The sequence below is a fragment of the Streptomyces sp. NPDC006643 genome (assembly GCF_042870175.1).
GTDB lineage: Bacteria > Actinomycetota > Actinomycetes > Streptomycetales > Streptomycetaceae > Streptomyces.
The window spans coordinates 1-54861 of record NZ_JBIAHA010000031.1; the positions used below are offsets into that span (position 1 = coordinate 1).

Sequence of the window (54861 nt, forward strand, 5' to 3'; positions counted from 1 at the left end):
GCGGGCGCCCCCCCCCCCCGCGGGGCCCGCCCCCCCCCCCGGGGCGGGGCGGCGGCGGCCCCCCCCCCCCCCCCCCCCCCCCACGTCCGCGTATCCGGGGTGGTCCCGGTCAGGGCAGTGGCGCGCCGCGCGCCGTCAGCCACAGGTCGTACCACTCCTCGTGGCTCAGTTCCGGCTCCCGTACGGCCGCGTCGGCGCAGGCGCGGATGCGCTCCGGCCGCGCGCTGCCGACGACCGGCGCGATCCGGGCCGGATGCCGGCGCAGCCACCACAGCAGGATCGTCTCCGGCGTGGTGTTCTTCGCCTCGGCCAGCGACGCGACGAGCCGCGCCGTGGCCACCTCGTCCGGAGTCTCCTCACGGCCGGTGTACCGGCCCTGCGCGAGTGCTCCCCACGCCTGGAGGGCGATCCCGTTCTCCCGGCAGTACTCGGTCGTCCCGAGCGGATAGCCGAGGCCGGCCGCCGCGGGGGTGTTCACCAGCACTCCGGCCTCCACCCACTCGCGGCTGTGCAGGCTCATCTCCAACTGGTTGGCGACCAGGGGGAGTCCGAGCGCGGAGCGGAGCTGTGCGATCTGCGCCGCGCCCATGTTCGACACGCCGAACCGCCGGACGAGACCCTGCTCGTGGAGAGAGGTGAGCGCGCCCGCGACCTCGTCCGGATCGGCGAGCGGGTCGGGCCGGTGCAGCAGCAGGACGTCGATGACGTCCGTACGCAGTCTGGTCAGGCTCTCCTCGACGCGCCGGACGATGCTCGCCGCGCGCAGGTCGTAGATGCCGGGCTGGTCGCCGTCGGCGAGCCGGATGCCGCACTTGGTCTGGAGGACAACTCGCTCCCGCAGACCGGGGGTTCGGCTGAGGACCTCGCCGAAGACGGCCTCGGACTTCCCGTGCCGGTAGATGTCGGCGTGGTCGAACGTGGTGATCCCGCTGTCCAGCGCCGCCCGGACCGCCGCCTCGGCGGCGTCGATGTCCGCCGGGCCGTACGGGGTGGTGTCCCAGGCGCCGCCGAGGCCCATGCACCCGTAGAGCAGCCGGTCGCCGTTCTTCGTCTCCGCTTCGTCTCTCACGCGATCACCCTACGGCGGCCGGGACGGCGGGTGGCCCCGGGGATGCGTCCCCGGGGCCACTCGGCCCGTACAACCTGCCTGAGCAGGTCAGCAGTACAGATTGCCGCCCGGCGCGACACCCAGGATCTGGGTGAAGCGCTGGTAGTTGTTGATCCGGCTCTGGACCGTCGCGGGGTTGCGTCCGTCGCACTCCAGCGAGCCGTTGATGCTGCGGATCGTCTGGCCGAAGCCGGCCTGGTTGACCATCGCGTTGTGCGGGGTCATGGTGCCGGGACCGTTCTGGGTGTTCCAGTACCAGAGGCCGGTCTTCCAGGCGACGGCCGAGTCGTTCTGGACACGCCACGGGTCGGCGAGGAGGTTGATGCCCAACGCGTCTCCGGCCGCCTTGTAGTTGAAGTTCCAGCTGAGCTGGATGGGACCGCGGCCGTAGTACGCGGCCTGGCCGGCCGGGCAGCCGTAAGGCTGTGAAGCGTCGCAGTAGTGGGGGTAGTTGGCGGTGTTCTGCTCCACGATATGGACGAGGCCGCCGGTCTCGTGGCTGACGTTGGCGAGGAAGGCCGCGGCCTCCTGGCGCTTGACGGTGTCGCTGCCGGTGGTCGCGAACGCCGGGTAGGCGCTGAGCGCGGCGGTGAGGCCGCTGTAGCTGTAGAAGCCGTTGCGACCCGGGAACATCTGGTTGAACTGCGACTCACTGACGACGAAGCCACCCGGCGAGGGGTTGCCGCCACCGCCGCTCGGCGCGTTCCACTTCTGGTTCGACTGCCCCGAGCAGGTCCAGATCTGGAGCCGGGCGCCGTTCGCCGAGTTGCGGTCCTGGACGTCCAGGCACTTGTTCGCCTGCGGATTGACGATGTCGTTCGCGCCGGAGACCACCCAGCGCTGGTTCGCGCCGCCGGTGCAGTCCCACAGATGGACGAGCGCGCCGTCGGCGGTGCTGTTGCCCGAGACGTCCAGACACTTGCCGAGCGCGCGCAGGGTGCCGTCGCCCGAGTTGGACCAGCGCTGGGCGTTGCTGCCGTTGCAGTCGTAGAGCTGTACGGGGGTGCCGTTGGCGTTGCTCGCGCCGGCGACATCGACGCATTTGCCCGCCAGACCGGTGATCTGGCCGTCGGCGGCCTGGGCGGCGGGGGCGGTGAAGAGAGTGGCGACGAGGGCTGCGACCGCCAGGAGGATCGCGGACCGTACGAGGGAAAGGCCTCTACCGGAAGTGCTCAACATCTCTGAATGTCGTCCCTTCGCGCCAACGGCGCACGGAGCCCCGCCGGCGGGCCGGCAGGGCCAAGGAGGAGATGTGCGGGAGGTGTGTCGATTGGATTGAAAGCGAAGGTCTAGACCTTGTCAAGTGCATGGCGAATCCGGGTGGTTGGCTACCTCGCCGTGAGGGCGTTCACCAGATCCTCCAGTCCGTCGAAGTGCCCGTCGAAGACATCGGATTCCGCCGGCGGATCCCCGACCGGGCGCCGTACATACGCGGTTCGCATACCCCTCGCCCGAGCGCCACGGAGATCCCAGGCGTGGGCGGCCACCATGAGCACGCGCTCGGGTGGACAGCCGGCGGTGTCGATGGCGAGCTGGTACACCTCCGGCGCCGGCTTGTAGGCCAGGACGGCTTCGCCGGACAGGACTTGGTGCCAGCGCAGCCCCGCATGGGCGTTGAGATGGAGCAGGGTGGTGCGCGCGGCGTTGGAGAGCCCGAGCACCGGGAACCGCCGCGCGAGCCGTTCGAGACCGGCGACGGAGTCGCCCCAGGGCGGCAGGCGCCGGCTCGCTGTCGCCAGCCGCTCGATCGTGGCCGGATCGGTCAACCCAGCGCGTTCGGCCACGAGTTGGGCGGCTTCCCTGTCGATGACCTCACTGTCGGCGTACGCGCGCTCGCCCCGCCCGATACGTCGCTGCGCGGACTCGACGTACCGCTGCCACACGGCCGCCAGCTCATCGCCGGAGCCGGAGTCGGAGCCGGAGCCGGAGTCGATGTCGCCGGAGCCGCCGTCGTTCGCGGCCAGCGCGTCGGCGATCTCCGCGCGAAGGCCGCCGGGTTCGTCGACCAGGGTGCCGAGGATGTCGAAGACGACGACGTCGATGTCGCGGATGTCGGCCATGCGCTCTCCCGTACGTGCCGGTGCCGTGGGTGCCGCCGGTGTCGCCAGGGCCGTAAGCGTCACCGGTTCAGCAGGTGACGACCTTGTCACCGGCACCGTCACCGGTCAAGATGGTGACGTGGATTTCGCCTTTGTGAGCGGCAACCCGGCCCTCGACCTGACCGGCACCGTGAGGTCGCGCCGGGACACCCCTCTCGACGCCCTGACCACGCCCGGGGATCTCGAACGGTGGGTGGCCGCCTGCGACGAGCTTCCCGACCGCGTCACCGCCGACACCGCGGTCTTCGAGTCCGCGCTCGCGCTGCGCGAGGCGGTCTACCGGCTCGCTCTCGACCGCGTGCTCGGACGCCCCTTCGATCAGGGCGGTCTCGACATCGTCAACGGCACGGCGGCCGGGCCACCGCCCGCGCTCACGCTCGGCGACACGGGCCTGCGGATGACGGGTGATCTCCCCGCGGTCCTCTCGCATCTGGCCAGAAGCGGTATCGCCGTGCTCGCCGATCCCCACGCCTGCCTCAAGGAGTGCGGTCGTCCCAGCTGCACCCGTATCTATCTGGACCGCTCACGCGGCGCGCGCCGGACCTGGTGCGGCATGGACGAGTGCGGAAACCGGGTCAAGGCGGCGGCGTACCGGGCCCGCAGGCGGGCCTCGTCCTGAGACGTCGGCCGGATCGGTCGGATCGGCCGGACTTGTGCCGAGCGGTCCGGCTGACGGGGGCCGGCCGGGGGAGCGCGCGGCCGTCGAGGAAGATGTCCGTCTGTTCGTTGTAGAAGGCCACCAGGCCGGCGACGGGCGTGAGCTGGCGGGTCGGGAAGTCGTACGACCAGGCGATGTCCGGGTGGCTGCCGGCGTTCGTGGTGACCGACCAGTAGGCGCTGGTGGTGCCCTTGTACGGGCAGCGGGTGACGGTGTCGCTGGGCACCAGCCGGGTGAGATCGGTGTGTACGCGGTCGAGGTAGTAGCGGGTCGGCAGGCCGGTCTCGAAGACCATGACGGTGGAGGGCGCGTCCGCGAGGACTTCCCCGTCAAGTTCGACGCGGACGCGGCGGCCCGACCGGAGCGCGTCCACCCGCGTGTACGGGCTGCGGGGGTGGACGAACACCTGCTCGTCCTCCTCGAACCACGCGTCAGGGGCATCCCAGTCGATCCGTACGGTGCCCGCGAGCCCCGGCGGCGCCTCCTCGGTCCACAGCCGCGCCGAACCGGGCCGCGCGACGTCGCCGCTGAGCAGCCCGTGCCGCCGGGCGACCCCCAGGCTCAGCCGCTGTGTGTGGTCCTCGTCGACGAGAACGCCCTCGGTGAAGTCCTCCGCCGGAACGCAGTACTGCGGATAGCCGGGCCACTCCCACACGTACCGGGCCCGCACGGTGTCGAACAGCACGCGGCCGGCCAGGAACGCCCGGATACGGCGGGCCACCGGCTCGACATGACCGGTCGGGACGATCATCTGCGGAAAGTACTGGGCGTCGTCAGGCATGAACGCCTCCCGTCCCTGGTCGTGTGATGGGGCTGCCTGATCCACCATCACACGGCCGGGCGCGGGGAGCGCGTCAAGCCGGCTTCCGGCAGGTTCCCGGCCGCGCGCCGCCTCCTCCTCCAGTACGCGACCGTCAGCACGGCCAGCAACGGTCCCCACAGAGTCAGCGGGGCGTAGCAGGCGTAGTACCAGCCGAGCTCCCAGCCGGTGGCCAGGGACGGGGAGTCCGCCGGCAGGTCGTCGCCCCGGATCGTGGTGCCCCTGACCTCCGAAACGGTGAACAGAAGCGTGAACAGGAGAATGAGAATCGTGGCCCCCACGGCGGCCGGGACGACCGCCGCCACCGTCGGGATCCGGCGCCCGCGCAGGAACGGGATCCACTGCGGAAACACCTCGCCCCAGCGGGCGACCAGTCCGAGCGCGGTGAACGCGAGGACTTCGGACAGGACCGTCAGGAAGATCAGGTACGCACGCTCGACGGGTCCGAGCCCCTCGTCGAACGCCGCCCGGATCCGCCGGACACCGGCGGGCAGGACGGTGAACGGCACGGCGTAGGCGGCGAGTTGTATCGCTCGGGACACCCCCGCGACAGGATCGTGGGCGGCCCGCCACACGGCACGCGCCGGTCGGGGCGGGGCGGCGGCGGGTTCTTCGGTGTGCGGGAGGGGCTGCATGACGGGTCCTCGGAGTCGTGGGCCTGGCTGACCCGTTCGACATCGAAGATCCCAGTCCGGGGGAGCGTCACGGATCGCTCCACAGGCGAGTTCGGCTCCGCCGTCGGGCCGATGGAGTCGTGCGACCGAGGGATGACGAGGCGGCGGTTCGACGGGCCAACCAGGACGGTCCGCGCGGTCTCACATCCGCGCTTTCAGCACGTCGACCTCGCAGCCCGCCGCGAACGGGTCGAAGCCGTGCTCGACCAGCCAGCGGACCCCCAGCAGGCTTCGCAACGACCACCACGCGCGGATCACGTCGATGTCGACCTCCGTGTCCGTGCCATAACCGGCGACGACATCGCCCAGATGCTCCTCATGTCCGATTGTCACGGTGGCGAGGTCGAACAGCGGATCCCCCGGGCCGGCCTCCGACCAGTCGATGATGCCGGTGATCTCGTCACCGTCCGCGAACACGTGATCGATCTGTAGATCGCCGTGCGTGAACTTCGGGGTCCACGGCCGGAGCGCGACCTCGGCGACCTGGCGGTTGCGGGTGACCAGATCGGCGGGCAGGACTCCGTTCGTCACGAGCAGCTCACACTCGCTGTCGAGTTCCGCCGCCAGCTCGTCGGGACTCCGGCGGCGCCGGCCCGGCCAGGGCGGCAACGGCGCCTCGTGCAGCTTCCGGATGGCGGCACCCGCCGCGGCCCACGCCGCCGGGGACGCGGTCGACGGCTGACCGAGGTGGCCGAGCGCCTTCCCCGGGACCGCGGTGATCGCGAGCACGGGCGGCTTGTGCCACAGGACCTGCGGCGTCGGGACCGGCGCCAGGGCCAGCGCCTCGACCTCGACATCGATCCGCGCCCGATCGGCGTCCACTTTCAAAAACACATCGCCGACGCGCAGGGTCGCGCGCTCGGAATGGGCGACGACAACTTTGACCTCATCCATGGGCGACCAGTATCCGGGGGACGACCGCCCACGTCGCCGGGTTTCTCGCGCGACGACACGCGGCTGGCACCGCTGACGCGGCTGACCATGTTCTGCTCAGCGGCCTGCCTGCCTGCCTGCTCAGCGACCGGCCGCCATGGGACCACTCGCGTCCAGGTCACCTTTGCGCAGACGGTAGACCTGCAACGACAGGTTGTAGTACTTCTCCGTCTCGCCGACCCACTCCATGCCGACCCGGCGGGCCGTCGCCGCGCCCCGGCTGTTCCGGGGCCGTACCACCGCGAACAGCTCCTCCACCCCGGCCTCCGACTCGAAAGCCTGATGCGCCACGGCATGCCCCGCCTCGGCCGCGAGCCCCTGACCCCATACGTCGGGAGCCAGCTGCCAGCCGATCTCCAGGTCGCTGCCGAGCGGGGGGAGAGGCAGCAGCGCCACCCCTCCGACCAGCTGATCCGTGTCGCGCAGGAAGATGGCCCACCGGCCCTGGGGAGGTTCGAGGGTGTCCGACTCGGTCACCCACCGTTCGATGAGGCGCTCCATGGCCTCCAGGTCCGACACCGGCTCCAAGGCCGGCGCGAGCCATCGGGAGACCTCGTCCACGCCGTAGACCGGCAGCGCCGCCACAGCGTCGCCGACCGCCCAAGGTCGAAGGATCAACCGGGGAGTACTGATCCGGGAACCTTCGATAATGACCCGATGTATTCGGTCAGCCATATAACGAGAATATCACCGGAACCCCTGGTGAGCCGGGGGCGAGTACGGGCCAACTACCTGATGATCAGCCACGGGTGGGCCACCGGAATTCGGCGGAATATCCAGCCTCCCCCCACCGTTGACAGACATACCGGGGGTCGACAGACCCCAGGCGGTCGGCGACAGGAGGATGACATATGAAGCCTCGTATCCACCCCGAGTCCCGTCCGGTGGTATTCCGGGACCGTGCGGCCGATGTCGCGTTTCTGACGCGCTCGACAGCGGAATCGGACAAGACCATCGAGTGGGAGGACGGGAAGAAGTACCCCGTCGTCGACGTCGAGACCTCATCGGCGAGCCACCCCTTCTACACAGGCAACTCGCAGGTTCGTGACACCGCGGGCCGTGTGGAGCGCTTCGAGCGCCGTTACGGCGACGCCTCGAAACGTGGATGAGCATCACCGGGAAGCGTTGGCGCGAAGACGGAGACCATAAACCCCGGCGGCGAGATCGAACGATCACGCGGCCGGGGTTTCCTCATGCCCTCGGCGCACGCCCCCTCACCGGCCATGGCCACCGGTCACCGGATGCCGGCGCCGGCGCGACGGCGAAAAGGAATTGATCACCGCCCACGGCCTCTGACACCATCCCCGGATGATCAGCATCGGGACGATCGTGATGGGCGCCGCCGACGTGCGTCGCGCCGCCGAGTTCTGGACCCGCGCGCTGGACTACGTGCCACGCGACGGCGAGGTGGCGGACGACTGGGTCGTCCTCGTCCCCGCCGAAGGCCCGGGACCGGGACTCGCACTCGGCCTCAGCACGACCCCGGTGCAGGAACACCCCCGCGTCCACCTCGACCTCTACGCGCGGGACGCCGCCGAGCAGGCCGCGGAGGTGGCGCGCCTGGAGGCCCTGGGCGCCGAACGCGTCGACTGGGACTCGTACCCCGACGACGCCGACTTCGTCGTCCTCGCCGACACCGAGGGCAACCGCTTCTGTGTGATCGACACCGCCCACGGCTGATAGACGCCCGAGCCCGACTCACCCCGGAGACCCCGTGAGCACCGAACTACGCTCCGCAGTCGTCCTGATCACCGGTGTGATGGCAGCCGGCAAGTCCACCGTCGCGGACCTCCTGGCCCAACGCCTGCCCCGCGCCGCCCATGTCCGGGGCGACACCTTCCGCCGCATGATCGTTTCCGGCCGGGAGGAGATGCTGCCCGAGCCGACCGCCGAGGCCGTGGCCCAACTGGAGCTGCGCCACCGGATCACGGCCACGGTGGCCGACGAGTACGCGAGCGACGGATGGACCGCTATCGTCCAGGACATCGTCATCGGCCCGGACTTGACCCGCTTCGTTGCCAGGGTCCGTACCCGTCCGCTGTACGTCGTCGTACTCACCCCGTCGGTCGAAGCCGTACGCGACCGGGAGGCGGCGCGCCCGAAGACCGGGTACGGCCCCTGGACGGTCGAGGCGCTGCACCACGACCTGCACGCGGAGACCGAACGCATCGGACACTGGCTCGACACCACGCGGCAGACACCCCAGGAGACGGTATCGGCGATCCTCGCCGACCTCCCGGCCGCGCGCGTCCCGACGGACTGACACGGCGGCAGGACGGCGGAGGTGGAGGCGGAACGAGCGGATACACCGCCTCAGACCGGGATCCGGCCGACGACGCGGGCTCGGGTCAGTCGCCCTGGTCCGGATCCCGGCCCTCCTCGAACGCCCGAAGCACCGGACCGGGCAGCGGCGTCAGCCCGAGGAAGCCCGAGACCAGGCCGGTGGTGAGCGCGTGCCACTCGTTGGCCCGCCGCAGCATCGCGTGATCTCCGCCCGTCATCAGTACCGCGCACGCGTCCGCGCCGACCGCACGGGCGCGGCGTGCGACGTCGCGGCTGCCCAGCGGGTCCGTCGTACGGTCCCGGTCGCCGTGTACGAGGACGACCCGCCGGTCCGCCAACTGGTCGACCGGCTCCCCGGCCGGACACCACGGGGCGAGTCCCACGACGCCGCGCACCAGATCGTGCCCCGCCGCGGCGAGCGCGGCGCGCCCGCCCATCGAATGACCGACCAGCACCACCCGTACCGAACCGGCGAGCACTTCCAGTTCGTCCAGCGCCCGGCGCGCGTCCACAGCGGCGTCGGCGCGCTCGCCGTTCCAGCCCCGGTGGCGGTAGCGGACCCGGCCCACGAGGACGTCGTGGCCCTCGGTGGCACGGAGCACCGCCCGGGTGAACGGGCGCATCCGCGCGGCGGCCGGATTCCACCGGGGCGGCGGCTCCATGCCCTCAGAACGTCCGCCGTGCAGCAGGAGTACGGCGGTACGGGGCCGCCGGAGCGATCTGTCGAGCACGAGGGCGGGCGGGAGCGGGGCACGCGGGTCGCTGACGGGCACGGGGGTCTCTGGCCTCTCTGCCGGTACGAGTGGTGGACGGGGTCCGTCCACCACAGGAAGTATTCGACGCCGGGGCCGCCGCGGATGGCTCATCCGCCGTATCGATTCCGCTGCCCGAGCGCGCCGGACACGACGGAGCACGCCCGCCCAGGCACTCGGGCGGACGTGCTGCGGCAGGCGTCGGTGTCAGGACCGGCCCGCCACGACCAGGTCCGCCTTGTCCGCCTCCTCCGCCGCCGCGCGCTCGCGCGGACCCCAGGTCTCACGCGTCGTCGCGACACCCACCAGCCCGACCAGACCGATGGCCACATAGAAACCGGCCGGGCCCGCCCAGTCGAACGACTCCGCCAGCAGCACGGCCAGGAACGGCGCGAACCCGGCGACGGACGCCGCGATCTGGTAGCCCAACGAGGCCCCGGACGTACGGGTGTTGGTCTTGAACAGCTCCGCGAACCAGGCCGCCTGCGTACCGGTCAGCGCCGCGTGGATCACACCGATGGCGACCAGATAGATCAGCACGATGAGCACCGGATTGGCGGTGTTGGCCATCAGGAACATCGGGAAGCCGAAGGCGACCGCCAGCAGACAACCGGCCAGGTACAGCTTCCGCCGGCCGATCCGGTCGGTCAGCGCCCCGGACAGCACCGTCGTGCCCACCGCCAGGATGCTCGCGATGACGATGCCCGCGAGGGCGATGCCCCGGTCGCCCTCGTCCCGGTCGGTGATGTACGACAGCAGATAGGTCGCCGTCAGGTAGTACGCGCAGGACTCGACGACACGCAGCGCGATGATCCGCAGGATGTTGCGCCAGTCGTCGCGCAGCACCGTCGCGACCGGGTTCTTGACGGTCTGGCCGCTCGCCTTGGTCTCCTCGAACTCCGGCGACTCCGTCAGCTTCACCCGGACGACCAGGCCGACCACGATCAGCGCGGAGCTGGCCAGGAAGGGAATGCGCCATGCCAGGTCGCTGTCGAGATTCACGGACAGCAGGAAGGCGATGTTGGCGAGCGCGATGCCGAGCGGATTGCCCGCCTGGGGTATCGCCGCGTACAGACCGCGCCGCCTGCGCGGCGCGTGCTCGTACGCCATCATCACCGCGCCGCCCCACTCGGCGCCGAACGCGAGACCCTGCACCATCCGGATCAGCACGAGCAGGATCGGCGCGGCGATACCGGCCTGCGCGTACGTGGGCAGCAGACCGATCAGGACCGTGGCGATGCCCATCGTCAGCAGGGCACCGACCAGGACGGGCTTCCGGCCGTACTTGTCGCCGAGATGACCGCCGACGGCGCCGCCGATGGGCCGCATGAGGAAGCCGACGCCGAGCGTGACGAAGGCCAGCAGCGTGCCGACGACCGGATCGGACTCGGGGAAGAAGACGTCACCGAAGTACAGGGCGGACGCCGTGCCGTACGCGACGAAGTCGTAGTTCTCCACACAGGTTCCCGCAGCGGCTCCGAGGGAGGTCCTGAGCTTGCCGCGGTCGCCGTCCTGAGCGGTGGCGGCGGCGGGGGAGGGTGCGCTGTTGCTCGCGCTCATGCCGTAACTCCTAATCACCTTTGATCACCGGTTACGCGGTGGGTACTTCAGCGGTTGGTGTACGTGGGGAGTGGGTGGGGACGGGGGTGCGGGGGCCGGGACGGGGAGCAGAGGTGGGTGGCCTCGGCTCTGCCTCAGCTCTCCATGGCGGGCGGCGGTGCGACGGGCGGTGTCGCGACGGGCGGTGTCGTGACGGGCGGTGTCGCGGTGAGTTCGCGGGCCGACCGGAGTTCCAGTTCGTGGAGCTTGGCGACCCGCCGGACGGTGTCCTCGTCGTTGTCGAACGTCGCGCCGAGGAACGCCTCGACGACCGCCCCGGCCATCGCCGGGCCGATCAGCCAGGCGCCCATCGCGAGGGCGTTGGCGTCGTCGTGCTCGACGGCCTGATGGGCCGAGTAGACGTCGTGCCCGAGACCGCAGCGGATCCCGGCGATCTTGTTGGCCGCCATCAGCGCGCCCGCCCCGGTGCCGCAGACGAGCACGGCGCGGTCGGCCTCACCTCTGCGTACGGTGTCGCAGGTCGCGAAGGTGATGTCGGGGAAGTCGACCGGCGCGTCACTGTCCGTGCCCCGGTCGAGGACTTCGTGCCCGAGCCGTTCGATGACGCCGCGCACATGGTCCTTCAGCGCGTGTCCGGCATGGTCGTTGCCCAGAGCGATTCTCATGTGTCAGCCCTTCGTGGTGAGTTGGGTGCTGTCGGTGTCGGTGTCCGGTCCGGCGTGCGCGGCCACCGGGCCGGTCTCGTGCGCGTAGGGGATCGAGGCCATCGCCCCGCGCCGGGTGACCGTGACCGCCGCGGCGGCCGAAGCCGTCGCCAGCGCCGCCGGCAGATCCGTCTCGCCCCGGGCGAGCGCCGCCGCGAGATAGCCGGTGTAGGTGTCGCCGGCCGCCGTGGTGTCGACGGCGGTGACCTGTACGGCGGGGATGTGCGCCACCCGGTCGCCGACATTGACGTAGGCGCCCTCCGCGCCCGTCGTGCAGACGACCACACAGTCCAGCGCGCGGGACGTGGCGAGCACGGTCCCCGCGACGCCCTCCGGCGCGTCCCTCGGCCCGTCGGTGCCCGCGCCGGCCCCGACCAGAGCGGCCACTGCCCGCATCTCCACCTGGTTGACCACCAGGACGTCGATGTCGGCCGTCAGACAGCCGGCGTCGGCGGGGGCGGGAGCGGCATTCAGTACGACGGTGGCCCCGCGCTCCTTGGCGAAGCGCGCCGCGTGGGCGACCACCGCCACCGGAGTCTCCAACTGGAGAAGTACGAGGTCGCCGGGCGCCGCTCCCGCGAGACCCGTCTCGACGTCCTGCCCGGTGAGGCGGGCGTTGGCGCCGGACGAGACGATGATCCGGTTCTCGCCGCCCGCCTCCACGGCGACGACCGCCGTGCCCGTGTGCGTACCGTCGGCCGTACGCACCCATCCGGTGTCCACACCGGACTCGGTCAGCGCCCGGCGTACGAGCACGCCGTGCGCGTCGTCGCCGAGCGCGCCGATCATGACGACCGCGGCGCCGGCCCGTGCGGCGGCCACGGCCTGATTGCCGCCCTTGCCTCCGGCGGTGATCAGTACGTCCGAGGCGAGCACGGTCTCGCCGGCCGCCGGGAACGCGGGCACCTCCAGGAGCTGGTCGGCGTTGAGGCTGCCGACGACGAAGACGGTGGTGGGCATGGGGGATCCCCGTTCATGGGTGCGGAAGGCACGGTGCGGTGCGGGACGGCGGGCGCCGGTCGGGCGCGCCGCTTCCCTCGAAGGGCCTGATTCGGATGAGCAGTTGTAGGTGGGACGAGGTGTGCGGACGAGGTGTGCGGGACGAGGTGTGCGCGACCAGGTGTGTGGCCGCGTACCGCCTGCCGCCGATTACGCCTCTCGGCGTGCCCCGCCCGATGACTCCCGTACGACGAGGCGCGTCGGGAGGACCACCGATTCGGGTGTGCGGCCCTCGATGACGTCGAGGAGGAGCCTCATCGCGGTCGACCCCATGGCCTGCGCGTCGTGCGAGACGACGGTGAGGGGCGGGTCGAGTTCGGAGAACCACTCGATGTCGTCGAAGGCCACCAGATCGACGTCCGACCCGATCCGCAGCCCCCGGCGGCGCACCGCGCCGAGCGCGCCCACCGCCATCGGGCTGTCGGCCGCGAGCAGCGCGGTCGGCGGACTTTCACCCGACAGCAGCCGCTCGGCGGCCACCGCGCCGCTCGCCGAGCGGAAGTCGCCGGAGGTGATCAGCCCGGGATCGGTGTCGAGACGGTGCCGGGCCACGGCGCGGACGAAGGCGTCGTGCCGGGCGCGGCCGGTGGAGATGGACCGGGGGCCGCCGATGTAGCCGATACGGGTGTGGCCGCGGTCGGCGAGATGGGCGACGGCCTGGTCGATGCCCAGCGCGTTGTCGGTCGTCACGCTGGGCACCTCGAATCCGTCGACGGTCCGGTCGACGAAGACGAGGGGCACGGTGGTGGCGAGGGTCCGGAGGTGGGCGCTGTCCGTGCCCTGCGGAGCGATGATGATGCCGTCGACCCGCTGGGTGAGGAAGGACTCCAGATAGGTGTCCTGCTGCTTCGGATCCTCGTTGGCGTTGGCGAGGAGGGTGACGTACGAGGAGCGCAGCGCCGCCTGTTCGGCGCCGTGCGCCACATCGGCGAAGAACGGGTTGCGTACGTCGGAGATGAGCAGTCCCACCGTCTGGGAACGGGCCGAACGCAGCGAGCGCGCACGGGCGTCGGGCCGGTAGCCGAGTTCGGCGACGGCGGCGTGGACGCGTTCACGGGCGGCGGGGGAGGTGGCGGGGTTGCCCGAGAGGACCCGTGACGTCGTGCCCACGGAGACGCCGGCGAGTGCGGCGACGTCCTTGATGGTCACGCTGCTGTCCATGGGTGCCTCTTGTGAATCGGATCGGATCGGTTGGCGGTCGGGGGTCGGGCGGTCGGACTGACAGGACTGTAGTCCGACATCACGGCCGACCTTGGAAACGATTCCATGGAAACGTTTCCGTGGACAGGATCCTGGAGTCTCGCCTCCGGCGACGTCAAGGGGTTCGCCCCATCGGTTTTCGGCGCGGCCCGTCGATCGGACGCCGATCGGACATCGGCCGGACGACGGTCGTGCATCGGCCGGACGCGGCGGGGCCATCGCGCCACCCACCCCACCCACCAGGCACGGAGCCCGGCGGGACGTCTAATCTGCGGCCATGGAATCGCAGGCGTATCTCTCCGGACTCTTCTCCCTGGAAGGCCGCGTGGCCCTGGTCACCGGTGGCAGTTCCGGCATCGGCAGAGCCATCACCGGGGCCCTCGCCCGCGCCGGCGCGAGCGTCGTCATCGTGGCGCGCCGGGAGGCCGAACTGGCCGCCACGGTGGAGGAGTTGACGGACCGTGGATGCCGCGCCGCGTGGGTGGGCGGCGACCTCGGAACACGCGAGGGCGTACGTACGGCGGCCGACGAGGCGGCGGAGGTCTTCGGCGAACCGGACACTCTCGTCAACTGCGCCGGGATCAATCTGCGCCCTCCGATGGCCGAGATCGACGACGCCGTCTGGGACGCGACGATGTCGGTGAATCTTGAGGCGCCGTATCTGCTGGGACAGCGGTTCGGACCCGGCATGGCCGAGCGCGGATTCGGACGGATCATCCATGTCACGTCCCAGCAGGCGCACCGGGCGTTCGTGCAGAGCGGTGTCTACGGCGTCTCGAAGGGCGCGCTGGAGTCGCTGGCCCGCTCACAGGCCGAGGCGTGGTCGCCGTACGGGGTCACCTGCAACACGCTCGTGCCGGGGTTCGTGATGACGCCCCTCAACGAACGGCTGTCGTCGGACCCGGAGCGGGTGGCGGCGCTCGCCGCGCGCACCATGACCGGGCGTAACGGTGTGCCCGAGGACTTCGCGGGCGCGGCCGTGTTCCTGGCGAGCCGGGCCTCCGCGTACGTCACGGGGCAGTCGCTCTTCGTGGACGGCGGGTTCCACGTCCACTGACGGGCGGGCGAGGTGCGGCGTACGACGGCGAGAACCCGCCCACGGCCGTGACCCCTCGCCCAACCACGCCCGCGATCAAGCCTGTTGGCGGGGGCGCGGACGCGGCTCGGGTACGCCCGACCGAACCGCCGCCCGACGGGCGCGCCGGGCTCGCACCGCGCGGGTCACGCCCGGCTGCCCCAGCACGACACCGAGGAACACCAGCACCAGCCCGGCGCTCTGCCGGGCGGTGAGGGTGTCCCCGGCGACGAGGGTGCCGAGCAGGACACCCGTGACCGGGTTGAGGAGACCGATGAGCCCCACCGTCCCCGCGCTCAGATGCCGCATACCGGCGAACCACGCGCTGAAGGCGAGCGCGGTCGCCACGCCGGATATGTAGACGAAGCCGAGCACCGCGCCGCCGTCCAGGGCCGGCGGCGCACCTTCGACGGCGAGCGCGACGGGCAGGAGTACCAGGCCTCCGGCGATGAGCTGCCAGGAGGTCAGCGCGAACACGTCGACGTCCGGGCACCACTTCTTGGTGAGGATGAAGCCGATCGAGGACATCGTCATGGCCGCCACGGAGGCGAGCACGCCGAGCGGATCGATCCCGGTCGCGTTCGTGAGGAGCATGACGCAGACCCCCGCGATCCCGACGCCCGCGCCCACGGCCGGCAGTATCTGTGGGCGCTCCGCCAGCAACGGCCAGGCCAGCAGCATCATCACCACCGGCGCGGTCGCCATGACCGTCGAGGCGATGCTGGTCGGCAGAAGCTGCGCCGCCATGTAGACGAGGGCGAAGAACGCCCCCATGTTCAGCGTGCCGAGCACCAGCGCCTTCCACCACAGCGCGCCGTGCGGCCGTCGCCGGCTGAGCGCCAGCAGGACGAGCCCGGCGGGCAGGGCCCGGAAGACCGCTCCGTACAGCGGATGGTCGGCGGGGAGATGGCGCTGTGTGACGAAGTACGTCGTGCCCCACGCGATCGGCGCGACGGCGGTGACGAGTGACCAGCGGGTGGTTGCTTCCATGGAAGCAATAATATCTTCCCGGGAAGGTATTATTCCTCCATGGCTGAATCCCTTGACCGTGTGGCCCGTATCCAGCGCGAGTGGGCCCGCGAACGCCCCGATGTCGACGTGCGCCCGCAGGGTGTGATCGGGCGGCTGCACCGCCTCGGGGTGTATCTCACCGAGGAGTTGTGCGTCGTCTACCGGAAGTACGGGCTGGGGGAGGGCGACTTCGATGTCCTGGCCACGCTGCGGCGGGCTGGTGCGCCGTTCGAACGCGCGCCCGGCGAGCTGGCCGAGCACACCATGGTCACCACGGGTGCCATGACGAAACGCGTCGACCGGCTCGAACGGGCCGGACTCGTCTCGCGGCGCACCAGCGAGAGCGACGGGCGCGGCAGGGTCGTCGCGCTGACCCCAGAGGGCCGTGCGCTCATCGACCGCGCCTTCTCGGAGCACATGGCCAACGAGCACCGGCTCCTGGCCGCGCTGACCGAGGACGAGGCCGCGCAGCTCGAATCCCTGCTGGTCAAGTGGCTGGCCGTGACCGAGGGGCCGCGCGACTGAAGCCGGGGCCGCCACAGGAGTCCGATCAACCGCAAAGAGTCCGCCGCAAAGACTTCTTCGCGAACAACTCTTTGCGAAGAAGTCTTTGCGGTCTATGCTGCTCGGCATGACGGATTCCTACGACGCCCCACACGGTCCGAAGCACGAGTCGAACACGGTCGTCCTCGACGCGAAGGGACTGCGCGCCCTGGCGCATCCCGTCCGCGTCCAACTGGTCGGACTGCTGCGGAAGTTCGGGCCTTCGACGGCCACCCGGCTGGCCGAGCGGCTGGGGGTCAACTCCGGTACGGCCAGCTACCACCTGCGTCAGCTCGGCGAATCGGGGTTCGTCGAGGAGGACACGGAGCGCGGCAACGCACGGGAACGCTGGTGGCGCGCGGTCCACCAGTCGACCCGCTTCAGCGACCGTGAGCTGGCGGAACAGGAGCCCGACGCCGTGTTGGCGTATCTCCAGTCGGTCGCCGCCGTGTACACCCTGCGCACCCAACGAGCGCTCGGCGAGCTTCAGACGATGCCCGAGCGGTGGCGGGGCACCTTCGACATCAGTGACTGGGCGCTGCGGCTGACGCCCGAGGAAGCCGTCGACCTGCGACAGGAGCTGCACGCGCTCCTCGCCCGCTACCGGGCGGACAGCCCGGACACGGCGGACGCGGCGCCGGAGGGCACCGAGCGCGTCTCCCTGATCACCCAGATCCTGCCGGAGCTGGATATGCCGGATCCGGACACCTCCGACGACGCCACCGAGAGCGACCCGCCTCGGGTACGCCGGCGCGGAATGCAGACCTGGTGAGCGCGTCCAGGGCAAGCGCCGGGCAGGCGAAGGACCCTGACGGCATAACAGGTCGGCGCGGGTCGCTGCCGCTGGTCGGCGTACTGGCCGCGATGGCGGTGTCGTTGACCGGTACGCGCGTCTCCGCCATCGCGCTGCCCTGGTTCGTGCTCGTCACCACCGGCAGTGCCACCCGGACGGGAGTGGTGGCCTTCTGCGAGATGGCGCCGTACGTGCTGGTGAAGGCGTTCACCGGACCGCTCGTGGACCGGGCCGGACCCCGCACCATCTCGTGGACCACCGACCTGATCAGCGCCGCCGCGGCCCTCGCGATACCCCTCCTGCACGCGGCGGACCGGCTCTCCTTCCCCCTGCTGCTCGTACTGGTCGCGCTGATCGGCGCGGCGCGGGGGCCGGGCGATCTCGCGAAGGACGTCATGGTCCCGGAGGCGGCCGACCACGGCCGCGTACCTCTGGAGCGGGCCACCGGTTTCGCCGGCGTGACGGAACGGCTCGCCTTCACCGTCGGCCCGGCGGCGGGCGGCGCCCTGATCGCCTTCCTCGGGCCGCTGGCGGGGCTGGCCGTCAACGCGGCCTGTTTCGCGCTCGGTTCGGTGATCATCGGGCTGGCGCTGCCACGCGGCATGGGCCGGCCGGCCGAGCAGCCGTCGCCGTCGCCGTCGCCCCAGGACACCACCGGTCCGCCCGCCGAGCCCGGCTACTGGCGGCGCTTCGGTCAGGGCTTCACCTTCCTGCGGAGCGAACCGCTGCTGCTGACGATCGTGCTGATGGTCATGGTCACCAACTTCCTGGACGCCGCGTTCAGCGCCGTACTCCTCCCTGTCTGGGCCAAGGAGTCGGGCAACGGTCCGAGCGCCATCGGCCTGTGCGCCGGCGCGGCCGGACTCGCGGCGATCGGCGGCAGCCTGATAGCGGCGGGCATCGCGCACCGGATGCGGCGGCGCGTGGTGTTCTTCGCCGGATTCCTGCTGGCGGGCGCGCCCCGATGGCTGGTCCTCGCCTCACCCGCACCCCTGTGGGCCGTGGTGATCGTGTTCGCGGCCGGCGGTTTCGGTGCCGGTTTCCTCAACCCCATCCTGTCGGCCATCACTTACGAACGCGTACCCCGCCGGCTGCTGGGCCGGGTCAAGGCGCTCAGCGGCGCGCTCTCCTGGTCCGGCATGCCGCTCGGCGGACTGGCCGCCGGGGCGGCGGTGGCCTCGGCGGGGCTGGCGCCGGTGCTGCTGGTGGGCGGGGCCGTGTACTTCCTCACCACGAATCTCACCGGACTGCGGCCGGAATGGCGGGAGATGGACCGCCTGCGCGGCAAGGGCCGGCCGGCCGACGAGCCCGCCGTCCCACGGATCACGAAGCCCGACGGATCACCAGGGCGCACCGGAGCCCCGGAGCCGGATCCGACGTCCCAGCGGGAGCCGGAATCCGGAGCCGGGTCCGGTGGTGGCGTCCGGCAGACCCGGTCAGTCCGCTGACACGGCCGCCGGCGGTGAGCCCGCCGGCGGTACGGCCCCCGGCCCGACGCCCGCCGGGTGAGCCCGCCGGCGGTACGGCCCCCGGCCCGACGCCCGCCATGACGTGCATGCCGCCGGCCGTCCGCAGCGTGTCGTACGCACTGTGCCCGCAGACTATGTGCAGGGTGCTGGTCATGAGACTGCGGGTCGCGTACAAGGGCGACAGAGGTGGCTCCGGAAAGGGGCCGCTGACCGAGCTGATGGATCTGCGGAACGACGTGACCGTCACCCAGACGCTGCGCTCCACGGCGGCCGCGACGCTCGCCTACATCGTCGCGCTGTGGCTCAGCAGCGAACCCGCGCCGCTGACCGCGCCCCTCACCGCGCTGCTCGTGGTCCAGGTGACCCTCTACTCCACCATCACCACCAGCATCCGCCGTGTGAACGCCGTCGTCGCGGGCGTACTGATCGCCATCGGATTCAGCGCCCTCGTCGGGCTCTCGTGGTGGAGCCTCGCGCTGATCATCCTGGCTTCGCTCCTCGCGGGCCGGCTCGTCCGGGTCAACGAGTTCGTTCCCGAGGTCGCGATCAGCGCCATGCTGGTCCTCGGCGTGACCCACGCGGCGGGCACCGCCTGGGACCGCGTTCTGGAGACGCTGATCGGCGCGGTGGTGGGGCTGCTGTTCAACGTGGTGTTCGTGCCGCCCGTCTGGGTCGGCGCCGCCGGGGAGTCCATCGAGGACCTCGCCCGGCAGATGCGCCGGCTGATGCGCGACGTCGGCGAGGAGCTGACGAGCCACACCCCCGTCGAACGCGCCGCGGCCCGACTGCGCGAGGCCCGCCGGCTCGACAACGGCATCGCCGAGGTGGACGCCGCGCTGCGCCAGGCCGAGGACAGCCTGCGGCTCAATCCACGCGTCAAGGAGGGCCTGCTGCACCGGGTGGTGCTCCGTACCGGCCTCGACACGCTGGAGATCTGCGCGGTGGTGCTGCGCGTCCTGACCCGGACCATCACGGACCTCGCCAAGGAGCGCCAGGACGAGGACCTCTTCGCGCCGGAGGTCGGCTCAGCCCTGGAGGAGCTGCTGTCGCAGGTCGCCGACGCGCTCGTCAGTTTCGCCGTGCTGGTCACCACGCAGACGAGCGAGTCCGCCGAGGCGGCGGAGGACCGCCTCGCCGGGGACCTGGGCGCAGCCGCCGCGACCCGGGAGAGAGCGGCGCAACTGCTGCTGGAAGGCGTACAGCGGCATCCCCGGCAGTGGCAGCTCCACGGCGCGCTGCTGTCGGACATCGACAGACTGCTCGACGAACTCGACACCGACCACCGCTCCCGCCGTCTGATGGAGGAGCTGGACCGCTCCACCCGGGAACAGCGCGAACGGCACCCTCAGCTCACCGCGTTCTCCCAGTGGCTGCGCGGGGTGAAACGCCCCACCCTGAAGCGACCCGACAAACGACGCTCCTAGGGAGCGTCAGCCAGGCAGGACTCTCCGGACCCCTCTAGGCCCTGCCCGGGACCGGCCGCATCGTCTCCGCCTTCGCAGGGGTGCCCGACGCCGCCACGATCACGTCGTCAAGGATCTCCCGCGTGCGCGTCAGTTCCGCGATCTGCTCGTCGATCCTCGCCCGCTGCCGCGTCAGATCCGCGACGAGCCACGGCGTCGCGGCCTCCGAAGGGCCCCCGTCCTCGTCCCGCATGCACGGCAGCAGCTCCGCTATCTTCCCGCTGCACAGTCCGGCGGCGAACAGCTCCTGGATACGGATCACCCGGTCGACGGCCCGCTCCGGATAGGTGCGGTGGCCCGAGGGCGTGCGCGTGGACACGAGCAGCCCCTGCTCCTCGTAGTAGCGCAACGACCGTTCGCTGACGGCGGTACGCCTCGCCAGTTCACCGATCTTCACGCTTCCTCCCGGGGTCCGCACCGTCGCTGTGGCGGTGACAGCAATTGAACCTGACACCAGTGTGAGGTCTTACCGTCCCGCCATGACGAAAACGACGCTTCTCGCCCCGTATTCCCTCGGCCCCCTCCGTCTCCCGAACCGCATGGTGATGGCTCCCATGACGCGCTACCGCGCGGCCGTCGACGGCACGCCCCTGCCGGTCGTCGCCGAGCACTACGCGCAGCGCGCCGGGGCCGGCCTGATCGTCACCGAGGGCATCTGGCCCAGCAGCCGGGGCCAGAGCGGCTGGCGGCTTCCCGGACTGGAGACCGCGGCGCACATCGAGGGCTGGCGGGCCGTCACCGAGGCCGTGCACGCCGCCGGCGGGCGGATCATCGCCCAACTGATGCACGGCGGCCGGCACGGTCACCCGCTGTCCCGGATCGACGGGGACGTACCGAGCGGCGCTTCCTCAGTACTGGTGCCCGGCCCCGTACACGTACGCGACGGTGGGAAGGCCGACCCTCTGCCGCCGCGCGAGATGACGCACGACGACATCCGGCAGGCCGTCGCCGACCACGTGAAGGCGGCAGAGAACGCCATCGCGGCGGGCTTCGACGGGGTCGAACTGCACGGCGCCAACAGCTACTTGATCCACCAGTTCCTCGCCGACAACACCAACCTGCGCGACGACGGCTACGGCGGTACGACCGAGGGCCGGATCCGCTTCCCCGTCGAACTCGTCACGGCGGTCGCCGACGCGATCGGAGCCGGGCGGACGGCGCTGCGACTCTCGCCGGGCAACCCGCAGTTCGGCATGGCCGAGGCCGACCCGGCACCCGTCTACCGCGCGCTCCTCGACGCCGTCGACGGCCTCGGTCTGCTCTACCTCCACCTCACCGACAACGACACCTACCCGGCGCTCGCCGACCTGCGGCCCCGCTGGCACGGCCCGCTCATCGCCAACATCGGCGAGAACCGCGACCCCACCACCCGCGAGGGCGGCGAGGCGGTGCTCGCCGACGGGCTCGCCGACCTCGTCTCGTACGGCAGGTCCTTCATCGCCAACCCGGACCTCCCTGAGCGCTTCGCCTCCGGCGCGCCGCTCAACACCGTCGACGAGCGTCACCTCTACACGCACGGCGGCGAGGGCTACACCGACTACCCGGCTCTGCGCCGGGAGCTCTGCTCCACCGGCCCGTGACGCGGCGACGGGCCCGGGGGATACTGACGTATGGGATTCGCCGTCTTCGTCACTCTGCCCGGACTGGTCATTGTGCTGACCGTGCTGGCCTTCGTCGATCAACTGCTGCTGCGCGCCGGACGGGCCGGTGTCCTGCCGTGGCGCAACTCCGTCCGGCAGGGCCAGGTCTCCACCACCGGATTCGAGATGCTGCACGCAAGCTTCTCGCCGGGCAAGCAGAGCGAGTTGAAGGAACGCCGGTCGGCGCGGCTGATGCGCGACGACGAGGAGGACGGCGCCCCGCCGAACCGCACGATGGTGGACCTGGACGGCGGCACCGCCGTCGTACGGATACCGGGGGCCCGGCCGGATCGTCCGAACTGACCCGGCCGGGCCCGGCGGCGCCGGTCTCAGAGCGGCAGTACGCAGACGGCGACCGGAGACGCGAACGGGGCGCCCGCCGAGGCGAGTTGGCCGCTGTCCTGGTCGACATGGAAGACGGACACGGCGTTCGACCGCTGATTGGCGGCGAAGAGCAGAGATCCGTCGGGGGACAGGGCGAGCTGCCTCGGGTAGTCACCGCCCACCGGCACCGTGTCCAGCAGCCGCAGACCGGCGCCGTCGTCCTCGACCGCGAACCGGGACAGGCTGTTGTGCCCCCGGTTGGCGAGATAGACGAACGCGCCGTTGGCGGTGATCACCGGCTGCGACGGGAAACTGCTCCCCGCGCCGCCGGCGCCGGTGGGCTGCGGCTCGCCCGGAGTCAGGGCGCCGCTGCCGGGGTCGTATCCGCAGACGGCGATGGTGTTGTTCAACTCGTTGGCCAGATAGGCGAATCGGCCCGAGGGATGCAAGACGAGATGCCGTGGCCCGGCCCCCGCCGGCAGCGTCGCGTACGAGACCTGGGTCAGCGTGCCCGCCGTCTCGTCGAGCCGGTAGGTGTAGACGCTGTCGGTGCCGAGGTCGACGGCGAGCACATGGCCGCCGTCCGGGCTGGTGACGATCTGGTGCGCGTGCGGGCCGTTCTGGCCGGGCCCCGGGGCCGGTTCGTCATGGGTGACCAGATCGGTGCGCTCGCCCAGCGCGCCCGACGCCTCCACGGGGTGGACGGCGACACTGCCGGAACCGTAGTTCGCGCTCAACAGCCAGCGCCCGCCCGGGTGTACGGACAGATGGCAGGGTGAGGACCCGCCGGTGCTCCGCGTACCGAGCACGGTGTGCGTGCCGTCCGCACCGAGCGCGATCGCGGTGACGCCGCCGTCCTGACGCTCGTTGACCGCGTACAGGGTGGTGCCGTCGGGATGCACGGCGAGATACGAGGGGTCGCCGACGCCTTGGAGGGTCCCGGTGGCGGTGATCAGGCCCGTCGCCGTGTCGTACGAGCCGAGGCCGATACCCGGACCGCCGCTGGAGGTGTACGTACCGATGAACAGCGGCGCCGTGGCACGGGGGCGGCGGGAACGCCTCGCCGTCGAGGGCTGGGCCGCGTACGCCGTGGCGGGCACCGAGACCGCCGTGACGGCGGCGGCCAGTATGCCGACGACCTGACGGCGGCTGGGCCCGCCTGTCCCCGTCGCTGTCCCTGCTGCTGTTCGGTCGCGGTCGCTGGCGCTGTCGTGCTCGTGGTCGTTTCTCATGCCGGGCACCTCGGATGACTCGTGGGGGGAGTGCTTGCCGGTGTTGTGGCAGACACCCTGTCGCCATCCCGCTCTGTCGGCAAGAGTCCCTTCGGCGGCTCCCTTGAGCGGCGTCAGTCGCGCAGCGCCAGGGCGTCGCCCATCACGATCACCGGGCGCTTCGCCGGGTCCAGCAGACGCAGGAGTTCCACCATCCGCGCTCGCGTCAGGGAGACACAGGCCTGCGTGGGGCCCCGGTGGTCTACATGGACCCAGACACCGCCGCCCTTGCCGAGACCGAGCGGGCGGTTCTTGTCCAGCGGAGTGGTGCCCGGCGTCCGGTTGTAGTCGATGGCCACGACATAGTCGAAGGAGCCTTCCAGCGGCTCACCGAGGAAACCGGTGCCCGGAGACTCGAACTCCTCGCTCTCGTCGTACGGGAGTCTGGCCCCGGGGTCGGGGAGCCGGCCCCCGGCGTCGCCGAGCGTGAAGACACCGATCGGCGAACGCAGGTCGGCGGCGTGGTGGTCGTAGGTCCAGCCGCGCAGCGCGTTGTGCGCGGGCCAGCGGTCGGTGACCGGCCGCCAGCCCGTGTCCGCGTCGCGCTCGTACAGCACGACGACCGAGCGGGGGGACTCCCGCCCCTCGCCGCTGACGACGAGCGCCTGGCGGCTGGAGACGGGGATCCGGGCGCGGGTGGCCGGGCCGAGACCGGGGATCTCGCGGACCAGCGCCGCCTCGACCGGTGTTCCGGCGGGACCGCGGGCCGCCTCGTTCGGTGCGCCCTGGCGCCGCTCGGCGGGCCGGCCCTCGGGCTGCCCCCCGTCCGTCGACTTGCTCTCCGTGGCCGCGCCTTCCGTGCTCCGGCCCGGCGGCGGCCCGGTCCGCGCCGCCCGGCTCTCCACCTGCTGTCCGGCGCTCGGAGGGGCTGCCTGCTCAGCGCATCCGGTGAGAAGCAGGCACGTGCAGAGCGAGGTGAGGGCCAGGGCGCCTCTGGCGAGAGGGAGAGCGCGGGGGAGGAGGAACATGTCGGGCCTTTCGTGGGCGTTGGCAGCGGTCCGTCCTCGTCCGCCGCGTTTCTCTGCGCCATGAAACGCGATGATCGTGTGATCAGACCGCCCCGTGATGCGCGATCGGAGACGGACCCGGAGATTTCCCCCGTTCTGCCTAAAGCACCGTCAGACACCGGTCGGAGGGTCGGAGACCGGAAAGGCGGCGCCTCTTCCGGGCACTTCCGCCATTGGTCCGAGCAAAGGCAACCGGGGGCGATTCGTCGTCCTGCGGGTGATTCGCGAGGGCGTGCGGTTTCAGTCGGCCGAAGGAGTGTCAAATAGCTTGCCCGACAGGGTTGTCGAGGACATGGCGGGATTGCTTGTCTTGATGCGTCGTGGACAGTCGACGCGCGTCAACTCCGCCTCGGAGCAGTGGCGTACGGCTGTTGCGCGACGTGCCCGTTGTCGTTGAACCCGGGAGAGCTTTTCCCCCCACTTCCCAAGGAGATCGACATGGTTACCAAGCCAGGACCCGGCCGTCGTACGGTGCTGCGGGGTGGTCTGACCGCCACAGCGGTCGGCGCGCTCGGACTCGCCGCGGGCGGACCGGCCGCAGCCGCCCCGGCGCGCGACAGCCGCCGCCCGCTCGCCGCGCCCGAGCCGCGGATCTACAGCACATCCGAATGGGGCGCCCGGCCCCCGAACGGGCAGATCGTCGTGCTCGACCGGGTGCCGACCTACATCGTCGTGCACCACACCGCCGAGCCCGGCAACAGCGAGGACTACTCGCTGGAGCACGCGATGGCGATCTGCCGGTCGATCCAGAACTACCATATGGACGGCCAGGGTTGGGGCGACTCCGGCCAGCAGTTCACCAACTCGCGCGGCGGCTTCGTCCTCGAAGGCCGGCACCAGAGCCTCGATGTCGTACGCGGTGGTACACAGCATGTTCAGGGCGCGAACGTCGGCGGCCGGAACAGCGAGGTCATCGGCATCGAGAACGAAGGCCTCTACACGCAGGTCGACGTACCGGCCGCGCTCTGGAACTCACTCGTCCAGCTCGTCGCGTGGATCGCCACCCAGTACGGCCGGCCGGTCACCGACATCATGGGTCACCGCGACTTCAACTCCACCGAATGCCCCGGGGACGTGCTCTACGGCAGACTCCAGGAGCTGCGCGACGCGGTCGCCGGCGCACTGGGCGTCGCACCCGCCGACCGGCCCTCCGTCTGGCCGCTGCTGCGACCGGGGGCGGCCGGTCCCCAGGTGCGCGCCGCGCAGTACCTCCTGCGCGCCCGGGGCTTCTCGGACGTACCGGTGGACGGTGTCTTCGGCGCGGACACCAAGCGTGCGGTGGCGAAGCTGGCCGATGTGCACAACATCGACAAGCACACGTGCGCGGCCATGGTGCGTAGCGACACGGACGAGACCGGCTACCTCGGTTCCGACATCTGGCCGCTGATCACCCCGAAGGTCAGGGCGAGCGAGAACGCCGACGTCGAGAAGGCCGTGACCACCCTGCACCGGGCGGGCGCGGACCGGGCCCACTCGGCCGGCGTACTCGACGCGACGGACTGGAAGCGCCTGCTGGCCTGACGGTCGCCGCCGGACCGTACCGTCCGGCGGGACGGCTGTGCCCTTCGGCGGCAGGACTCACTTCCTGCCGCCGAAGCGGCGGGGCAGGTGTACCGCCCCATAAGCGCCACGGCGCCAGTACGGGCCACGCGCCGACCGGACGCGCCGTCCATACGACCGGGCCCGCCGTCCTCACACGCCGAAGACCTTGCGGAAGCCAGTGAGTTCACCCTCCGACGGCGACGTCACCGGGCGGCCCCCCGCCTCGACCCAGGCGTGGAACCGGTACGGATCGTCGGCGCTGCCCAGACACCATTCCGCGCTGAGCCCGGCCAGCGCCAGCCGTACGGTGGCGGCCAGCGACAGCTCCAGACACGCGACGCGCCCCGGATACCGGCGCGCGACCCGCCGCACCACGGCGACGGCCTCCGCCGCCTGCGCGTGAGTGGCGGGGCGCGGACACCGCGCTCTGAGGGCCGCCACCGCGCGTACGGTGACGCCGAACGGCAGCCTCAGCAGGCACAGCGCGACGACAAGCGCGACCGTCGCCCCGGACCGGTCGTGACGAGAAGGGGCATCGGACCCGCGCCCCGCCCCTCCCGCCGGGCGCGTGCGCGGCTCCGACTCGTCGGGTGACGGCGCCGCGCTCACAAGCCCGCGTCGGACCAGTACGTCGGCCAGCTGCCCGGCGTCGGTACGTACCCGCTCACCGAGCGCCGGCGGAAATCGGGCCGCCACGGCATGTACACCGGCGTCGAAGTCCCCGCTCTCGCGCCACTCGGACCACAGCGCCCGCGCCGTGCCGTTCATCGCGTACCACTGCCCGGTGCGGGCGTCGAGGAGCACTGTCCCGCCGTGCGGCGCGCTGCTCTCGTGCACGTGCTCGGGGATGTGGAAGGCAGCCATGGGCCGGTCTCTCCTCGAGGTCAGTGCCATGTGGTGTTCCTGAGCCAGATCTCCGCCGCCAGCAGCCGGTTGAGCGCGGGGAACGGTGCCCGCAGCCCCATCACCGCCCGGTCGAGCGCGGCCGTCACGGCGGACGGTTCGACGACTCCCAGGTCGGCCAGGCGCGAGTCGCGCAGCAGCTCCCGCAGTTCGCGCGCGCACGCGCGGGCGCCCTGGTAGTCCTCGTCGCCGTAGTCGCCCTTCGTCCGCCGGGCCAGGACCGGCGCGGGCACCAGCTCCGCGAGCGCCGCGCCGAGCAGCGGTTTGAAGGCCGGCGGCGCGGCGCGCAGACGGGCGGGGAGCGCGGCGCACGCGCGGACGACCGCCGAATCGAGGAAGGGCGCCTGCGGCCATACCCCGAACGGGCGCGCCGTTTCCGACAGTTGCCGCTGTACGGCTCCGGAGGTGCGTACGTTGTCCAGCGCGGTGAGGTCGCCCGCCCGGGTGCCGGGGGTGCGCGCCGCGTCGGCGGCGGCCCGCCGTGCGAGCCCGGCGAGTTGCCGGCTGACGGCGGACGTCAGCCAGCCGGCCTCGGAGCCGGGCTCCGGCCACCAGGCGATGGCGTCCAGCCAGCCGATGTCGTGGGCGCTCGCCCGTCCGGCGCCGCTTCTCGCACGGTGCTCGAAGCTGTCCGCCAGCCGCCGTAGAGCGGTCGCGAGGGGTGTCCGGGCCAGGCCGACCGCCCGTGCCGCGACGGCGAACGGGGACTCCTGTCGCGCACGGGCCGACTCCCGGCTGTCCCGGAGCAGTTGGCGAAGCCGATCGGGTCGGGCGAGCGCGGCGAGATAGCCGGGCGGCGCGACGAGCAGCGCGTCCCCGCCCTCACCACCGAGGTGCAACTCCCCGCCCAGCGCTGCGACATGGTCCAGTCTGAGCCGGCCGCGTGCCAGCGCCACCACGGCGGTGTCCGGTTCACCGCTGCCGCTGTCGGCGCCGTCCGAGCGGTCGTTCAGACCCTGGTAGGTCAGGGTCTCGCGGGTGCCGGTCACCACGCCCATCCGCAGGCGGGTGTCGAGCCGCGCGAAACGCTCGGCGTGGGCGAGGTCGTCACCTGCCGACCCGGGGCCGTGGTACGTCGTCACCGGCAGCGGACCGGGACGGTGATGGAGCGTCAGAAAGGCCAGGGAGGTGGAGTCCAGACCACCGCTGAAATCGGCACTTACCCGCCGTCCGCCCGTGACGCGCAGCCGGACCGCCGTCTCCAGCGCGTCACGCAGGGCGTCGGCGCTCTGCGCGAAGGACGTGTGGGGATCGGTCTCCAGCGGTTCGTGCACCCAGAGTTCGGTCCCTCCCCGCAGGGCGCGACGCAGTGCCTGCCCGCCGCCCACCTTGCTGACGCCGGCGACGACGGACCGTTCACCGGTCAGCGCGGGAGCCCCCGGGCAGAAGATCCCCGCGGCGAGGACCGCCGTGTCGGGCTGTCGTCGCGTGCCCGCCGCGTCGGCCACCGACACGGGCCGGGTGCCGAACACCAGACGGGTGCCGGTGTCCCGGAAGAACAGCGGGTACTGGCCGGCGGCGTCCACGTAGACGGTCAGTTCGTGATGACGGATCACCAGGCAGAGGTAGCTCCCGGGCAATCGGGTCAGCTGGTCCGGCCCGTCGGACGCCAGCGCGCGCAGGGCCGTGCGCCGTAACCGGTCGTCGTCGGCGAGACACTGACCGAGGACCAGGACCGTCCCCGCCGGCCCGTCGACCCTGCGTAACTCCCCGTCCCGCCACCGCCCTTGGACCCGCACGATGTCGCCGGGGCCCGTCGGGGGGAAGACTCCGATCAGCTCGGGTGCCCGAGTGACATCGGTGGACACGGACGCGGACACGGACACGGACGCGGGCGGCATGCCCGTTCCTACCAGTAGTACTGGGAATTGGCGTCGGCCGTTCCGCTGGTGGAACTGCCCAGCGTCACGTCCCGCACCGAACCGAGATCGACGAGGACCGGAGGTTCGTAGAACATCTCGTCGGCGTCGCCCGCGCCCACCGCGGCTTCGGCGAATCCGCCGACGGGGTGCTCGTGCCCTCTTCGCGACGTCGTCATGTGAACCACCTCGGGTCTGCGTCAGAAAAATACATGCGGAAAGTACATGCGGAAATATACGCCGACGATACTCGATCTCATCCACGACAATGCGCCGAAGTGTCATCCGGCACACGGACGACGCCACGCGATGGCATCTCACCAGGATAGCCGCATCGTATTCTTTTTCGAACCCATGAACGTGTTGTCGGGTTCGGTGAGGAATGCCATTCTCGGCAGTTGACGGAATCTTGCCGATGAATTACGGAAGGCGGTCCGCGCACGGCGGTCCTGGTCTTTCAATTCGAAACTCCGGCGGCCGAGGACGGGCCGCCGGAGTTCATCTCGTCACCCGGCGACGGCCTGCGCCTCGCCGTCCCGGTCGAAGGAGCGGATCCCCAGCACCAGCGCCCCGTGCGCCTCGGTCAGCTGCCCCAGGGAACTCTTGCGCAGGACGGCGTCGGCCGTACCGCGCAGCGAGTATCTGACCAGGGATTCCTTGCACGGGCCGAGGACGATGTCGCTCGCCGCCTCAAGCCGGCCGCCGAGCACGATGAGGTTCGGATTGAGCATGTTGCAGACCACCGCCAGCGCCTGGCCGAGCCGGCGGCCCGCGTCCTCCAGGACGCGGACGCAGACGGCGTCGTCCGCGTGGGCCCGGTCGATCACCGACCGCAGGGAGTCCGGTACGTCCAGGGAACTGCCGGACAGCGCCTCCCGTACCTGCCGCACGAGCGAGTCCGCGCCGATGACCGTCTCCAGACAGCCCCGCCCGCCGCATCGGCAGAGGGAGCCGCGCGGCTCCATGACGGAGTGGCCGATCTCGCCCGCCATGCCGCGGTGCCCCCGGACCAGGCTGTTGCCGATGATCAGCCCGGCACCGACCCCGGTGGAGACCTTCACATAGACCACGGTCTCCATGCCCTCGTCCGTGGCGAACGTCTGCTCGGCCAGGGCGCCGAGATTGGCGTCGTTGTCCAGCACCACCGTGCTGAGGCCCAGCGTCCGCCGCAGCAGCTTCGCGAGGTCGTCCCGCCGGTTCCAGGGCGGCAGTACGGGACTGGTGAACCGCCCGGTCCGCGGATCGATCATGCGCGGCACGGCCACCCCGAGGGAGATGATGTCGGGCTCCTGCCCTCCGCCGGCCTGCCGGACGGCCGCTTCCACCTTCCGCTGGATCTCCGGCAGAAGCCGGTCCAGCCCGCTGTTGGCGCCGATGTTCGAGTATTCGCCGGGATGGCGCTCCGCGGCCCCCTGGTCCAGACGGCGGGCGACGACCCGGGTGTGGTTGAAACCGATGTGCACCCCCACCGCGACGGATGAGGACGGGCGCAGCCGTACGAGCGCGCCCCGACCCCCGTTGTCGCTCTTCTCGATCAGGACCGTGCCGTCCGCCGCCATGTCGCGCACGATCGCCGAGACCGTGCCGCCGGAGAGCGAGGTCCGCCGGCTCAGACCCGCCTGGGTGTCCGCCTTGATCATTACGGCGAGCAGAACCCGTTTCCGGTTGATCTGCTTGACTCCGCCGGCCGGACCGAGCTGCTCACGTAAATCGATCATTTCCGCCCCCATTCCCGGCGAGGACGTTTTCATCCTGTCGTCCGGGACTCGCAGATTAACACGGTGATCTTCAAATTGAACGCGGCTGCTCTTCAAAAGAAAGTATGGAGTTGAGTGGTCCGGTCGGGACTTCTCCGTGACCGATGTGGCAGCTGTTCCGTATGAGACTTCTGATGGCTCCGAACGTGACAGCGAATGATCGAGCGACGATCGAGGAATCGGCCCGGAGCGGCCTCCCGCGAAACCGTACGCGGCTCCGCCACACTGGGCGCGCGTTCGAGACAGAGGAGTTCCCCGTGCCGAAGTTTCTGCTCATGGTCAATCACGACGTCGGCGTCTTCGACGAGCCCATGGAGGAGTGGGAGCCCGCCGATGTCGCGGCCCACTTCGACTACTACGCGGCCCTCGCCGAGGAACTGACCGAGACCGGCGAGCTGATCCGGTACACCGCGCTCGCCGACCCTCAACTGGCCAGGATCGTACGGTCGGACGGCTCCGGCGCCGCGCCCTTGGTGGCCACCGGTCCGTTCCCGGAGACCGCGGACTTCCTGGCCGGCTTCACCGTCCTCGACGTCGCCTCCGGGGCCCGCGCGCTGGAGATCGCCGCACGCTTCTCCGCGGTGCCCGGCCCCGGCGGGGCGCCGGCCCAACGGCCGGTCGAGGTACGGCAGGTGATGACTGACCACCGGGGCGACGGCGCGCGCCGGCCCCCCGCCCGATGAAGGTGATCCTGGCGACGGCGACGGCGACGGCGACGGCGACCCGCGGTCCCGCGCCGTCGGCGGGCGGCGGGAACGGCCGAGTCCGGGCAGCATCTGCGATCAGATGCTGCCCGGACTCGGATCGCGCGTCCGCCGGTCAGGCGTCGGTACGGACCGTCCGCAGCGCCTTCGTCCAGCTCACGAGCTGGTCGAGCGTGGTGTCCAGGGCCTGCTTCTGGTGCTCGCCGGGAGTGAACGTGGTGTAGTTCTCGAAGTCGCCGTTGAGCGTGAGGGCGACCTGGGCCCGTACGGTCGCCACCTGCAACTCGGACATGATCAGACGCAGGTGCTCGACGGCCCGGGTGCCGCCGACGCTGCCGTAGCTGATGAAGCCCGCGGCCTTGTTGTTCCACTCGCCGTAAAGGAAGTCGATCGCGTTCTTCAGGGCGCCGGAGGTCGAGTGGTTGTACTCCGGGGTGACGAAGAGATAGCCGTCGAACGAGGCGATCTTCTCCGCCCACGCCAGGGTGTGGTCGTTCGCGTACTGCCCCAGCGACGCCGGAATGGCCTCGTCCAGGTGCGGCAGCTTGAACTCGGCGATGTCGACCAGTTCGAACTCCGCGTCGCTGCGCTGAGAGGCGATCTCCTGGGCCCACTTGGCGACGGCCTCACCGTTGCGGCCCGGACGGGTGCTGCCCAGAATGATCGCGATCTTCACCGTCATCAACTTACTCCTGGCTTGAGATGTCAACTGACAGCCATCCTGCCAATGCTTGAAGTCTCAAGTCAAGCAACTACGATGGTCCCATGACAGACGAGACCACTCCGGGCGACACGCCCTGGCTCTCCCCGGCCGAACTGGAGTCGTGGATACCGCTGAGTGGGATGCTCCTCGGTCTCGTCAGCGCCCTGGACGCCCAGCTCCAGAGCGACGCCAAGGTGAGCTTCTTCGGCTATCTGGTGCTGGCGGGCCTCTCCGAGGCGCCCGAGCGCACCCTCCCCATGAGTGACCTGTCGGTCCTGGCGCACGGCTCCCTCTCGCGCCTCTCCCACGCCGTGTCCACGCTGGAGAAACGCGGCTGGGTCCGCCGCAGCCCGTCCCCGGAGAACGGCCGCGTCACCGTCGCCACCCTCACCGACGCGGGATACGACAAGCTCGTCGCCACCGCGCCCGGCCATGTCGAGGCGGTCCGCCGGCTCGTCCTCGATCCGATCGACGGGGACCAACTGCGCGCGCTCGGCGAGATCTCGACCGTCATTCGCGACTCGATGGGCCCGCCCTGCGCGTGGCCGCCCCGCCCCACCGCCGGGTGACTATCAGCCGCTACAAGGTATTTGTGCACCGGAGTTCCTGCATATTGGGGCACGAGGCTTGTCATCCGGCCATATGAGCGCCTACACATCATCTCCACAGATGTGAGGGACAGGGGCGCTGCACATGCAAGGCACGGTTGACGGTTTCAGCTATGGGGTCTTCACGCCGATCGCGGCGTTCGTGATGGCCTGTCTCGGGAGCGCGCTGGGACTGCGCTGCGTCACCCGCTCACTCCGGGCGGAACAGTCCTTCAAACCCGGCTGGCTGTCGCTCGGGGCGGCCTCCATCGGCTGCGGCATCTGGACGATGCACTTCATCGCCATGATGGGCTTTCAGGTACGCGAGACGCCGATCAGCTACGACGCCCCGCTCACCCTCGCTAGTCTCGGCGTCGCGGTCCTTGTCGTCAGCGTCGGAGTCTTCATCGTGGGCTACCGGGGCACCGCCCCGGCTGTCCTGATCAGCGCCGGAGTCATCACAGGTCTCGGCGTCGCGGCGATGCACTACCTGGGCATGGCGGGCTTGAGCCTGGAGGGGCAACTCCACTACGACACAACGATCGTGACGATCTCCGTGGTGATCGCCGTCGTCGCCGCGACCGCGGCACTGTGGGCGGCGGTGTCCGTACGCGGCTTCTTCCCCAGCCTCGTCGCGAGCCTCATCATGGGCGTGGCCGTGACCGGAATGCACTACACGGGCATGGCGGCGATCAGCGTGCACCTCGCCGGCGGCGCGCCCCGTACCGGGGCCGCCGGCGACTCACTGCCCTCGATCATGTTCCCGATGCTGCTGGGGCCGCTCGTCTTTCTCGTACTGGCCGGTGTCGTCGTCATGTTCGACCCGCTCCTGATCCTCGGGGACGGCGAGTGGAACGAAACCCCCGCCCGGAGGCGCGGGACGGACCGGCCGGAGCTGACCGAGGCGCCCGGCGCACCCGGTACGACAGGCGCCCCGCGTACGGTGCCCGGTGCACCGATCTGGACGGGCGGGGGCGCGGCGAACCGCGAGACCGGCCACGCGCCGCCCGGCCAGGAGCCCCCACGCACCGCCCGCTGGTGACGCCGGTCAACTCCCTTGCCTCGTCGTCCTGTTCAGCCGGTGCCGGTGTCCTCACCGGTGCCGGCCACCGGCTTCATCGACCAGACCCGCTCGGCACGCAGCGGCCCGGTGCGCGCCAGCACCATGCCGTGGTCGGCGGCCAGCGGGGCGAGTTGGGAGCCGTAGCACTGCACCGCCTCGCGCTTCAGCGCCCACTGATCGTCCGTCAGTGTCAGATCATGTGCGGGGCGCAGCTCATGACCGCGCGTCAGGTCCTGGTAGGCGAGCCCGTACAGATGGCTGCGGCTGAGCGCGTCATCGGCTTCGGGGGAGCCCCATTCGTCCAGATGGCCGGTGTAGGGGAGATCCGCGTAGACGAGCGGCAGCGGGCGTCCGAGCTTCTCGGTCACCGCCAGCGCGCGGTCCCGAACCTTCTGGTGGTCCTTCTGGTTGGTGGCGACGGGAATCAACAGCGTGGTCTCCGGGGAGAGTTCGGCCAGAAAGACGTCGATGTCCGTCAGTTCCGTCCTCTCCCCGTAAGGACCGTCGGGATGGCCCAGGGCGATGCTCCCGACCCCCAGGAGTTCGCAGGCCCGTTCGTCCTCCGTACGGCGGGCGCGATACGCCTCCCGCGGGGTGGAGAATCCGCAGACGCTGTCCCACCAGGAGACGGGGTTGTGGGACCCGGGCTCGCCGCCGTACACCGTCACGACCATGACAGGGCCGGGCAGTTGCGGCATGAGCCCCGCGAGTGAGAGCACGGCGTCGTCGAAGTGCGGCGACAGGATCACGGTGGCGGGCGGTGGGGGAGTCATACGGGGGTCTCCTCGGTCATCGGGGCGGGCCGCGGCGGATCGGGTGATATCGGTACGGCGCTGAACACCTCGTCCCACTGGGCGTCGTCGCCCTCCCAGCGGCCGGGCGCCTCCGCCACCGTCCCCCAGGTGATTCCCGGTGCGAGGTCCCCGGCGTCGGCGGGCGGCGTACGGCGCAGCCACAGCAGCGAGAACCGCTGCCCGGGGTGCGCGGTGGCGATCACATGGCGCAGCCGGGCCAGATCCCGCGCGCCGGATTCGTCGAAGGCGTCGTGGTGGACGTAGAGCACATGGGCCCGGGAGGCGGCGAGGGCGCGCCAGCGTTCCGCCAGCGCCATGAACTTGGCCCGCACACCGTCGAATTGGCGGTCGATGTCCTCCTGGGTGAGGAGGCGGCCGTCGCTCGGCCGGAAATCGTGGAAGAAGCGGATGTCCGAGGCGCGGTCGAGGGCGCAGAGCCCGTCGCTGAACGGCTCCACCTGCCCCGGAAGCAGTACATGGGCGAAGTCCTCGGCGATGATCTCGACGACCGCGTCTAGGTCGAGGTCGAGCCAGTCGAAGAAGTGCGCCGACTCGTTCCCGGTGATGCGCCGGAGCTGATAGGTCGTCTCGCAGTGGTAGCCGAGCCCCACGCATACGTCGAACGGGTCGGTGACGCCGGCCGGAACGGCCGGATTCGGGTGCCTCATCGGGGCGTTCAGCCGGCGGTCCGTCGGAGCAGGAGCCCATCACTGCCGCGTTTGATGAGATAGGCGCGGCCCGCGCAGACGGTTTCGACGCGCGGCGGAACCAGTTGGACGCTCTCCGTCTCCTGCCAGGTCTCGGACGCCGCCAGCCAGGGCCGTAGCAGCGCGTCCATGGTGCCGGGTTCGAGCGCCACAAAGAGATGATCGGTGGGCAGCCGGTCCAGCAGGGCGAGATCCTGGCCGTAATAGAGCATCTCGATGAGCAGATGGGCCCCGGCGCGCGGACGGCCCTCCTTAGTAAGGTCCGCGAGATCGTCGGCGGAGACCCGTACGGCCTCCGTGCCCCGCACATTCTCCGAAAGACGCGCCCGGAACAGGGGGTTGGGCTCGGTGGCGTGCACGCTGCGGCCCGCCGCGACCAGACGGTGCGTCAGGGCGCCTTCGCACGCGCCCACTTCCACCAAGAGCCCGTCGGCCCCGGCCCGATGGCCCAGCACCCAGGCGGCAGTTGCGTCCAGCCGGTCCTTCTCGTAAGGAGAACTGCCGAACTCCCACGGGTCCACGATGGAGGCGGCCTCGTCGTCCAGACTCGCCAGCAGCGCGAAGAGCCGTTCGCGTTCGTCGGGGTCGGTGTGGAAGAAACGCTCGGTGGCGGGAATGCGGGGTGTCTGGACCACGTACTCCGCCGACGGCTCCGTGAGCAGGTGCTCGCACGCCCGGTTGACGAAGTCGAGCTTGGCGGCGAGCAGTTCGCGGTCCAGCGAACGGTCGAAGTCGCTCACGACCTGGAGGAACGGCGAGTAGCCGACGGCGTGCCGCACCTCGTGGCCCGCACACCCGATCGCCGTGTCCCGGCCCACCTTGCCCCGGCTGCGCCGGTTGTCCGCCGGCGAGTGCGTCCACACCCGCGCGTCCCGGCCGCCGCCCGCCTCGCGTACCAGCTCCGCGAGGGGGACGGGACCGGGCGAGCTGGCGCCGTCGTCGGCTGGCCGTACATACCGCGCGATGTCGGCGAGCCGTTCGGCCGGGCTCCGCCCGGCGGGGAAGGCGAGCGTCCGGCCGTGGTCGGCGAGGACGAGCGCGGTCTCTCCGTCGCTGAGGACGGACAGGAAGTCGAGTACGGCGTCTTCGGCGCGGAGCACAACAACGATGTCGATCACAGGATCGGTCCTCTGTACGAGACGGACGGGCCGCAAGGGGCACACGCTAGGTCTAGACCACTGCGCGGTGCAAGAGACGGCATTCTCGAACGTCGTGTCTCGGCCGCCCCGCTCACGCTCCCCGGACGAGCCGCGGCGACCGCGGTTGACAGACAGCTCCCCGGTGAGAGCCTTGAAGAGGTACGAGAGGAGGGGCCGCCGATGGGACCGACCCCGGACGTCCGCACCGTGGCGCTCCCCTCCGGGGAGCGGGTTCCCGTGCTGGGCCAGGGCACTTGGGGCTGGGCACAGGACCCGGCGCGGCGGACCGGTGAACAGGAGTCCCTGCTGCTGGGACTGGACCTCGGCCTGACCCTGATCGACACGGCCGAGATGTACGGTCAGGGCGCCGCCGAGGAACTGGTGGGCGAAACACTCGCCGGCCGCCGCGACGAGGCGTTCCTGGTCACCAAGGTGCTGCCGTACAACGCGGGCCGGAAGGACACCGTCCACGCCTGCGAACGCAGCCTCGAACGCCTGCGCACCGACCGGATCGACCTCTACCTGCTGCACTGGCGCGGGGACGTCCCCCTGGAGGAGACGGTCGCCGCGTTCGAGGACCTGGTCCGCGCGGGGAAGATCCGCCACTGGGGAGTCAGCAACTTCGACCCGGCCGACCTGCGGGAGCTGGCCACACTGCCCGGCGGCGACGCGATCGCCACGAACCAGGTCCTGTACAACCTGACCCGGCGCGGAATCGAGTACGACCTCCTGCCCCGGTGCGCGGAGCGCGGCGTCCCGGTCATGGCCTACTCACCGGTCGAACAAGGACGACTGCTGCCGGACCCGGCACTGCGAGCCGTGGCCGGCCGCCACGACGCCACACCGGCGCAGGTGGCCCTGGCCTGGGTCCTTCGCCGGAGCGGCGTGATCGCGATCCCCCGGACAGGCCGGCCCGACCATGTACGCGAGAACCACGCCGCGCTCGCGCTCACCCTGACCGACGACGACCTCGCCGCCGTCGACGACGCCTTCCCGCCCGTCCGGGGCCCGGTACCGCTGGAGGTGCTGTGAACGGGCGGCAGGGCCCGGGCGGCGGGCCACAACAGTGGAGGCAGTGATGGCGGACGACATTCTGCACACGATCGACACGCTGGTGGCGGAGGAGCACCGCCTCCGTGAGCAGGCACCCGGCAAGGGCCTCGACCCGGAGGAACGCGCACGCCTCCAAGTGCTGGAACAGCGGCTGGACCAGTGCTGGGACCTGCTGCGCAGGCGGCGCGCGGAGGCGGACTCCGGCGCGGACCCGCAGCGGGTCGAAGCGCGCCCGGTGGCCGAGGTGGAGTCGTACGAGCAGTGAGCGCGCGGGGGAGATGTCAGCCCCGTCTGCCATGATCGGTGGTCCGAGCCGGGAGACGTGTCCCGGACCGAGCGCCGTCGGGGGCACTCATGACGTACGACACCGGCACGGGCACCGCCGCGGCCACGGGCACCGGCACCGCAACGGGCCTCGACATCGACGCGCTGCGCGCCCGGATTCCCGCCCTGCGCGCGGGAATCGCCCACTTCGACGGTCCGGGCGGTACGCAGACGCCCACGCCGGTCATCGAGGCCATCACCCACGCGCTCAGCAATCCCCTCGCGGTCCGGGGTTCCGTCGCACCGGGGGAGATCAACGCCGAGACCATCGTGCGCGACTACCGGCGGGCGATGGCCGACCTGCTGGGCGCCGAGGAGACGGGCATCGTCACCGGGCGCAGCGCCACGCAGCTCACCTACGACTTCTCCCGTGCACTGGCCCGGAGTTGGGCCCCCGGGGACGAGGTGATCGTGAGCCGGCTGGATCACGACGCCAACATCCGCCCCTGGGTCCAGGCCGCCGAACGGGCCGGTGCGGTGGTGCGCTGGGCCGACTTCGATCCGGTCACCGGCGAACTGCCGGTGACGTCCGTCGGCGCCCTGCTGACCGACCGCACGCGCCTGGTCGCGGTGACCGGCGCCTCGAATCTGATCGGCACCCGTCCGGACGTGACGGCCATCGCCGACCTGGTCCACGGGGCGGGCGCGCTGCTGTACGTCGACGGTGTCCATCTCGCCGCGCACGCCTTCGTGGACGTCACGGCACTCGGCGCGGACTTCTTCGTCTGCTCGCCGTACAAGTTCTTCGGCCCCCACCACGGCGTACTCGCCGCCTCCACACGGCTGTTGGAGACCCTGCGCCCGGACAAACTGGCGCCGTCCACCGACGCCGTACCGGAACGTTTCGAGCTCGGCACCCTGCCGTACGAAGCCCTGGCGGGCACCCGAGCCGCCGTGGACTTCCTCGCGGACCTCGCCCCGGCCGCACCGGGCCCGGCCGGCGCCCCCGGCGCGTCAGGAGACCGGCGCGCACGCCTGCGCACCGCCTACGCGGCGATCGAGGTGCATGAGACGGCCCTGCGCGAGAGCGCCGAGAAGACGATCTCCCAACTCGACGGTGTGACCCAGCACTCCCGCGCGGCCCTGCGGACCCCCACGATGCTGCTCACCTTCGACCACCACGAAGCCACGGACGCCTACCACTTCCTCGCCCGTTCCGGGATCCACGCACCGGCGGGCTCGTTCTACGCGGTGGAAGCCTCCCGCCACCTCGGCCTGGGAACTGCCGGGGGCCTGCGCGTGGGCCTGTCCCCGTACAACAACGCGGACGACATCGAACGCCTGACGACGGGCCTGGCGGCGTTCTTGCGGTCCTGAGACACTGACCCGCTCTCCGGCGCGTTCGAACACCGGCCCGGTCGACACGGCCGCCCGGCCCGCGTCGGGGGAGCGGAGTCCTGGGGATGCCCCTTGCCGGGGCGGATGGGGGTGTGCGGCGGGTGTACGGCCAAGAGGCGCTGGTCTGGTGGTGCGCGGTGCTCGGCGGGCTCGCCGTGGTCGGGTACGGGCGGTCGCTGGCCGGGGCGACCCGGGCGCAGCGGAGGGTGCGGGTGCTCGGGCGGATCGTCGGGATCGAGGCGCCCGTGCACGGAAGCCGCAACGTCGGGGGAGTGCCGGTGGTGATCTCCTTCCAGGACCCTTCCACAGGTGAGGAGTTCACCCTCGCCAACAACGGCGGCTCCGGTGACACGGTCGAGGCCGCCTGGCAGGGGCGGGAGATCGGCATACGGTACCGGCCGGGCCGGCCCGAGGACTTCGACGTCGACGACGATCTGTGGTGGGGCAGGTACGGCGTCGGCTGGCCCAACTTCGCGGTCTTCCTCATCTACGCGGCCCTGGTCACGAGCGCCGCGCTCACCTGGGGCTACCCGTGGGCGCTGCTCGGCGCGGGCGTCCCGTGGACCGTCGCGACGGTGATCGCCTTCCGCAAGGAGGTCGGCGCGGCGAGACGCCGCGTCGCCGATCTCACCGCCGCTCCGACCGCCCCGGGCCGTATCGTCGCCGTCACGAGGTCCGAGTACCACGACAGCGAGGGCACGCTCGTCGCGTACGGCCCGGTCGTCCGGTTCACCACCCGGGATGACGTCGCGGTCACGGGTTTCTGCCCCCGTGGCAAGAAGGACCTGAGCGGTTCAGTGGGCCAGGACGTGACGGTGCGATATCTGCCGGCCGATCCGGCGGTCTTCACCCTGGACCTCGCGGACGACCGCCGCGAACTCCGGTCGACCGTCCGCTTCGACGGTTCGCTGTTTCTCGCCGGGGTGGCGGCGGTCGTCATCGGGCTGGTCCAGCTGTGAGCGCGGACGAGGCGGATTCGCCGGACACCGGCCCGCGGCCGCTCCTGCCGAGCCGCCCGCAGACGACGAACGCGGCGGCGGCCACCAGCAGATACAGCGGGATCAGCAGGACGGCGTCCGGGCTGATCCGGTCGGCGGACCAGCCTGCGTTCCGGTCCTGCCCTTCGAGGGTGACCCGGTTGACGGTGAGAAACGTCAGGTGGGTGCCGATGGCCGTCCAGAGGGGAGCCCGGCGCAGCGCCGTCCGGGCGGCGACCAGAGTCAGCCCGAAGACGAACAGCAGGACGAGATAGTCCGCCGTGTGCTGCCCCGGCGGAGCGAGACGTACGGGCACGGGCTCACCGCCCGTCACCCGCCGGATCGCGGCGGCGACCGCACTGGCGGCGCCCGGAACCGCCATGAACACCAGGGTTGTTCCCAGGGCCGCGACCGTGGCCGAGCGCCGCTCGCGCAGCGACGTCCAGGTCAGGCCGCGCAGCGTGGTCTCCTCCGGGAAGGCTTCCAGCAGGAGAGCGACGAGCCCGTTGACGGCGACGAACGCGACCAGCTGGGACAGGTCGGGGCGGGTCCAGCTCAGCAGGCCCACGGCTGTTCCCGCACCCAGGACGAGCGCGGCGGACGCGGCGGTGATGCCCACACCGGTCAGCAACGCCCGTACGCTCGCGCCGGTTTCGCCGAACCCGAGGGACGCCCACGTACGCCGGCTCCGCCGCAGCGTCAGGAGTACGAGGACGCCCGCGACCGCGCTGACGGGTATCGCGGCGACGAGCTGGCCGCCCCGGCCGGACGCGTTCACGGCGTCGGCGAGCGGGGCGCCGATCGCGATCCCGCAGCCCAGCGCGAACGCCATGACGATCCCGCCGAACATCGCGTTCATGCTGACTCACCTCGGAGCGTGTCGGCCGACCGGCCGGAACGTGTGATGGGGACGCCGATATCGTCTCCTCGCCCACGCCGCTGATCTTCCTTACTGAGAAGGACACCCACTGCATCGTTCGATGTACCGGCCTCGAACGAGACCCGACACGACCTGACAGGATCGGTCACGCCAATGTCCCTCGGTCTGTCGGTACATGGCGCGACACGGGCGGACCGCGACCACTTCTGTCACTCGCGCCCACCGCATCGGCGACGGCTCCGGGCCCGTCGCCCGTACGGAACGGACACCGCAGTGACCATGGCCTGCCTCGCACAGCCCGACCGGAGCTGTCGGAGGGCGGCAACGTCCATCTGCCCCGTAACGTGCCGCACGGCTACCGGATCACGTCAGACACGGCCGACCTGACGGCGTCGCCTGACGAACTGGTCGCACGGATCGACTCCCGTATCGTGGAGGGTGCTTGGGGGAGTGTCCCGGTGACGCGGGGCATGCTGGAGGAGTACATCCCCGGCGCACCCGTGTTCTTTGGCCGGTTCGGGCAGTGAGCCCGCTCCCGCTCCCGGAGTAGCGTTACGAGCCGCACGGCGCCCCCGCGGCCGGACAGTTCAGCGGTGAGCCGGCCACGGACGGCGAGTACGGCGCCAGGGCGGCGAGATGCCCTGTCGGGCAGCACGATCCAAGGACACCCACCAACAAGGAGGACGACCATGTCATGGGTGACCAGCAGCCTCCGGGCCCTCAGTGGTGAGATGCGCGCCCGGTGGCACGGGTACTTCGTCGGCTACGGGCAGCAGGACTGACACCCGGCGGCCGGAACACGCACACCCCTGAACGACAAGGAGGACAGCCGCGATGTCATGGGTCATCAGGAGCCTTCGGGCGCTCAGCGGTGAGGCACGTACGCGCCGCAACCAGTACGGCGACAGGTACGGCCACCACGACTGACATCCGCTCCGCGAAGGGCACCGGGACGAGCGACCGGCCCGCCCGGGCGCTCGCCCCATCCTCCGGCAGACGGGCGGACGAGCGTGTTCCTGGACAGGAAGAGTCTGTGGCCGCATCTGCGGCGCTGGGAGCGGCAGGCCGCCGACCGCGACGGCCCGTTCAGGCTCCGCTTCGGCACCTTGTTCGTGGCCGACGCCGCCGCGGCCCGGGACGTGCTCGTTGATTCGGCCGGCAACTACCTCTCCCAGTCCGGGTTCTACCGCCTCGGGCGGAATTCCCTGCCGGAAGAGGTCCGGAGCGAAGCCTCCCGCGAACTGCTCAGGGTGCTGGCCCGGCACGACCTCCCGTCGTCGTTCGACCTCGAAGGGACGCTCGGTGAGGTGAGCGACCGCCGAGGCCGTCTGCGCCACCAGCACTGGGGCGTCGAACTGGTCCGGCGCTACTTCGCCCCCGCCATCGCCCACCCACGGCACACCGGGATCAACGCCCTCGTCGACGCCTACACGACGTCGAGCGTCGTCGCCGACGACATCGTCGGCCATGTGCTGAGACGGTCGCACCGTACGGTGCCCGCCGTCCGGGCCGGTCTCGCCGAACACCTCGGCCGACTCCCCGCGCGGGAGGACGCCGCACAGGACCTGGTCGACCTGGTGCTCGGCCTGCCCGGAGATCTGACCCCGGCCGATCGCGCGCAGTTGCTGCAACGCCTCGTCCTGTCCACGGTCGGCTTCACCGGCGTGGCTCTCGAATGGGTGGTGATGCTCGGCGTCCAGCACGGCTTCGACACACCGACGGTGAGCCACGGTCAGATCCATCGGCTGGTCAGAGAGACGCTACGGCTGTATCCGACCGCGTGGCGCCTGATCAGGGTGGCCGCCACCGACCACGACATCGCCGGCGCCGAGGTCCAGGAGGGTGAACACGTCCTGATCGGCACGCACGCGATCCACCGGTCGGCGGCCGTATGGGACCGACCGCAGGACTTCCGTCCCTCGCGCTGGGAGCAGCCGACCGACGACCAGCGGCGCTCCTACCTCCCCTTCGGCAAGGGCGACGGCATGTGTCCGGCGAACGGCTTCGCCGTCAAGGCGCTCGAACACCTCGGCCACCTCATCCTGCACCGCCACCAGGGCCAGGTACGCCTGCGTACCCGCAAGCCCCACGCCCGCACACTCCTGGCCCCACCCGCCGGCTGGACGCGCCTCACCCCTGCCCGGCCGTCCGGACCGTCGCCGTGAGGCGCCGCAGCGAGGCCTGGGCGGGCGGACCCCAGGTGGGCTTGCCCCCGGGGCGCCCGTGGTCGCCCGCGTGTCCAATGTGGAGGCCCGCGAGGGCGCGCAGCACCGCCCAGCCGCGTGCCCGGCGCAGGGTCGCGGCGTCGGGGACCGGCCGGTACGCACGGTGGAAGCGGTCGGCGGCTCCGTCGGGCAGCAGGATCCAGGCGGCGGCGAGATCGCAGGCCGGGTCGCCGGCGAAGAGGTCACCGAAGTCGATCACGCCGCAGAAGGTGCCGTCCGCGGTGAGAACGTTGGCCGGATGCAGGTCGCCGTGGAGCCACAGCGCGGGGCCGGCCCAGCCGGGCGCGGCGGCGGCGTCATCCCAGACCGCGCGGACGGCGTCCGGGTCGTGGATCAGCCCAAGTTCGGTTGCCGAGGCGAGATCCCGGGTGAAGCCTTCGGTGATGTCGGCCAGCGGACCCCCGCGGTCACGGCCGGCCGGCGCCCCGGCAGGCGCGGGCCGGTGAAGAGCCGTGAGAAAGGCGGCCAAGGTGTCGGCCGCCTCTGCCGCGCGCGTGACGGGCACACGGTCGGCGGGCTCGCCCGGCACCCAGGTGGTGACGATCCACGGCCGGGGAAACCGTTCGGAGGGCTCACCGAGGCGCTGCGGAACGGGGACCGGCAGAGGAAGGTGCGGGGCGAGCGCGGGCAGCCAGGCATGCTCCTTGAGCAGCAACGCGTCCGCGGACTGCGTCGCCCAGGGCAGCCGGACGGCGAGATCGTCGCCGAGTCGCCACAACTGATTGTCCCAGCCGCGCGCGCCGAGCCTCACGGGGCGGTCCGCCAGGTCGGGGTGCTGCTCCCGCAGCAGATCCCGGATCAAGTCCTCGGTGATGTCCGTCGTGGTGGCTGCCATGGGGCGCAACAGTAGTTGAGAGCCCGTCGTGCCCCGTTGTGGCGAGCGGTGACCGGCGACCGGGGGCCGGGGCCGGGGCAATTCACCGGCGCGGAACCGGCCTTGTCTGGTGAGGTGGGTACGGGATGTCCGCGAACCCGAGGAGGCCGGGTTGCCGAACGATGGATGTGTGTTCTGTGCCATCGCGCGAGGCCGTGCGGAGGCGAGCGTCGTCCATGAGGACGACCAGGTCATCGCGTTCATGGACCTGAGCCCCGTAACACCCGGGCACGTGCTCGTCGTTCCGAGGTCTCACGCGGAAGGGCTAGTGGATCTGCCGGAAGACCTGGGAGTACGGATCTGGCAGGTGGGGCACCGGATCGGGCGGGCATTGCGGCTGTCCGGCCTTCGCTGTGAAGGAGTCAACCTCTTCCTGGCCGACGGCGAGGCCGCCTTCCAGGAGGTCTTCCATGTCCATCTGCATGTCTTCCCCCGGTTCAAGGGGGACCCGTTTCGCATCGACGCCAACTGGCACGTGCAAGACCGCCGCGTGCTCGACGAGACGGCGGGGGCGGTACGTGGAGGTCTCGCCGCCCTCGCTTGAAGGCCCTGGCCCGTCGAGCCGAAGACCGGGAGACTCAGGTGCTGTGAACATGGGGATCTCTGGTTTCGAGCCGTCCTTCCTGGTCGGGATCGAGTCGGTCCGGCAGGCACACGGATCACGTCTGGCGAGGCTCACCGGCCGGCGGCTGACGGAGTTCGCTCTGGTGCGCTTCGCCGAGGACGACGAGTGGTTCGCCGACTGCCCGGTGGTGTTGGACTTCGACGGCGTTCAGCTGGAGGTGTCCCACTGGAAGTTCGACGAACTCTCGATCAGTTGGGACACGATCGACACCGCTGCGAGCATCACCGGATGGGAAGGGTCCGAGTTCACACCTCGATGGACGCACAGTGATTCCTACCTGGAGCCGTTCGTCGGCCAGGAACTGTGCGAGGTCGCCCTGCTTGAGTGGCGGCCCCCGGAGCGTAACCGTGACCTGGCGGCCGGGACGGTGACGGTGGAGTTCGTCTTCGCCGGAGGCCGTGTGCGGATCGTGAACGGCCTTGACGAGAACCGTATCGAGGTCGGCGCGACCCCATCGGAGTATGTCCGGCACCGGCTGGACCGGGGAGCATGACAGCCCGACCGGTCCTGATGGATCAGTCTCAACGTCAGTCAGTGGGACGGGAGTTGCGGGGCCTCGGTTCGCACGTGGGCCGAGCGGGCTGAGTGGGCCGGGAGAGGCGGGCGAGGTGGGCGTCCAGGGGTTGGACCCGTCCGGGGAGGGTTTCCCGGAGATCCCACCACCGGATGGCCGCGATCTCCTCGTTGGCCCGGAACTCCCGGCGACGGGAGGTGTGGCCGGCGAAGAGTGCGGCGTACTCGGCCCGCTGGTCGGGCGCGAGCACGAATCCCGCGTAGCCGATGAACCGCAACGGCCCATCGGCTTCCTGCCCGCTCTCCTCCCACAACTCCCGAGCTGCTGCCAGTCGAGGGGATTCGTCTGTCTCTCTACTCCCACCAGGCAGTTCCCAGCACTGACGGAAACGATCGAAGACCATCAGGACACGACCGGCGTGCCACAGGGCGACAAGTGCCGCCGGCAGCGGTGCGTCATCAGGTGGCGCCGCCTCCGCCCCACGGATGAAGGCGACAAGGGCATTGCCGCGACCGTCGACCACGAGCGGCGGTTCAGTGAAATCGGGCACGTCGTCATAATTCCCGTTCCACGGCCGGGAAATGCTCAAGCTGACCCCACGAGGACGAGGCCGAGGACTAGCACGAGGTCCGACCTCGTCATCAACGGCCCTGGAGGGCCTTGACGTTGTCGCCGAAGGTCCAGTTCTTCGAGCCGTCCCAGTTGACGGACCAGGTCATCAGTCCCTTGAGGCTGTTGCCGTACGTGTTCCAGGCCTGGGCCACCAGGTTGGGGCTCATATGGCCGCCGCCCGCGCCCGGTTGGGCAGGAAGCCCGGGGACCTGCTTGTCGTACGGAACCTTGATGGTGGTCCCCTGGATCACCAACCCCCTGTTCAGGCAGTCCGTCTGGGCGGTGAAGCCCTGGACGGTGCCCGCGGAGTAGGAGTCGCCGGAGCAGCCGTACATGCTGCCGTTGTAGTACTGCATGTTCAGCCACCACAGGCGGCCGTTGTCGGCGTACTTCTTCACGATGGGAAGGTAGGCGCCCCAGATCGAGCCGTAGGTGATGCTGCCGCCCGTGACGTAAGCCGTCTCGGGCGCCATGGTGAGGCCGAAGTTCGAGGGCATCTGGGCGAGTACGCCGTCGATGATGCGGATCAGGTTGGCCTGCGACGCGGAGAGGGTGCTGATGTTGCCGCTGCCGACCAGGCCGGTCTCGATGTCGATGTCGATCCCGTCGAAGTTGTACTTCTTGAGGATCGGGACGACCGTCGCGACGAAGCGGTCGGCGACGGCGCTGGAGCTGAGGTCGATCCCGGCCGCCGCGCCCCCGATCGACATCAGGATCGTCTGACCGGAGGCCTTGGCCTGGCACATCTCGGCCGGGGTCGCGACCTTCACCGTCGTGTCCATTCCGTCCTCCCACAGGACGGTGCCGTCCGAGCGGATGACGGGGAACGCCGCGTTGAGCACGTTGTAGCCGTGGCTCTGGATACGGCTGTCGGTGATCGGGATCCAGCCGAGGGGCGGGTGGACGCCGTTGGCAGCGCCGTCCCAGTTCTCCCAGTAGCCCTGGAGCACCTTGCCGGCGGGCTTCGACTTGACGGCGCAGGTGTCGGCCGACGGGGCGGCGGATGCGGGTACGGCGGAGCTGACGCCGGGGGCCGGGGTGGCGACGGCCGACGGAGCGGCGAGCGCGACGGCGGTCACGAGACCGGACACCACGGCGACGAGCCGCGCCCGTCTGGACGTACGGCTGTGGGGGGAGAGGCACTTGGAGATCACGAGATCCTCCAGAGGTAGTGGGGTGCCAAGCTGGACGGGTCGCGTCCCTCAGGTGAGCCGAACTGAACGTGGCACCGTTGTCCTGGTCCTGGTCCTGGTCCTGGCCGTGGTCCTAGTCGGTGGCCGGTGGGCCGGTGACGACAGGGCGGGGGTTGAATGAGCCATCCCGAAGGCCCACCGTCAGACCGGAGATTATGACCGTGACCGTGACCTACTCCATGCACGACAACATGGGCGAAGAGTTCGACGAGCCCGACGAGCCTCGGATCCGCGAAATCCTCGCCGAACTCGGCAACGCGGACGAGGAACACCCGGACGTCTCACTGAAGCACGAGTCCGGATGGTCGCTCAGCGTCTTTCCGGACAAGTTCATACGGTGGGAGAACGTCGAACGCGACGGGCCGGAACCGATGGACGCGACACTCGACTCCTGGGAGGACATCGTCGGGCTGCTCCTCAAGACCGCGCGAGGCGAGATCGAAGAAGTCACCTCCGCCCTCGCAGGACCGGCCCGGGGGCCCTCGCCGACTCCGAGTTGAGGTGCGTCCGTCGATGAAACCCATCTGGGGTGTCAGGACCGGGTGTTGGGTCATCCGTGGGAGCGGTGTGGCGGCCGGCCAGAGGCAACGCATACTCCCCGTACGGAGTATGTACGCCATCAATGCGCGATTCGTACGCTTCGTGGCTTAGCCTGTGGCCCAGGAGGTGGAGCATGTCCGAGTTGTTCGACGCGGTCGACGCGCTGGTCGCGTCCCGTTCCTCACTTCCGCCCCCGGCGGAGCGCAAGCGGCTGCGTGTCGCGCACGGCCTGACGATCGATGAGGTGGCCACCGCGCTCAAGGTGCGCCGGGCCACGATGTCCGGCTGGGAGTCGGGCAAGACGGAGCCGCGCCCGCCGGAGCGTGACGCATACGCGCGGCTGCTGGAGAAGCTCGCGGAGCTGTACCCCGCGCCGCCCGACGTCACGGTGCCCGCCGTGTCCACCGATCGGCCGCCCCCGGCGGAAGCGCGGACCCCACCGACGGACCCGGCGCCCGACGCGCCCCGGACCAGCAGCCCCGCTCCCACTGCCACCGCCGCCGCCATTCCCGCCGCCGCTCCGGCCGTACCGCGTCCGACGACCACCGCCAGGTCGTCATCGACGTCGCGCCGACCGGGTGCGCAGAAGACGGCTCCGGCCGGCACCCCGACGGGCGACACAGACCCGCGCTTCGAGAACGGGCCGCTCGCGGTGATCGACGTCGAGGACGGGAACGTACTGGCGTACTGCGTCGGCGGCCTGGTCCTGGACGTCCCCGCCAAGAGCCTGCCGTCCCTGGTCGACTGGACCCTCACCGAGGCGAAGCTCGGCGCGCCGAAGCTGTCCGGACCGGGAAAGCCGGCCGACCCGCTGCTCGTGCTCACCGAATCCGCGCTGGAGCGCTACGGCCTCCCGGTCGTCCTCACGGAGGAGGAGCGGCTCGCGGGCAGATTGCCGGAGGGCCACAAGGTCGTCAAGCAACTGGCCCGCGCGGAATGGAAGTTGACGAAGCGGGGATTCGGGCCGTGGGCGCGGATCTACCGCCCGGCCACCGGCTCGGAGCGGGCCTGCGTCCAGCTGTGCATCACTTCCTGGCAGGCTCTCGACACCCGCCACTGGGGCGCGGCCGGTCAGCTTCCGCCCGCGGAACTCGCCCGGCTGCTCGGCACGTACGCGTCGAGGGTGATGACCCCGCGCGGCTCCACCGCCGTGACCGGCCTGGAGCTGATGACCGCGCTGCACCCGCCGACCCGCGCCTCCGAGCCCGACGCGACAGGGAAGCGGCACTCCGAACACAACCCCGGCAGCCTGGGGAAGGACCCGGTCGACCCGGCTCCCTGCGAGGCCCCCGACGGTCACCCGCTGCTGGCGAACCTGCCGCGCTTCCATATCCGCGGCCCCGGGGAGAAGCTGTTCGAGGAGGCGTACGACTGGGCGCGCCCGTTCACGGAAGCCGACTACCAGCGCCGTCACCTGGTGGGCCTGGACGTCAACATGGCCTTCGCCGCCGGCGCCAACGGACTGGTCGTCGGCCTGGGGGCACCGACGCACGTCAAGGCCCCGGTGTTCGACCCGAAGCTGCCCGGCTCGTGGCTGGTGGACCTGTCCCATGTCGACCTGTCCCGCGTGAAGTTGGGCAAGGAGCGGGTGGAGCTGGACGGGAGCCTGTTGCCGAGTCCGTTCACACCGAAGGGTGAGCGCCCGGAGGGTCCGGCCTGGTACGCGACGCCGACCGTCGCCTACGCGGTCGAACTCGGCTACGACGTCGCGCCGATCGAGGCATACGTCCGCTACGACAACGGCCGCTACCTGGACGCCTGGTACAACCGCCTGCGTGACGCCTACCTCGCCACCATGGCCGACCTCGGCGTCGGCGCCGACCTGTCGCCGGAGGACTTCCTGGTGGCGATGGACGGCTATCGCGGGCGGGACCCGGAGCTGGCGATCGTGGTGTCGGCGGTCAAGGCGACGGTGAAGGGCGGCCTGGGGAAGCTGCGCGAGCGCCCGCGCGGTGAGGGGTGGAAGCCGGGTCAGCCGTGGCGGGCGCTGTCGCGCCCGACGTGGAACCCGCACATCCGCGCATCCGTCATCTCCCGCACGCGGATCAACCTGCACCGGAAGCTGATCAAGCACGCGGCTTTCACCGGCCAGTACCCGGTCGCGGTCCTCTCCGACTGCGTCGTGTACGCGGTCGACGGCGAGTCCCCGCTGGACTTCCTGCCCTATCGGGAGGGCAAGCCGCTGCCGGGCGGCTTCAAGCTCGGGGTGAACCCCGGTCTGGTGAAGCACGAGGGCACGCAGACCCTGCTGTGGGGCGAGGGCGTGCGGGAGCAGTTCAACGCCCCCGAGCTCAACCTGGCCCGGTACATCAAGGACGGCACCGTCACCGACCAGGACGACGGGGAGTAGGTAGGCGATGAGCATCATCGGGGACGGCCTGGACGCCGCGCTGCAAAAGGCGTTCACCCGCCCGGCACCCAAGAGCGCGGGCGCGCAGATGCGCTACCTCGTCAAACAACTCAAGGGCACCAGGGCGGTCGCCCGGATGCTGCGGATCTCCCAGCGCACGGTCGAGCGGTATGTGAAGGACCAGATCAAGAAGCCCCGCCCGGCCCTCGCCGCCCGCCTGGAGACCGAGGTGAAGAAGCGGTGGCAGCCGCAGATCCGGGCCAAGGCGAGGGAGAAGGCGGCGACGTCGGACGGGATCGTCATCGACACCCGCGCCCGCCTCGGCTACACGGCGCCGATCGGCTCCACGGACCAGGACCGGACCCGCCACCTCACCGTCGCCCTGCCGCCCCATCACGCCGCCCGCCTCTTCGAGGCCCAGCAACAGGGCGCGTCCGACCAGCGCCTCCAGGAGATCGCCGCCGAAGCCCTCAAGGAGACCTACTTCCAGGACGGCGGTCGCCGCGCCGGATCCCTGGAGGAGGTGCGCTTCACCGACATCGAGCACCTGGAGTTCGAGCTGTAGCGGTCCTCGATCCTGGGTGAGGTCGCCCGGCAGCTTCGCCGGGCCCTGGTGCGCAGGAGGCCGCGGGCGGCGTGGATCAGGTGCTCGTTGACGACTCCGGGGCGTCCGCCGGCCCTGCCGGGGACACGGGTTCCAGCACGAAGACAGGGATCATACGGTCGGTCTTCTCCTGATACTCGGCGTACGGCGGATACGCGTCGACCGCCCGCTCCCACCACTCGGCTCTCTCGTCGCCGGTGATCTCGCGGGCCGTCATGTCCTGCCGTACGGAGCCGTCCTGGAGCTCCACGCGCGGGTCGGAGCTGAGGTTGTAGTACCAGAGCGGGTGGCGCGGGAAGCCGCCGTTCGAGGCCACGGCCGCGTAACACCCCTGCCGCTCCACGCGCATCAGCGGGATCTTGCGGATCTTGCCGCTCTTCGCGCCGCGCATCGTGACGATGACGACGGGCAGACCCGTGTCCCAGAGCGTCGTCCCCCGCGTACCGCCAGAACTCTCGTACAGCTCGACCTGTTCGCGCACCCACCGCACCGGATGCGGCCCGTACTCGCCCTCAAGCGGCATCGTGTTCCATCCCGTCGTCGCGTACGGATCGTGTTGCGCGTGGTGTTCTGTGTCATTCCCCGGGATTGTCGTCTCGATGTGCGTTCAGGACAGGTCGCCGACGTGAACCGGCCTACTCAAGGTCTGTACTTGGCCGTCGACGCCGGGCAGGACGTCGCAGAGAAAGGCCGGGCCGTATCCATGGACTGGCACGACACGTAGACCGCGTAATCCGGACCGCCGGATTCTCTGTTCGACGAGGCAGCCACTTCATCAAGCCGGCAGTCGCTAGCTGTGAAAGGCCGCGACCGCTTCGAGCGCGGCCCGACCGGTCGTGACGTGGTTGACCGGCGCCGCTTCGTCGGCATAGCCGAAGGAGATACCCACGAGCAACTGCCCTCCTTCCAGCGCGAGTTCGTCGCGAACCGTGTTGGCGTAGAAGCTCAGCAACCCCTGCGGACAACTCGCCACACCGTACGCGGTCATCGCCAGGAGCAAGGTCTGCATATAGGCACCCACGTCAGCGGCCAGCCGGGCCCCGCCGTCGCCGGTGACGAACAGGAACGCGGCGTGCGGCGCGCCGTAGAAGCGCAGGCTCTCCGCGTCGTAGGCCGCCCGCGCCTCGTGATCGTGAGCACCGATGCCCAGCGCTCCGTACAACTGGGCGCCGAACGCCGAGCGGCGTGACTGGTGCACCTGCGAGTACATGCCCTCGGAGTACGGAAGATCGACCGAGACGCGCTTCTCGGCGTGGGCCGCCCGCAAGGCGTCGGCCAGTCGATCACGAGCCGCGCCGCTCACCACCTCTACCTGCCAGGGCTGCGCGTTGGAGTTGGACGGAGCGGCGCCGGCCAGCGAGAAGACCGCGCGCATCGTGTCCTCGGGCACGGCTTCCGGACGGAACGCACGCGTGGCGCGCCGGCCACGTATCAGCTTCTCCGCGCAGCCACTCAGCTCGGTAGGGGCCAGCAGGTTCATGGAGCACTCCTCGACAGCAATCGATGTAAACGCAACCGTTTACAACGCGAGACCCTAACAGGCGCCGGCTCCCGAAGTAAACGCGGCCGTATACTTGGCGAATGAACGCGACGACTACGGCATCCCAAGAGCGAGGGCAAGGGCAAGGACAAGGACGAGGACGTGGCGGGCGGGAGCGCATCCTGGCCGCCGCCGCGCAGCTGTTCGCGACCCACGGGATCAACGCGACCGGTATGGAGCAGGTCGCGGAGGCCGCGCCCGTGTCCAAGCGCACGCTCTACGCGCATTTCCGGACCAAGAGCGACCTGGTGGTCGCCCATCTCCAGGACCTCATCTCGTCCGGAGCCACGCTGGAACACGTGCTGACGCGCGAGGACATCCCCCCGCTGGAGCGGATCCTCGGGCTCTTCGAGCCCCTGCCGGACGCGACACCGGTACGAGGGTGCCCATTCATCGACGCCGCGGCGGAGTTCCCCGATCCGGGGAGCGCGGTCCACTCCTATGCCCGCGAACAGAAACTGCAGATGGTAGGACTGGTCACCACACTGGTGACGGAACTGGGCTGCCGTGACCCCGCCGCACTCGCCGAACAACTGGTCACGCTCGCGGACGGGGCGGCCAGCCGCGCCATGGTGCTCGGCGAAGCGGACTACGGCCGACACGCCCGTACGGCGGCGAAGACCCTCCTCGCGCACGCCCTGCCGGACACGGCCTGACGCGGAGGCCGTTGTGGCGAGCGTACGAAGACGTACGGGACGACGGGGCAGAGCCACGGCCGGGGCCAGGCCGGACCCCAGGATCAATCGGCGTCCCGTTCCACCGGCAGCCACAGCTCGGCCTCCGCCTCGCTGCCCTCCGCCGACATCCGCGTACGAAGGATCTCCGGCCCGGGGCGGCTCCGGTACGGGTTCGACGGAAACCACTCGGTGAACACGGCCCGCCACAGCGCCTGGATCGCCTCCGGCGCCGGCCCCGAGGTCGTGAAGACTGCCCACGTTCCGTCCGGTACGGGCAGCGTGGCCATGCCCTCCGGCGCGGAGAGCGAGGTGACGACGCCGTGGTAGAAGTCGAGTTGGGTGCCCTCCGCCCGGCTGGGATCGAGATCGTCGCAGACCGCGAGGACGCCGTACGGCTCCTGGTCGGACAGCTTCTCCATCTCTTCCCTTCCACGGTCGCCGATCCCGCGGACGAAATCGATGATCGCCTGGTTCGGTCCCGAGTGCACGAGCGGCACCCGGGTCCTCGCCCCGACGATGCTGAACTCCCGCTTGTTCACCAGGCGGTAGCGCATGCTGCTGCTCCCCTCGACGATGAGGCGGAAGGTCATCCGGGGCTGGGAGCTGAGCGCCGCGCCGGTGCGCCGAGCCTCGCCCGGCCCGACGCCGTGCACCGCGCGGAACGCCCGCGCGAACGCCTCTCCCGAGCCGTATCCGTACCGCACCGCGATGTCGAGCAACGTCCGCTCACCGGCCAGTACTTCCGCGCCCGCGACGGTCAGCCGCCGACGCCGGATGTACTCGGACAGCGGCATCCCCGCGAGCGCCGAGAACATCCGCCGCAGGTGGTACTCCGAGGTGGCCGCGACCCGCGCCAGCTCACCCACGTCGACTGAGCTGTCGAGCTGCCGCTCGATGCGCTCCATGGCCTGATTGAGCCGCTCCAGCACGCCCGCCTCCAAGAATCCCGGCCATCGATTCAACCAGGCACGGCCTCGCACTCCACACCCGAGACGAACGGTGCGGCAAGTGTCGGGTGACCCGTACGGGCAGCGCCGCACGATGGAGGCATGAACGACACGACCTTGGTAACCCGCTTCCTCCGCGACGGCTTCGTCAAGCTGGAAGGCGCCGTCGCGCCCCGCGTGGCCGCGAGCTGCGCGCGGCTGCTGTGGCGGGAGACGGGCTTGGATCCGGACCGCCCGCAGACATGGACGCGGCCCGTGCACTGGGTCGGCGAGCTGGCACAGGGCCCGTTCGCCGCCGCACCCAACTCCCCGGCCCTGCACCGGGCGTACGACCTGCTGGCCGGCGCCGGTCGCTGGGAGCCGCGCTACTCACTCGGCACCTTCCCGCTGCGCTTTCCGCACGAGGAGGAACCCGACGACGCGGGCTGGCACATCGAGGGCAGCTACGCGATGGAGGGCGAGACCTGGCCCTTCACCAACCTCCGCTCGCGCGGCCGGGCCCTGCTGATGCTCTTTCTGTTCAGCGAGGTGGGCGAGGAGGACGCCCCGACCCGGATCAGGGTCGGCTCCCACCTCGACGTGCCGAAGGTTCTGGAGCCGTACGGGGAGGAAGGCGCGAGCGGCCTGTCCATCGCACCAGACCTCGTTGCGGCATCCGACCACCGGCCACTCACTCTCGCCACCGGTTCCCCGGGTGACGTCTTCCTCTGCCACCCGTTCCTGGTACACGCGGCACAGCCGCACCACGGGGCACGGCCGCGCTTCATGGCTCAGCCGCCGCTGATGCCGGCCGCGCCGTACGAACTGGAGCGGGCCGACGGCGCGTACTCACCGGTGGAAATCGCGATCCGCCGGGGCCTGGAGGAACCGGACCTGTCCACCGGATTGCTCGGCTCCGCCCAGTAGGGCACTCAGTTACTCCAGGGGCCTGGATGTCGGACGTTGGGTTCTACGATCCGGGCGTGGGACGGACCCCGGCCCGACATCCAGGTTGTCAGGGAACGCCACCCTGAGAAAAGCGAAGAACAGTGACATGAACGTGCCGGGAAATACACAGAACAGCACCAATGGGCCCAGCTGTGTGAAAAGTGCGGCATACAGGCAGGCGACAGCGCCGACCGCGATGTGAACGACAAGTAGGCTTGTTGCAAAGCGGGCTTGCTTCATCGCAAGGAACGACAAGACAAGCCACGCCATCGCCAGGGCCAGGTATATGAGAAGCACGAAGGCCATTACGGATTTCCCCCTCATCCCCCGCGGCCCGGCTGAACCAGGTGCGGCCGAGCCTAGCTGCTGCCCGCGTCGGACGGAGTGGTACCCGTCCATGACCGGGGTGCATGAACTCCCGTCGAAACTGCCGGAGTTCGCGCCGTTGACCTGCCTCGAAGCGAGTGGGAAAAGCTCTCCGCCGACTGGAAGCCGACTCGCCGCGCCAAGGGCTGTT

General features: G+C 70.7%; 58 protein-coding genes. 27 read left to right on the forward strand and 31 right to left on the reverse strand.

Going from position 1 to position 54861, the window contains the following annotated elements:
- Positions 1-109: 109 nt before the first annotated feature.
- The 3 genes from ACFYNU_RS33290 to ACFYNU_RS33300 form a co-directional block, all read right to left on the reverse strand.
- Entirely contained in the window at positions 110-1069 is a 960-nt protein-coding gene (locus ACFYNU_RS33290; protein ID WP_356589137.1) for an aldo/keto reductase, read from the reverse strand.
- An 87-nt stretch (positions 1070-1156) separates the two neighbouring features.
- A complete protein-coding gene (locus tag ACFYNU_RS33295; RefSeq protein ID WP_356589139.1) occupies positions 1157-2287 on the reverse strand; it encodes a lectin in 1131 nt (376 codons plus the stop codon).
- A gap of 149 nt (positions 2288-2436) precedes the next feature.
- On the reverse strand, positions 2437-3168 hold the full coding sequence (locus ACFYNU_RS33300) for a haloacid dehalogenase type II (RefSeq protein WP_356589141.1): 732 nt from the start codon (positions 3166-3168) through the stop codon (positions 2437-2439).
- Positions 3169-3286: 118 nt separating this feature from the next.
- Here ACFYNU_RS33300 and ACFYNU_RS33305 point away from each other — a divergent pair, with 118 nt between their 5' ends.
- Positions 3287-3826 carry a CGNR zinc finger domain-containing protein gene (locus ACFYNU_RS33305; RefSeq protein ID WP_356589143.1) on the forward strand — a complete coding sequence of 180 codons (540 nt, stop codon included), beginning with the start codon at positions 3287-3289 and terminating at the stop codon, positions 3824-3826.
- Here the strand turns inward: ACFYNU_RS33305 and ACFYNU_RS33310 are convergent.
- The 4 genes from ACFYNU_RS33310 to ACFYNU_RS33325 all read right to left on the reverse strand — a co-directional run bounded on the left by ACFYNU_RS33310 (position 3783) and on the right by ACFYNU_RS33325 (position 6910).
- Complete coding sequence (locus ACFYNU_RS33310; RefSeq protein WP_356589145.1) at positions 3783-4646, reverse strand: DUF427 domain-containing protein; 864 nt, start codon at positions 4644-4646, stop codon at positions 3783-3785. The two genes, ACFYNU_RS33305 and ACFYNU_RS33310, sit on opposite strands and share 44 nt — an antisense overlap.
- A 47-nt stretch (positions 4647-4693) precedes the next feature.
- Positions 4694-5227, reverse strand: coding sequence for a hypothetical protein (locus ACFYNU_RS33315; protein ID WP_356589147.1), 534 nt, complete (start codon positions 5225-5227; stop codon positions 4694-4696).
- A gap of 273 nt (positions 5228-5500) precedes the next feature.
- Positions 5501-6253, reverse strand: a complete 753-nt coding sequence (locus ACFYNU_RS33320; RefSeq protein ID WP_356589149.1) for a phosphotransferase — start codon at positions 6251-6253, stop codon at positions 5501-5503.
- Between the two features lie 120 nt (positions 6254-6373).
- The gene (locus tag ACFYNU_RS33325; protein WP_356589151.1) at positions 6374-6910 is read right to left on the reverse strand and encodes a GNAT family N-acetyltransferase; all 537 of its coding nucleotides are present in this window, start codon (positions 6908-6910) and stop codon (positions 6374-6376) included.
- Positions 6911-7143: 233 nt separating this feature from the next.
- On the opposite strand from ACFYNU_RS33325, the gene ACFYNU_RS33330 reads away from it, so the two are divergent.
- The 3 genes from ACFYNU_RS33330 (at position 7144) to ACFYNU_RS33340 (ending at position 8555) form a co-directional block, all read left to right on the forward strand.
- Positions 7144-7401 carry a type B 50S ribosomal protein L31 gene (locus tag ACFYNU_RS33330; protein WP_356589153.1) on the forward strand — a complete coding sequence of 86 codons (258 nt, stop codon included), beginning with the start codon at positions 7144-7146 and terminating at the stop codon, positions 7399-7401.
- A gap of 199 nt (positions 7402-7600) precedes the next feature.
- The gene (locus tag ACFYNU_RS33335; RefSeq protein ID WP_356589155.1) at positions 7601-7972 is read left to right on the forward strand and encodes a VOC family protein; all 372 of its coding nucleotides are present in this window, start codon (positions 7601-7603) and stop codon (positions 7970-7972) included.
- A 34-nt stretch (positions 7973-8006) separates the two neighbouring features.
- A complete protein-coding gene (locus ACFYNU_RS33340; protein ID WP_356589157.1) occupies positions 8007-8555 on the forward strand; it encodes an AAA family ATPase in 549 nt (182 codons plus the stop codon).
- Positions 8556-8640: 85 nt separating this feature from the next.
- Here the strand turns inward: ACFYNU_RS33340 and ACFYNU_RS33345 are convergent, their stop codons facing one another.
- The 5 genes from ACFYNU_RS33345 to ACFYNU_RS33365 all read right to left on the reverse strand — a co-directional run bounded on the left by ACFYNU_RS33345 (position 8641) and on the right by ACFYNU_RS33365 (position 13751).
- Positions 8641-9348 carry an alpha/beta fold hydrolase gene (locus tag ACFYNU_RS33345; RefSeq protein WP_356589159.1) on the reverse strand — a complete coding sequence of 236 codons (708 nt, stop codon included), beginning with the start codon at positions 9346-9348 and terminating at the stop codon, positions 8641-8643.
- Between the two features lie 186 nt (positions 9349-9534).
- Positions 9535-10887, reverse strand: a complete 1353-nt coding sequence (locus ACFYNU_RS33350; protein WP_356589161.1) for an MFS transporter — start codon at positions 10885-10887, stop codon at positions 9535-9537.
- Between the two features lie 134 nt (positions 10888-11021).
- Positions 11022-11552: an RpiB/LacA/LacB family sugar-phosphate isomerase gene (locus tag ACFYNU_RS33355; protein ID WP_356589163.1), complete on the reverse strand. Its 531-nt coding sequence runs from the start codon at positions 11550-11552 to the stop codon at positions 11022-11024.
- Positions 11553-11555: 3 nt separating this feature from the next.
- Entirely contained in the window at positions 11556-12551 is a 996-nt protein-coding gene (locus tag ACFYNU_RS33360; protein WP_356589165.1) for a ribokinase, read from the reverse strand.
- A 189-nt stretch (positions 12552-12740) separates the two neighbouring features.
- The gene (locus ACFYNU_RS33365) at positions 12741-13751 is read right to left on the reverse strand and encodes a LacI family DNA-binding transcriptional regulator (RefSeq protein ID WP_356589167.1); all 1011 of its coding nucleotides are present in this window, start codon (positions 13749-13751) and stop codon (positions 12741-12743) included.
- Between the two features lie 316 nt (positions 13752-14067).
- Between ACFYNU_RS33365 and ACFYNU_RS33370 the strand changes: the two genes are divergently transcribed.
- Complete coding sequence (locus tag ACFYNU_RS33370; protein WP_356589169.1) at positions 14068-14847, forward strand: SDR family oxidoreductase; 780 nt, start codon at positions 14068-14070, stop codon at positions 14845-14847.
- 75 nt (positions 14848-14922) lie between these two features.
- Here the strand turns inward: ACFYNU_RS33370 and ACFYNU_RS33375 are convergent, their stop codons facing one another.
- Positions 14923-15855, reverse strand: coding sequence for an EamA family transporter (locus tag ACFYNU_RS33375; protein WP_356589171.1), 933 nt, complete (start codon positions 15853-15855; stop codon positions 14923-14925).
- Positions 15856-15894: 39 nt separating this feature from the next.
- Here ACFYNU_RS33375 and ACFYNU_RS33380 point away from each other — a divergent pair, with 39 nt between their 5' ends.
- From ACFYNU_RS33380 to ACFYNU_RS33395, 4 genes are all read left to right on the forward strand, one after another.
- Positions 15895-16401, forward strand: coding sequence for a MarR family transcriptional regulator (locus ACFYNU_RS33380; protein WP_356589173.1), 507 nt, complete (start codon positions 15895-15897; stop codon positions 16399-16401).
- A 106-nt stretch (positions 16402-16507) separates the two neighbouring features.
- Positions 16508-17191: a winged helix-turn-helix domain-containing protein gene (locus ACFYNU_RS33385; protein ID WP_356589175.1), complete on the forward strand. Its 684-nt coding sequence runs from the start codon at positions 16508-16510 to the stop codon at positions 17189-17191.
- A complete protein-coding gene (locus ACFYNU_RS33390; RefSeq protein WP_388768224.1) occupies positions 17188-18660 on the forward strand; it encodes an MFS transporter in 1473 nt (490 codons plus the stop codon). The genes ACFYNU_RS33385 and ACFYNU_RS33390 overlap by 4 nt, the downstream gene beginning before the upstream one ends.
- 239 nt (positions 18661-18899) lie before the next feature.
- A complete protein-coding gene (locus ACFYNU_RS33395; RefSeq protein WP_356589362.1) occupies positions 18900-20105 on the forward strand; it encodes an aromatic acid exporter family protein in 1206 nt (401 codons plus the stop codon).
- A gap of 34 nt (positions 20106-20139) precedes the next feature.
- On the opposite strand, the gene ACFYNU_RS33400 is transcribed toward ACFYNU_RS33395, so the two are convergent.
- Entirely contained in the window at positions 20140-20541 is a 402-nt protein-coding gene (locus ACFYNU_RS33400) for a MerR family transcriptional regulator (protein ID WP_356589177.1), read from the reverse strand.
- 82 nt (positions 20542-20623) lie between these two features.
- On the opposite strand from ACFYNU_RS33400, the gene ACFYNU_RS33405 reads away from it, so the two are divergent.
- Entirely contained in the window at positions 20624-21724 is a 1101-nt protein-coding gene (locus ACFYNU_RS33405) for an alkene reductase (protein WP_356589179.1), read from the forward strand.
- A gap of 30 nt (positions 21725-21754) precedes the next feature.
- Entirely contained in the window at positions 21755-22087 is a 333-nt protein-coding gene (locus ACFYNU_RS33410; RefSeq protein ID WP_356589180.1) for a DUF6191 domain-containing protein, read from the forward strand.
- Between the two features lie 26 nt (positions 22088-22113).
- On the opposite strand, the gene ACFYNU_RS33415 is transcribed toward ACFYNU_RS33410, so the two are convergent.
- Complete coding sequence (locus ACFYNU_RS33415) at positions 22114-23340, reverse strand: lactonase family protein (RefSeq protein WP_356589182.1); 1227 nt, start codon at positions 23338-23340, stop codon at positions 22114-22116.
- Between the two features lie 113 nt (positions 23341-23453).
- Positions 23454-24347 carry a hypothetical protein gene (locus ACFYNU_RS33420; protein WP_356589184.1) on the reverse strand — a complete coding sequence of 298 codons (894 nt, stop codon included), beginning with the start codon at positions 24345-24347 and terminating at the stop codon, positions 23454-23456.
- A 477-nt stretch (positions 24348-24824) separates the two neighbouring features.
- Here ACFYNU_RS33420 and ACFYNU_RS33425 point away from each other — a divergent pair, with 477 nt between their 5' ends.
- Positions 24825-25907, forward strand: a complete 1083-nt coding sequence (locus ACFYNU_RS33425; RefSeq protein WP_356589186.1) for an N-acetylmuramoyl-L-alanine amidase — start codon at positions 24825-24827, stop codon at positions 25905-25907.
- Between the two features lie 171 nt (positions 25908-26078).
- On the opposite strand, the gene ACFYNU_RS33430 is transcribed toward ACFYNU_RS33425, so the two are convergent.
- From ACFYNU_RS33430 to ACFYNU_RS33445, 4 genes are all read right to left on the reverse strand, one after another.
- Positions 26079-26792 (reverse strand): lasso peptide biosynthesis B2 protein, encoded by a 714-nt coding sequence (locus tag ACFYNU_RS33430; protein ID WP_356589188.1) that lies wholly within the window; start codon positions 26790-26792, stop codon positions 26079-26081.
- 20 nt (positions 26793-26812) lie between these two features.
- On the reverse strand, positions 26813-28672 hold the full coding sequence (locus ACFYNU_RS33435) for an asparagine synthase-related protein (RefSeq protein ID WP_356589190.1): 1860 nt from the start codon (positions 28670-28672) through the stop codon (positions 26813-26815).
- 8 nt (positions 28673-28680) lie between these two features.
- On the reverse strand, positions 28681-28869 hold the full coding sequence (locus ACFYNU_RS33440; RefSeq protein WP_356589192.1) for a lasso RiPP family leader peptide-containing protein: 189 nt from the start codon (positions 28867-28869) through the stop codon (positions 28681-28683).
- A 327-nt stretch (positions 28870-29196) separates the two neighbouring features.
- Complete coding sequence (locus ACFYNU_RS33445) at positions 29197-30408, reverse strand: ROK family protein (protein WP_356589194.1); 1212 nt, start codon at positions 30406-30408, stop codon at positions 29197-29199.
- A 296-nt stretch (positions 30409-30704) separates the two neighbouring features.
- Here ACFYNU_RS33445 and ACFYNU_RS33450 point away from each other — a divergent pair, with 296 nt between their 5' ends.
- Positions 30705-31130, forward strand: a complete 426-nt coding sequence (locus ACFYNU_RS33450; protein WP_356589196.1) for a YciI family protein — start codon at positions 30705-30707, stop codon at positions 31128-31130.
- Between the two features lie 136 nt (positions 31131-31266).
- Here the strand turns inward: ACFYNU_RS33450 and ACFYNU_RS33455 are convergent, their stop codons facing one another.
- On the reverse strand, positions 31267-31833 hold the full coding sequence (locus tag ACFYNU_RS33455) for an NAD(P)H-dependent oxidoreductase (protein WP_356589198.1): 567 nt from the start codon (positions 31831-31833) through the stop codon (positions 31267-31269).
- Between the two features lie 83 nt (positions 31834-31916).
- Here ACFYNU_RS33455 and ACFYNU_RS33460 point away from each other — a divergent pair, with 83 nt between their 5' ends.
- A complete protein-coding gene (locus ACFYNU_RS33460; protein ID WP_356589200.1) occupies positions 31917-32423 on the forward strand; it encodes a MarR family transcriptional regulator in 507 nt (168 codons plus the stop codon).
- 124 nt (positions 32424-32547) lie between these two features.
- Complete coding sequence (locus ACFYNU_RS33465) at positions 32548-33483, forward strand: MHYT domain-containing protein (RefSeq protein WP_356589202.1); 936 nt, start codon at positions 32548-32550, stop codon at positions 33481-33483.
- Between the two features lie 32 nt (positions 33484-33515).
- On the opposite strand, the gene ACFYNU_RS33470 is transcribed toward ACFYNU_RS33465, so the two are convergent.
- Genes ACFYNU_RS33470 through ACFYNU_RS33480 form a run of 3 tightly spaced genes read right to left on the reverse strand, consistent with a single transcriptional unit; the run spans position 33516 to position 36123 of the window.
- Positions 33516-34277 (reverse strand): PIG-L family deacetylase, encoded by a 762-nt coding sequence (locus ACFYNU_RS33470; RefSeq protein ID WP_356589204.1) that lies wholly within the window; start codon positions 34275-34277, stop codon positions 33516-33518.
- Complete coding sequence (locus ACFYNU_RS33475; protein ID WP_356589206.1) at positions 34274-34966, reverse strand: DUF1796 family putative cysteine peptidase; 693 nt, start codon at positions 34964-34966, stop codon at positions 34274-34276. Before ACFYNU_RS33475 ends, ACFYNU_RS33470 begins: the two co-directional genes overlap by 4 nt.
- Positions 34967-34974: 8 nt before the next feature.
- Positions 34975-36123, reverse strand: coding sequence for a hypothetical protein (locus tag ACFYNU_RS33480; protein WP_356589208.1), 1149 nt, complete (start codon positions 36121-36123; stop codon positions 34975-34977).
- Between the two features lie 201 nt (positions 36124-36324).
- On the opposite strand from ACFYNU_RS33480, the gene ACFYNU_RS33485 reads away from it, so the two are divergent.
- From ACFYNU_RS33485 to ACFYNU_RS33500, 4 genes are all read left to right on the forward strand, one after another.
- Positions 36325-37176, forward strand: a complete 852-nt coding sequence (locus tag ACFYNU_RS33485; protein WP_356589210.1) for an aldo/keto reductase — start codon at positions 36325-36327, stop codon at positions 37174-37176.
- A gap of 46 nt (positions 37177-37222) precedes the next feature.
- Entirely contained in the window at positions 37223-37462 is a 240-nt protein-coding gene (locus ACFYNU_RS33490) for a DUF2630 family protein (RefSeq protein ID WP_356589212.1), read from the forward strand.
- Between the two features lie 89 nt (positions 37463-37551).
- Complete coding sequence (locus ACFYNU_RS33495; RefSeq protein ID WP_356589214.1) at positions 37552-38838, forward strand: cysteine desulfurase-like protein; 1287 nt, start codon at positions 37552-37554, stop codon at positions 38836-38838.
- Positions 38839-38960: 122 nt separating this feature from the next.
- Positions 38961-39818: a DUF3592 domain-containing protein gene (locus tag ACFYNU_RS33500; protein WP_356589216.1), complete on the forward strand. Its 858-nt coding sequence runs from the start codon at positions 38961-38963 to the stop codon at positions 39816-39818.
- On the opposite strand, the gene ACFYNU_RS33505 is transcribed toward ACFYNU_RS33500, so the two are convergent.
- Positions 39796-40695 (reverse strand): type II CAAX prenyl endopeptidase Rce1 family protein, encoded by a 900-nt coding sequence (locus ACFYNU_RS33505; RefSeq protein ID WP_356589218.1) that lies wholly within the window; start codon positions 40693-40695, stop codon positions 39796-39798. The two genes, ACFYNU_RS33500 and ACFYNU_RS33505, sit on opposite strands and share 23 nt — an antisense overlap.
- Before the next feature lie 1031 nt (positions 40696-41726).
- Here ACFYNU_RS33505 and ACFYNU_RS33510 point away from each other — a divergent pair.
- Positions 41727-42881, forward strand: coding sequence for a cytochrome P450 (locus ACFYNU_RS33510; protein WP_356589220.1), 1155 nt, complete (start codon positions 41727-41729; stop codon positions 42879-42881).
- Here the strand turns inward: ACFYNU_RS33510 and ACFYNU_RS33515 are convergent.
- Positions 42847-43776, reverse strand: coding sequence for an aminoglycoside phosphotransferase family protein (locus ACFYNU_RS33515; RefSeq protein ID WP_356589222.1), 930 nt, complete (start codon positions 43774-43776; stop codon positions 42847-42849). The genes ACFYNU_RS33510 and ACFYNU_RS33515 overlap by 35 nt on opposite strands.
- Before the next feature lie 169 nt (positions 43777-43945).
- Between ACFYNU_RS33515 and ACFYNU_RS33520 the strand changes: the two genes are divergently transcribed.
- Both ACFYNU_RS33520 and ACFYNU_RS33525 read left to right on the forward strand, forming a co-directional pair.
- Complete coding sequence (locus tag ACFYNU_RS33520; protein ID WP_356589364.1) at positions 43946-44359, forward strand: HIT family protein; 414 nt, start codon at positions 43946-43948, stop codon at positions 44357-44359.
- 49 nt (positions 44360-44408) lie between these two features.
- A complete protein-coding gene (locus ACFYNU_RS33525) occupies positions 44409-44933 on the forward strand; it encodes a hypothetical protein (protein WP_356589224.1) in 525 nt (174 codons plus the stop codon).
- Between the two features lie 34 nt (positions 44934-44967).
- Here ACFYNU_RS33525 and ACFYNU_RS33530 read toward each other — a convergent pair whose 3' ends face one another.
- Complete coding sequence (locus ACFYNU_RS33530) at positions 44968-45504, reverse strand: NUDIX hydrolase (protein WP_356589226.1); 537 nt, start codon at positions 45502-45504, stop codon at positions 44968-44970.
- Between the two features lie 91 nt (positions 45505-45595).
- Positions 45596-46660, reverse strand: coding sequence for a chitinase (locus ACFYNU_RS33535; RefSeq protein WP_388768292.1), 1065 nt, complete (start codon positions 46658-46660; stop codon positions 45596-45598).
- Between the two features lie 260 nt (positions 46661-46920).
- Between ACFYNU_RS33535 and ACFYNU_RS33540 the strand changes: the two genes are divergently transcribed.
- From ACFYNU_RS33540 to tpg, 3 genes are all read left to right on the forward strand, one after another.
- Positions 46921-47259: a hypothetical protein gene (locus ACFYNU_RS33540; protein WP_356589230.1), complete on the forward strand. Its 339-nt coding sequence runs from the start codon at positions 46921-46923 to the stop codon at positions 47257-47259.
- Positions 47260-47432: 173 nt separating this feature from the next.
- The gene (tap, locus tag ACFYNU_RS33545; RefSeq protein WP_356589232.1) at positions 47433-49649 is read left to right on the forward strand and encodes a telomere-associated protein Tap; all 2217 of its coding nucleotides are present in this window, start codon (positions 47433-47435) and stop codon (positions 49647-49649) included.
- A 7-nt stretch (positions 49650-49656) separates the two neighbouring features.
- Positions 49657-50214: a telomere-protecting terminal protein Tpg gene (tpg, locus tag ACFYNU_RS33550; protein WP_356589234.1), complete on the forward strand. Its 558-nt coding sequence runs from the start codon at positions 49657-49659 to the stop codon at positions 50212-50214.
- A 76-nt stretch (positions 50215-50290) separates the two neighbouring features.
- Here the strand turns inward: tpg and ACFYNU_RS33555 are convergent, their stop codons facing one another.
- Both ACFYNU_RS33555 and ACFYNU_RS33560 read right to left on the reverse strand, forming a co-directional pair.
- Complete coding sequence (locus ACFYNU_RS33555; RefSeq protein ID WP_356589236.1) at positions 50291-50776, reverse strand: nitroreductase family deazaflavin-dependent oxidoreductase; 486 nt, start codon at positions 50774-50776, stop codon at positions 50291-50293.
- A gap of 267 nt (positions 50777-51043) precedes the next feature.
- Complete coding sequence (locus ACFYNU_RS33560) at positions 51044-51733, reverse strand: nitroreductase (RefSeq protein WP_356589238.1); 690 nt, start codon at positions 51731-51733, stop codon at positions 51044-51046.
- A gap of 101 nt (positions 51734-51834) precedes the next feature.
- Between ACFYNU_RS33560 and ACFYNU_RS33565 the strand changes: the two genes are divergently transcribed.
- On the forward strand, positions 51835-52449 hold the full coding sequence (locus tag ACFYNU_RS33565) for a TetR family transcriptional regulator (RefSeq protein ID WP_356589240.1): 615 nt from the start codon (positions 51835-51837) through the stop codon (positions 52447-52449).
- A gap of 83 nt (positions 52450-52532) precedes the next feature.
- On the opposite strand, the gene ACFYNU_RS33570 is transcribed toward ACFYNU_RS33565, so the two are convergent.
- Positions 52533-53399: an AraC family transcriptional regulator gene (locus tag ACFYNU_RS33570; RefSeq protein ID WP_356589242.1), complete on the reverse strand. Its 867-nt coding sequence runs from the start codon at positions 53397-53399 to the stop codon at positions 52533-52535.
- A 120-nt stretch (positions 53400-53519) separates the two neighbouring features.
- On the opposite strand from ACFYNU_RS33570, the gene ACFYNU_RS33575 reads away from it, so the two are divergent.
- On the forward strand, positions 53520-54323 hold the full coding sequence (locus tag ACFYNU_RS33575; RefSeq protein ID WP_356589244.1) for a phytanoyl-CoA dioxygenase family protein: 804 nt from the start codon (positions 53520-53522) through the stop codon (positions 54321-54323).
- Positions 54324-54861 lie beyond the last annotated feature (538 nt).

Bases quoted from the DNA above. Each gene is read 5' to 3' on its own strand.
- ACFYNU_RS33295 (WP_356589139.1), bottom strand. From the start codon at position 2,287: ATGTTGAGCACTTCCGGTAGAGGCCTTTCCCTCGTACGGTCCGCGATC.
- ACFYNU_RS33300 (WP_356589141.1), bottom strand. From the start codon at position 3,168: ATGGCCGACATCCGCGACATCGACGTCGTCGTCTTCGACATCCTCGGC.
- ACFYNU_RS33310 (WP_356589145.1), bottom strand. From the start codon at position 4,646: ATGCCTGACGACGCCCAGTACTTTCCGCAGATGATCGTCCCGACCGGT.
- ACFYNU_RS33320 (WP_356589149.1), bottom strand. From the start codon at position 6,253: ATGGATGAGGTCAAAGTTGTCGTCGCCCATTCCGAGCGCGCGACCCTG.
- ACFYNU_RS33330 (WP_356589153.1), top strand. From the start codon at position 7,144: ATGAAGCCTCGTATCCACCCCGAGTCCCGTCCGGTGGTATTCCGGGAC.
- ACFYNU_RS33335 (WP_356589155.1), top strand. From the start codon at position 7,601: ATGATCAGCATCGGGACGATCGTGATGGGCGCCGCCGACGTGCGTCGC.
- ACFYNU_RS33350 (WP_356589161.1), bottom strand. From the start codon at position 10,887: ATGAGCGCGAGCAACAGCGCACCCTCCCCCGCCGCCGCCACCGCTCAG.
- ACFYNU_RS33355 (WP_356589163.1), bottom strand. From the start codon at position 11,552: ATGAGAATCGCTCTGGGCAACGACCATGCCGGACACGCGCTGAAGGAC.
- ACFYNU_RS33360 (WP_356589165.1), bottom strand. From the start codon at position 12,551: ATGCCCACCACCGTCTTCGTCGTCGGCAGCCTCAACGCCGACCAGCTC.
- ACFYNU_RS33365 (WP_356589167.1), bottom strand. From the start codon at position 13,751: ATGGACAGCAGCGTGACCATCAAGGACGTCGCCGCACTCGCCGGCGTC.
- ACFYNU_RS33370 (WP_356589169.1), top strand. From the start codon at position 14,068: ATGGAATCGCAGGCGTATCTCTCCGGACTCTTCTCCCTGGAAGGCCGC.
- ACFYNU_RS33375 (WP_356589171.1), bottom strand. From the start codon at position 15,855: ATGGAAGCAACCACCCGCTGGTCACTCGTCACCGCCGTCGCGCCGATC.
- ACFYNU_RS33380 (WP_356589173.1), top strand. From the start codon at position 15,895: ATGGCTGAATCCCTTGACCGTGTGGCCCGTATCCAGCGCGAGTGGGCC.
- ACFYNU_RS33385 (WP_356589175.1), top strand. From the start codon at position 16,508: ATGACGGATTCCTACGACGCCCCACACGGTCCGAAGCACGAGTCGAAC.
- ACFYNU_RS33395 (WP_356589362.1), top strand. From the start codon at position 18,900: ATGGATCTGCGGAACGACGTGACCGTCACCCAGACGCTGCGCTCCACG.
- ACFYNU_RS33405 (WP_356589179.1), top strand. From the start codon at position 20,624: ATGACGAAAACGACGCTTCTCGCCCCGTATTCCCTCGGCCCCCTCCGT.
- ACFYNU_RS33410 (WP_356589180.1), top strand. From the start codon at position 21,755: ATGGGATTCGCCGTCTTCGTCACTCTGCCCGGACTGGTCATTGTGCTG.
- ACFYNU_RS33415 (WP_356589182.1), bottom strand. From the start codon at position 23,340: ATGAGAAACGACCACGAGCACGACAGCGCCAGCGACCGCGACCGAACA.
- ACFYNU_RS33420 (WP_356589184.1), bottom strand. From the start codon at position 24,347: ATGTTCCTCCTCCCCCGCGCTCTCCCTCTCGCCAGAGGCGCCCTGGCC.
- ACFYNU_RS33425 (WP_356589186.1), top strand. From the start codon at position 24,825: ATGGTTACCAAGCCAGGACCCGGCCGTCGTACGGTGCTGCGGGGTGGT.
- ACFYNU_RS33430 (WP_356589188.1), bottom strand. From the start codon at position 26,792: ATGGCTGCCTTCCACATCCCCGAGCACGTGCACGAGAGCAGCGCGCCG.
- ACFYNU_RS33435 (WP_356589190.1), bottom strand. From the start codon at position 28,672: ATGCCGCCCGCGTCCGTGTCCGTGTCCGCGTCCGTGTCCACCGATGTC.
- ACFYNU_RS33440 (WP_356589192.1), bottom strand. From the start codon at position 28,869: ATGACGACGTCGCGAAGAGGGCACGAGCACCCCGTCGGCGGATTCGCC.
- ACFYNU_RS33445 (WP_356589194.1), bottom strand. From the start codon at position 30,408: ATGATCGATTTACGTGAGCAGCTCGGTCCGGCCGGCGGAGTCAAGCAG.
- ACFYNU_RS33455 (WP_356589198.1), bottom strand. From the start codon at position 31,833: ATGACGGTGAAGATCGCGATCATTCTGGGCAGCACCCGTCCGGGCCGC.
- ACFYNU_RS33460 (WP_356589200.1), top strand. From the start codon at position 31,917: ATGACAGACGAGACCACTCCGGGCGACACGCCCTGGCTCTCCCCGGCC.
- ACFYNU_RS33465 (WP_356589202.1), top strand. From the start codon at position 32,548: ATGCAAGGCACGGTTGACGGTTTCAGCTATGGGGTCTTCACGCCGATC.
- ACFYNU_RS33470 (WP_356589204.1), bottom strand. From the start codon at position 34,277: ATGACTCCCCCACCGCCCGCCACCGTGATCCTGTCGCCGCACTTCGAC.
- ACFYNU_RS33475 (WP_356589206.1), bottom strand. From the start codon at position 34,966: ATGAGGCACCCGAATCCGGCCGTTCCGGCCGGCGTCACCGACCCGTTC.
- ACFYNU_RS33485 (WP_356589210.1), top strand. From the start codon at position 36,325: ATGGGACCGACCCCGGACGTCCGCACCGTGGCGCTCCCCTCCGGGGAG.
- ACFYNU_RS33490 (WP_356589212.1), top strand. From the start codon at position 37,223: ATGGCGGACGACATTCTGCACACGATCGACACGCTGGTGGCGGAGGAG.
- ACFYNU_RS33495 (WP_356589214.1), top strand. From the start codon at position 37,552: ATGACGTACGACACCGGCACGGGCACCGCCGCGGCCACGGGCACCGGC.
- ACFYNU_RS33505 (WP_356589218.1), bottom strand. From the start codon at position 40,695: ATGAACGCGATGTTCGGCGGGATCGTCATGGCGTTCGCGCTGGGCTGC.
- ACFYNU_RS33515 (WP_356589222.1), bottom strand. From the start codon at position 43,776: ATGGCAGCCACCACGACGGACATCACCGAGGACTTGATCCGGGATCTG.
- ACFYNU_RS33525 (WP_356589224.1), top strand. From the start codon at position 44,409: ATGGGGATCTCTGGTTTCGAGCCGTCCTTCCTGGTCGGGATCGAGTCG.
- tap (WP_356589232.1), top strand. From the start codon at position 47,433: ATGTCCGAGTTGTTCGACGCGGTCGACGCGCTGGTCGCGTCCCGTTCC.
- tpg (WP_356589234.1), top strand. From the start codon at position 49,657: ATGAGCATCATCGGGGACGGCCTGGACGCCGCGCTGCAAAAGGCGTTC.
- ACFYNU_RS33555 (WP_356589236.1), bottom strand. From the start codon at position 50,776: ATGCCGCTTGAGGGCGAGTACGGGCCGCATCCGGTGCGGTGGGTGCGC.
- ACFYNU_RS33560 (WP_356589238.1), bottom strand. From the start codon at position 51,733: ATGAACCTGCTGGCCCCTACCGAGCTGAGTGGCTGCGCGGAGAAGCTG.
- ACFYNU_RS33565 (WP_356589240.1), top strand. From the start codon at position 51,835: ATGAACGCGACGACTACGGCATCCCAAGAGCGAGGGCAAGGGCAAGGA.
- ACFYNU_RS33575 (WP_356589244.1), top strand. From the start codon at position 53,520: ATGAACGACACGACCTTGGTAACCCGCTTCCTCCGCGACGGCTTCGTC.